The organism is Rhizobium johnstonii 3841 (assembly GCF_000009265.1).
Lineage (GTDB): Bacteria > Pseudomonadota > Alphaproteobacteria > Rhizobiales > Rhizobiaceae > Rhizobium > Rhizobium acaciae.
The window spans coordinates 1,256,740-1,310,404 of the sequence record NC_008380.1 but is presented as its reverse complement, the minus strand read 5'-3'; the positions used below and the strand labels follow the sequence as shown (position 1 = coordinate 1,310,404).

Sequence of the window (53,665 nt, the reverse complement as noted above, 5' to 3'; positions counted from 1 at the left end):
GCGCTGCTCTGTTCCGCTCAATCTTTGAATCATTGCCGTAATGTAGCGTGTAATGATCACCTGCAACGTCTTCTGTGCCCTCACCACCTAACGCCACCTTGGCTGGCGCGGCGGAGCATTGGCCTGGATTTCATGCAGCGGCGCCCTCGACCCGAGAAGTTTCTTCAGCTTCTTCTCCTCGGCCGGGCCGATGCCGAATTTGCGGCAATGTTCCGCAACATCGTGCTCTCGCGGGCCGGGAATGCGAACTTGGCGATTGCTCATGCTCTTCATGTCTGCTTCCTCCTGCGAGGAAAACCAGCAGGGCGCAGATTTGTTCGTTGGCGACGTCTAAAATTTAGGGGTTTGTTTGCCTCGGTTTGGGCTGAGTGCGTCTGCTGACGCCCTGGTGCTCGCCGATCAATTGATCTTCAACCAATGCCGAAGCGCCGCCACCGCGCCATCGCTCGCATAGGCAATCATCCCGCCGATCGTCAGGCCGGCGAAGGCGATCAGGCCTGAAATGCCATAACCGATCGATTTCATCCGTTTCCACTCTTCGAGCGCCGGCGCGACCACCTCCTGGTTCTTCTCGACGGTCTCCTTGAGCCTCTTGATCTCCTCGCGGATCTGCGCATCCGCGCCGCCGCTGATCGCCACCCTGGTATCGAGATGGGCGATCTGCCTGGCCTGTTCGTCGAGCCGCTTGTGGATCACGGCGCGGCTGTCGTGGGCACTCACCTTTTCGTCGCTGACCTCGTTGCGGAGAAGCGCGACGTTTTCCTCGATGCCTGTCAGCCTGCCTTCGACACGGCCGAGCGCGCGGAGGATATCGTCGTTGGATGTCATCTCTATCGGTGCTCGCCTAGGGGTAAAATTTCAGCTTTTCGGATTGCGGCAAGCGGCTGACAAATCGCAAGATCCCTTGCAGCACCGGATGGACGTAAGACGAAACGTCGAGGTTCATGCCGTGGGCGAGCAGCGCCGCATTGTCCTGGACATTGGTGGCAAAGACTTCAATGACTTTATAGTCCGCCGTCCCATCGCCGTTGTCGACGCGGTCGTAGGTGGTTCTCGATGTCCAAAGACCAGGCTGATATTCGAACATGATGCGAGTGCCGTTCGGAACCGAAGCCGGCAGCTTGATCGTGTCCCACGTCGTCACGCCGTCCTGATTTCCAGGATGCCCGACGACGTTTCCGAGCGGGAACATTTCAGCGGCCGGCGACTTCGTCGGATCAGTGTCTGCCGTGAAGGCAAGCAGCTGATCAATCACCTTGGCGTAACGAGAACTCGCCTTGATGGTGTTGTTCACCGTCGCCAACGTGGTTGTCCATAAGGCGGGAACGGTATAGCCCGCGACCGTCCGGCCGCTGTCCGACGAAGCGGTCATGGTCGGAATTATGGTGACGCCGACGACATGGATGTGGGCGATCGTGCCGGCGCGGATATCCCGGTTGAAGACGCAGGCATCGAGCATGAAGATCTGAATGAAGGTCGTGAGACCGAGCTGGCGGGCCTTCAGCAGCACATTGAGGTAATGCATCTGCTCGAAAAAGGTCATCTGCGTCCAGTTCATCTCGAACCTGACGCGTTTGCCTGATTTGTCGGTGATCCAATAGAGGTTGTTCAGACGCCAGCGCCAGTCGGAAAACTGGTCAACCGCCGTTTGGAAGTCCGCGCGTCTTGCCATTGATATCTTCCAGCAACTGCGAAACTTCACTCGCGACAACGCCATGGTCGGGCTCGACCTTGGAACCATATTTCTTCGGCTTCAGCTTCTCGGCGACCCACTGACGAGTGGCGATGCGAAGCTGCGAACGCCTTATGGCCTCGCCATTCTCCTGCCAGCCGGTGGTCTCGCCGCTCGCATTCTTCTTTTCGATCCAGTCGTCTGCGCGGTCATCGGCAATCTCGACCATCTCGTCGACAAAGCCGTCCGCCTGGATCTCGCGCGCCAGGGCGTATTTGGCTCGAAAACCGGCCTTGTCGTCATCGGCGAGCCAGGAGAGCACGCTCGACATGGCCGGCACCTCTTCGTCCCGGCAGATCGACCGGAGGCTTTCCCTGTTGGCGATGCGCTCGCAAATCCTGTCGGCAATCGCCTGGGTGAACTTGATGGGTCTGCCCATATGGCCCGCTTCTGGAATTGCTTCAGAACAACGCGACGATGTTGGATGCGGTGGTCCCGGTCAGCGCCACAATGGCGGCATGAACCGGCAGGATCGTCCCGGCCGGCACACTCTTGAAGATGACCGGATCCATGTCCCGACGCGGCGCAATGGCAACATCGCCCGCCGTGCCGATATAGAGCGCGCGCGCACCGACAATGGCGCTATCATTCGGCGTCACCGCCGCGGCCCGCGAGGCCGGAGCAATCGAAGCGTCCATTGCAGTTCTCCTTGTGAGAGGCGAGCGCTATCCGGCCCGATCCCAATGTGATCGAACATGAAAGGCCAGGCGGAAGAAGATGGGGGATCAACGATGATCTGAGGAAGCTGGCCGGACGGTAATAGACACACCGATCGGAGGGCGGCGCCAACTTGAACGGCTAATCGTGAGTCATGCGCTGCTACGGCGGCGGATTTGGCGGACTACCACCCCACCCTCCGTCATCCTCGGGACAAGGCCGAGGATGACCGGAGCAAGAGGTGAGCTCCGGGGCAAATCCGAGACGGTGGCTCAGTAATGCTGGCCAATTCGCAAGCCTTGGCGAATGACGCATTCGACCACTAGGCGGCGACCGACTTGGTCGACGTCACCGCTGAATTCAAATCTCGCAGCTTGGATTTGCGGTAGTCATAAATGATCCGCAGGGGGGTGATCAAGTGCTTTTGATCGCAGGTCATGCGCCGATCTGAAATCGACCAACCCGGCCCAATCGGCGGCAGAACGCCTCACCGCTTTGCGAGCCTTCAGGTCCGGCGTAGAATGAGCCGGCTGTTGATCAAACGGTGGAGAAGTTCAGTGAAAACCACGAGACTTTTTCTTTGCCTCGTCGCTTTTCTCGGCGTCACGCTCGCTGGAAACCCGACTGATGCCGACGAACTGGTTCACTTCGAAAGCGCGCCCGTAAAGCTAAGCCCATTTCGAATAAGCAAGGCTAGGGAACAGGGTGAAATTCTTTCCCAACCGCAAGGTACGCCCCTGCTGGGATATCTATCCCGCCCCCAGGGCGATGGCCCCTTCCCGGCGGTCGTCGTCCTGCATGGATGCGAGGGTATGCGTTTGAGCGTCAAGGAGCTTTGGCCGAAACGACTGGTCTCATGGCGCTACGTCGTGCTCGTCGTCGATAGCTTCACCACCCGCAACGTCAAGGACACGTGTCAAAGCCATCTCCCCGATCGCGTCTTCGACGCCTATGGCGCTTTGAATTTTTTATCGAAACAAAGCTTTGTCGATATCAGGCGCGTTGCCCTGATGGGCTTTTCAACGGGCGGTACGGCGACGCTGGAGGGAACAAAAATTGAAGGCAACGAACAGCTGATGGACCACAAATTCCAGGCGGCGATTGCCTACTATCCCCGCTGCGCGGCAACTCAGGGCGATGCAACGGTGCCGATCCTGATTTTGACTGGCGACCGAGACAATTGGAGCCCTTCCGACCGATGCCGGAAGAGACTTGCCAATCTGAGTGACGATAGCCCGCCCATCGAACTCAATATCTACAAGGGTACCTACCACGATTTCGATGCCCCGGAGTTTAAGGTCGGAAGGAAGGTGTTGGGTCACATCGAAAAATACAATCCAGATGCCGCCGAAAAGTCGATCCGCAGCGTTCGCACATTCCTTCGAAATTACATCTCGAACTAAAGCACGAGGCTCAGGGCGCGCCGCTGGCAATGTGGTAAAAACGCGCCCCTACCCTCCATCATCCCAGGCCTCGAGCCTGGGACCCATGATCGCCGCCGGTGAAGGCACTACCGCGAGAGAATGGCCTTCAGTCGCTGTTGCAAGACAAGAGGTTCGCTGGACATTCGAACCTGACTGAGCGCATGGCGCATGGCCGGTGTGAAGGGCAGCCAATGTTGCAGACGATCCAGCAACTCCTCCGACATCATGTCTTCGAGGGGCCCCGCGCCCAATTGGCCGAGCGCTTTTTCGTGGCCGGGCAATTGGGCTTGATCGATAATGGCGAGCACTCGCTTCAAGACGATCTCACTCGGATCATGCAGCAAAAGTGTCGTCCAATACCACTCACCGGGATCTCCGAGATAGGCCTCTATATAGGCTTCAGCGGTAAGCGGTGGCTTTCCAACGACCATCATATCCGGCAGCCACGTCAGATCCGATGCGAGCGCGCTCCGTGTGAACGCATCGACCGCTGGAGCGTCGGCGGTGTGTTTTCCCGAGCGCGGTTTGCTACGATTTTTCTTGGTCACTTTTGCGCCTTCCACGTCTGCGGCTTATTCTACGGTTTTTTGAGGGCTGACGTCTCGACCCAAGTATTCAGCAGGTCTTTCTGTTTTTTTGTCACCGGCGACGACGACCCTCATCCACGTATTCTCACCCTCGATCAAATAGGCCGCGCCGCTTTCCTTGCGATCTTTCGTGACTGAACCCAACGAGGCTGCCGCAAGCCCAGCTTCGAAGGCTTCGAGCTGAGCGCTCGAACAACGCAGATCCTCCGAACGATCAGCTGCCAAGAGGCCAAAATAATCGAACGCACAGGTAGCAGAAAAGAGGTTTCCCGATAATACACGGCGAACCGCAGTCCGCTCGGCATCGTGTAGTGCTCGCTGCCGGTTCGAGGCTCAGAGGTTGGATTGACGGGAGAAGAAGGCGCTTCAACGGTCCAGAATACAACCAGCGTTGTCCGGATGTCAGCCTGGATATGGATCTGAGCGGCCGGATCACGAGACACTTCTGCACCTGGCGGCCTTGTGGGGAATGGGGCATGGTCTTCCTGCCGGAATGGCTGGTGGAGGAGGATTTGAAAGCAGGCCGGCTCGAAGTGGCGGGAAATACCTTTCCGCCAAAGTCCGCACCCCGATCTGAAGCAGCCAAGCCGCATCAACTGCGCGATGCCCCGCGCATCCTTCTTGTCCGTCTTCACCGGCATCGTCTTGAACGCCACGCGCAGGTGGCGCGTCTCGATCAGCTCGACCGCCAGACCCGCCTTCGTCATTCCCGCATAAAGCCATTGCGACAACGGGCCTGCCTCAAGACCTATCCTCTGCAGGGTAACACCGCGCGCCAAATCTACTGCGCTAAACCGATGTCCTTTGGCGGGTATTTCTTGAACGTTGCCGCATGGGCTTTCATCTCTGCGGCAAGTGACGCAAGCCACGCGTTCATACGGTGTCCGACAGGATATTGCTCTTTCGGGTCGATGTAGAGATTGAAGACCCACGGCGCGAGCCCGACATCGGTGATGGTGGACATATCGATATCCAGCCATTGCGATTTGGTTTCCACGACCTTGGTCATGATCTTGTATTCGTACATGCGCATGGCCATGAAATTCTGTTCGTTCCAGATATAGACCTTCTCGCGCATCGAGTGGCCGCCATCTGCCAGCAGGAATGACGTCTGGTCGATGCCGTCAATGTAGCGGTCGGTCGGGATCCTGTCCAAAGCGCCGCCGAGATCCAACGATGTGTTGAACAGATCCATGAGATCGAACAATTCGTCGCTCTGCCGACCGGGACTGATCATGCCGCGCCAGTAGGCAATGCCGGGCACGCGGACGCCGCCTTCCCAGGCCGATCCTTTCGCACCCCTGAATGGGGTCGTGCCACTATCTGGCCAGCTATCCATCTGGGGGCCGTTGTCTGATGTGATAAAAATGAACGTATCATCAAGGACCCCGGCATCGTCCAGCGCCTTCACCATCTCGCCAATATACGCATCGACCTCGACGACCGCATCCTTGTAGGGATATTTGCTGGCGCTTTTACCCTCGAATTCCCTGGAAGCGAAGTTGTCGGCGTGGACTTTCATGAAGGCGTGTTCCAGGAAGAAGGGCTTGCCGCCCTTGGCCAATTCCTTGATCTTTGCGACGCTGAACTCCTTGAGCGTATGGTCGGCCTCGGCAATGTCGTCGAGACTTTCGATCTTCTGTGCGACCGTCGTTTCTCCGCCCTTGAAGCCATGGATCAGAGCTTCGCTGGCCCCGGTGTCGTGGAACATTTGCATTCGCTCGGGGTTCAGCACTAGATCCGGATAGCGACGCTTGTCCAGGGACTTGGACAGTTCCTGCGAGGCTGGGTAGAAACCATAGAACTCGTCGAACCCAACGTCATGCGGGCGCATACCCTCAACGTCCCCGACATGCCACTTCCCGCAAAGTACTGTCGCATAACCGACCTCGCCCAGGAGCTTCGGCAGCGAGGCTTCCTCGGCCCACGGGTTCTTGGTAATCTTGTCTCCAGCGAGAATGGGACGTGTCAGACCCGTTCGCACGGGAAGGCGTCCGGTCAGGATTGCGGATCGGGTCGGGGTGCAGGTGGGTTGCGAATAGGTTGAGGTCAGCATCAGGCCTTCGCGTGCCAGCCTGTCCATATTCGGCGTCGCCGCGCCGACGGCTTCTCCACCACCGTAGAGGCCAGGATCGCCCCATCCCATGTCATCGATCAGAAACCAGACAATGTTGGGCCTCTTACCAATTCTCTTCTGCAATTCGGCCAACTTCTCGGCTGTGGTTCTGTCCTGATCAGGAAAGGCAAGTGCGGGCTCCATCGTTTCGCTGGTTCGCACCGCCTTACTCAACACGGACTGGGCAAGGACCGGGCTGACCGATCCCAGCAGCTGAGTGCAAAAACGCCACTTGCAAGTGTTCTGTAGAGAGACATTCGATCCTCCGTGGGCTTACACCCGCTCGTCAACGTTTTCTCGACACGCGGGCTCGGCGCCGAGGCACTCCCATCACTTCATGTCGACTTTCACTACATCGATCTTGCCATCGAATTTGAAGGGGCGTCGCTCGGCGTATGCGTGCGAGACCGGAGAACCGAGATCGGTGCCGACATCAAAAGTCTCCGAGGCGCTGAATGCGGCGGGAACGGTCCGAGCAACCGTCGTGCGGGCGACCTCCTTCCCGTCGACCTTGAGGAGGACATCCGCGGCGGACAGCGGCTTGGGGCTCTGCAGCGTCGTATCGATCTCGATCCGGTGTTTGCCATGCAGTATCCTGTCCGGGCCACGGGCCTGGTAGTTCTCGATGATCATCATGTTGTATTCGTAGACGAGATGCCCGTCGTCCATGTAGACAGTCAGTCCGCCGCTTGCCCCGCCGAGCGCATACAGCACACCATTGGCGTTCTCGCCGAACTCCGCATCCACGGTGACGATGCTGCTCTCCCGCCCAAGCCCCGGCGCGGTAAATTCCGGCATGCGGGTTGTGTCGCTGTCGAAACTCCAGCGTTTATAGGGCGTCTTGATGCGGTCTTCCGGATGCAGCCGAAGCCAGTTGCCTGCGCCGATCGGAAAGACCTTGTTGTCTTTGGCGACCTCAAGAAAACGTGCCTTCATGGCGGCAAGTCGATCTGTCTCGACCGCTGCAAGGTCGTCATCCTGGGAAAAGCCCCTGCGCAAATCATAAAGCGCCCAGGTGTCTTTGTCCGGATCCCAATCCTTGTTGAACGGCCGCGAGGCTTGCCACGGTACGAAGGGTCCGAAGACCGAGGCGATCCAGCCGTCTTTGTAGAGCGCCCGGCTGCCATTGTTCTCGAAGTACTGCTCGGCTTTGGTGCCGGCCGCAGTCGCATCGTTGAAGCTATAGGCCATGCTCACGCCATCGATCGGGTCCTGCTTCTGACCGTTGACCTCCAGCGGCGGCTTGATGCCGAGGACATCGTAGATCGTCGGCACGATATCGTTGACGTGGTGGAACTGCGAGCGAGGCCGTTTGTCGGGAGCGATCGTCGACGGCCAGGAGACTACCAGCGGATTGCGGGTGCCGCCGAAATAGGAGGCGACGAGCTTGGTTGCCTGGAACGGTGTCGACCCCGCCCATGCCCAGCCGGCGTGGTACATATTGTCCATGTCGGGGCCGCCGAGCGCCTTGATGCCTCCGAGCTTGTCCATCGACTTCAGATGCTGGTCGATCGTGTTCGGAATCCCGTTTTGTGCAAGGAGTTCGCTGATCGTCCCGGCCTGGCCTTCGGCACTCGATCCGTTGTCGCCGAAGATGTAGAAAATCAGCGTATTGTCGCGCAGGCCGAGTTTGTCGATCTCGTCGACGACGCGCCCAGCCTCAAAGTCCGCATGCTCGGTGAACCCTGCGAAGACCTCCATGAGACGGGTCTGGAACGGTCGATCGCTTTCGGGAATGCTGTCCCATGCTGCCAGACTGCCCGGTCTTGGCGTAAGCTTGGTATTGGCTGGGATCCAGCCCGATGCCTTCTGGCGAGCGAACACCTCTCCCCGCAGAGCATCCCATCCACCATCGAACTTCCTCTTGTATCGATCGGCCCATTCCGGGAAGATGTGATGCGGTCCATGCGAGGCGCCGGGTGCCCAATACATCAGAAAGGGCTTGTCGGGCGCGTAGGCCTGATGCTTGTGCAGCCAGGTGATGGCATGATCGGCGAGATCGGTCGTCAGATGGTACTTCGGGTCGTTCGGCGGCTCGACCAGCGAGGTGTTCTCCACCAGTCTCGGCTCCCATTGAGATGTCTCCCCGGCCAGAAACCCGTAGAAATACTCGAAGCCGTATCCCGTCGGCCAACGATCGAACGGCCCCATCGCCGTGGTTTCCGTGGCTGGCGTGTTGTGCCACTTGCCAAAGGCCGCTGTGTTGTAGCCATAATCCTTCAGCACCTCGGCCACGGTCGTAGCAGTCTTCGGGATGACGCCAACATAGCCGTCCCAATCGAGAGCCCGCTCCGCGATCGTGCCGGAACCGATCCTGTGAGCATTGCGCCCGGTGAGAAGCGCAGCACGGGTCGGCGAACAGATCGCAGTCGTATTGAAGGTGTTATAGGAAATGCCTTCTGCGGCCAGCCGGGACAGCGTCGGCGTATGAACAAAGCCGCCGAACGTATCGGCTACCCCAAATCCCACGTCGTCCATGAGCACGATGAGGATGTTCGGCGCGTTGGCGGGAAGATGTCGCTCGTCGACCCGGCGCTGGTGAACGGAATCCTTCAACGTCGGGCCAGCGATGCTCGCGGACGGCGTCGGTTGAAATGGCAGCACGGAACCGCCGTCGGCAGCCGTTGCCGGTTGGCTCGGCAAACCCAAAATTGACAGAAATCCGGCAACCACCACTGACGCGGCGCTGGTCGGTGAGACGATGTCTCTCCACATGCCGGTATCCCTCCCGTTTGGTCCGCGAACGCATCCCGCGACCGTTACCGGCCTCGACTTGACGGGCTGCTATTGTTGGCTCTGCTGGATGCGGTTCAACTGCGCCTGAATGCCTTCGATAGTCTTTCCGAAATTGCCGCTGAGCGGCGTCTGGCGCGGCGAGAATTCTTTGAACGTTTCCATATGCTGGGCGACGATCCCGATAATCGGGGTCAGCACCCACGTCTTGTGCTCCTCGAACTGACGACCGACATCCCCCAATTGGCGCTCGAAAGGATCCATCAGGATATTGGTGATCAACGGTCGGCTCAAATTTTGCAGCGGATCATCCCAGCGTTCGCCGAATTTGGCGGAGAACGAGATCTTGTATTGCTTGTAGCGGATCGCCGTCAGCGTGGTCTCGTCGTAATAAAACTCGAAATTGCGCGCCGACGTCGCGGTTTTGCCAGTGAAGAAGTCAGTCTGGTCATAGCCATCGAGATGCAGCTTGTAGCTCTTGTCGTTGTAGGTCGCACCCGTTTTGAGCTTTTCGACGACGTCGTTGTCTCCGGCCGCGGCAGCGAGCGTTGGCAGGAAATCCGTCATGTCGACGATTTCCGCGCTGACCCGACCGCCAGGAGCGCCTGGCCAACGAATGATCGCCGGCACGCGAACGCCACCTTCCCAAGTGGTACCCTTGTCGCCCTTGAACGGCGACGTGCCCCCCTGCGGCCACATATATTGGTAGGCGCCGTTGTCGGATGTGTAGACAACGATGGTGTTCTTCGCCAGCCCCGTCTGATCAAGCTTGTCCAGGAGTTCACCGACCTGGGCATCGTGCTCGGCGAGCCCATTGCCGTAGGTGTCGTCGATGCCCGCGCGAGACAGTTTGCGCGATTCGTCCTTGAGATGGATAAAGACGTGCTGCCTGGTGGAGTTGTGCCACAGGAAGAAAGGCTTGCCGTCCTTGGCGCGCTGGTCGAGATAGCTCAGAGACTTGGTGGCGACCTCCTCGTCGAAGGTTTCCATGCGCTTGACCGATAGCGGTCCCTCGTCCTTTACGTCGCCGCCCGCAGTGCAGGAGACGATCCCGCGCGGATCGAACTTCTTGCGGAATTGGGGATCGGAGGGACGGTCTTGATCTTCGAGATCTTCATTGGCGTTGAGATGGTAGAGATTGCCCCAGTACTCATCGAAACCATGATTGCAGAGCAGATGCTCGTTGAGATCGCCGAGATGGTTCTTGCCGAACTGGGCTGTTGCGTATCCTTCGGTCTTGAGGATTTCCGCAAGCGTGATGTCTTCCTTCTGCAAGCCGATAGGCGACCCCGGTGTTCCGACCGTCGTGAGACCTGTGCGCACCGGTAGCTGCCCGGTGATGAACGCTGCCCTACCTGCCGTGCAACTCGGCTGTGCGTAAAACGAGGTGAGCCGCAGCCCTTCCTTGGCAAGCCGGTCGATATTGGGCGTCGTTGCCCCCATGATGTCGCCACCGTAGGATGAGACGTTCATGTAGCCGATGTCGTCACCGAAGATGACAACAATATTGGGTTTCGCGTCGGCGGCCTTTGCCGGCGAGTTCAACATTGCCACAGTTACAGCGGAGGCCAGCAGGCCAAGCCAGATTTTGCACTGCATGTTCATGCGTGTTTCCCGTTATAGTTGATAGGAGCCCTCTTGGCCTCTCTACACGTAGGGGCCTCATCGCATGAATGATCTAGAATTCGGCAGGTTGGACCCTCTGCCCGGATTGGAGATGGAACGCGGAAACTATGCATCGCCTTCCGACGATGACGCAATTGTATTTTCGTAAATGCTTATATAAAGCCCTCAGGAACGCGAGTCGTTGATTTAAATCAAAAGAGCAACGGATCCGTGGCTTTGACTTCGTCGGGCCAGTGCCGAATGAACCTCACGCCTGGACGTCCTGTTCGTGAGAACCTCCAATGTGGTCGCCATGGGGGGGGCGGGACACCGGTTACGATATAGAGATGACTACTCTCCTGCGATTATCCTGTGGTTGACGGGGCAACCCAGCGGGGTGTGGCGGCGGCGGCACGAGCGGTAAAAGCCGGCAGCCAGACACACCTTCTCTCTCAAGGCAACGCGCTCTTGCTCGCTGCACTGCCAGTGGTTTTCCGGAACGAGGATCAGTCGGCGCTCGACCGTTATCTCACGATGGTGACGCCAGTGATGAATGTGACTGCAAACCGGACATCGTCGACATTAATGGTCTCGGTCAGGCTCTGGCCGGGCGCGTAGCGTCCAAAGCCGATGGTGATCGGCCCTCCCTGCCGCTCGTCGACCAGATTGCCGACGAAGATATCTGCCTGCTGCCGGGGGGGAACGCTCCAATGCCACGTCGGTCACCCTGAACTTACGGACTTTCATCGTCTTGCTCCATTACCGCGGAAATCCAGCGCGCCAAGAGCGCTCGTCTATCAATGGCGAACATGCCCGTGTTCTGCCCGCAACCGTGGCGACATTGCCGAGCAGATGGACGTGATGCGTCGTCTTGGTCATCGTGTCATGGCTCAGGACACCGGATCCGATCGCCGAAAGAATAGCCTGTGCAGGGATGGGGCCACGCTCAGGCGTCACCAGCACCCAGTCTTGCGTGATGCAGGCGGCAATCTGGGCGGGATCGTTGGAAACCACCGCCGCGTTGAAGGCGCGCTCAGCCTCCTCGAGCGCTTCAAGGGCTGCGGCACTCACGCCGACATGTCCTCGTTCCAGCGGCGTTGCATCTCCTCAGGCGTGACCTGCTCGATGGTTTGCGACAACATCCAGCGATGACCGAAGGGATCAAGCACCTGCGCCACCCGCTCGCCAAAACTCTGGTCGGTCGCCGGGCGCAACATCGTCGCCCCGGCCGACAGCGCCTGCGCCAGTGCTGCATCGGTCGACTCCGTGTCGATGTGGAAGGTCACTGGCGAGCCTCCGATGGCATCGGGAGACAGGGCACCGAAGTCCGGATATTCGTCTGCCAACATCATCAGTGTCTCTCCGAAACGCAGCTCGGCATGGCCGATCCGCCCGTCCGAAGGATCGGTCATGCGGAAGACTTCCGTGGCGCCGAAAGCCTCCTTGTAGAAGTCGATGGCCCGTGCCGCATCCTTGACGATGAAGTAGGCGCTCACTTTTCGGGCAAAACTCGGCATGGATGATCCTCCTTGACTGGGTTCTTTATTAACGTTACGTATCGTAAAGATATGAGTCAAGAGAGTAATGCAACACCGAAGAAACGAGGGCGGCCGCCAAGCGCCGCCGCGCAGAGGCGTGCCTTGGAGGCCGCCCATGAAATCCTGATGGCCGAAGGTTTTGGCCGCATGACGATAGAAGCCGTGGCGGCGCGGTCCGGGGTCGGCAAGCCGACGATCTATCGCTCCTGGGCCAATGCGCAGGAACTGGCGATGGCCGCTCTGCTGGTCAACCGGCTACCGGAAGCGGAGGTTGGAGGCGGCACGGCGCAGGCGGCTCTCGGCGCGCAGATGAGCGGACTGGTGACTGCCTTTGCCAGCACGCGCGGGCGGCAGATCACGATGGCACTTGCCGCCGCCGACCCGGAAAGCGAATTCACCAAGGCCTTCCGCAACCAGGTCATCCTGTCGAGCCGCAACGCGGGTCGCGTCATCCTGGAGGAGGCTCTGGCTCGGGGAGAGATCGTTCCGCCGCTGGATATGGAGGCGCTGCTCGACATGATCTATGGACCGGTCTTCTTCCGGCTGCTGGTCGGCCATCGCCCGGTCTCGCCGGAATTCGGCGATGCGATCGTCAGGACCGCGTTGCGAGCCGTTGCACCGTCGGGCGCGTGAGACATGCATTAGCCGTGATCGTCACCCAGTTCGCCGAGGTGGCGCTGGACCCACTTGATCTCCTCCGATGCCGTGCGCCCGAAATGCCGTTTGAAATCGCGGCTGAACTGCGCCGGACTTGCGTAGCCGACCGAAACCGCGACCTCGGCGATCGTTCTCGTCCGGCGGGCGATCATCAATCTTGCTTCGTGAAGCCGCATGGCTTTGACGTATTGCATCGGACTGTTGCCGGTCAGACCCTTGAAATGGACATGGTAGGACGGAACGCTCATGCCGACGTCTCGTGCCAGATCGGTGACCGCGATCTCCAGGCCATAGTTTTCCCGCAACCAGGCCAGGCTCTGGATGATTTTTCCGGATCTGCCCTTCTGCTGGAGGGCAGCGATCATCGCACCGCCTTGCGGACCGACCAGGACGCGGTAGTGCAGTTCGCGCAGAATGCCGGCGCCAAGCACATCCGTCTCGACGGTGCTGCCAAGTGCCGTCAGCAGGCGCAGCAGGACATCCTCGATATCGTCAGCCATCCTGCTCGACACAAGACTTCTCGGCTCGTCGCCTGGCAGTTCGGCATGTTTTTCCACCTGCAATGCGATCTCGGCCGCCATCTGCATATCGAACTCGACATAGACCGCAAGCAGGGGCCGCTCGGGACTGGCCGTCGACGTCATCCGGAATGGAACGGGCAGCGACACCGCCAGATAGTGCTCCTCGTCATAGAGGAAGACCTCGCCTTCGAGCATGCCCTGCTTGCTCCCCTGCAGGACGAAAACCGCGCCCGGTCTATAGAGGACAGGGATGTCGTGGAGCACGGCTTCCGTGCGCAATATGCGGACGGGAGCGAGCGCGGTCGGATTATATCCGTGACGGGGGGCGAGACGTCCGGCCAAGGCGACCATCTCCCCTCGCCTGGATAAGCGGCGATCGCCCTTCATAGGATTTGGCAACATTTTGAGAGAATCCGCAATCGATGCGCCGGTTTCTCCATACTATTTGTCAAATCGTATCCTCAATCAAGGAATATCGCTCATGTCACGAAAGACCTTCTTCATCACCGGATCGAATTCCGGCTTCGGGCTGGCCATCGCGTCTGCGGCGCTTCAGGCGGGCCACAGGGTGATCGGCACTGTGCGCTCGCAAGCCGCGCGCGCTGCGCTTGCCAAAACCCTGCCTGCCCTGCGGCCGGTCCTTTGCGACGTCACCGAGTTCGACCGTATCGATGACGTCGTCGGCCACGCGGAGGACGAACATGGGCCGGTCGACGTGCTGATCAACAATGCCGGCTACGGCCATGAAGGCGTGATCGAGGAGTCGCCGATCGAAGAGATGCGGCGTCAGTTCGAGGTCAACGTCTTCGGCGCCGTCGCCGTCGCCAAGGCATTTCTGCCGCGGTTTCGCGCGCGGCGCCAAGGGTTCATCGTCAACGTCACGTCGATGGGCGGCATGATCACCATGCCCGGCATCGCCTATTACTGCGGCAGCAAGTTTGCGCTGCAAGGCATATCGGAAGTGATGCGTTCGGAAATGGCGCCGTTCGGCGTGCATGTGACGACCCTTTGCCCCGGCTCCTTCCGGACGGACTGGGCCGGGCGATCGATGGTCCGCACGGAGAGGTCGATCGCCGATTATGATGGCCTGTTCGACCCGATACGCGAGGCGCGACAGGCCGTCAGCGGCAAGCAGCTCGGCGATCCCGCCAAATTGGCCGCAGCGGTTCTGAAGCTCATCGAATCCGATAATCCGCCGCCGCAGCTGCTGCTTGGCAGCGACGCCCTCAGGCATGTGTCGGAGAGGATCGTTCGCCTGCAGCAAGAGATCGAGGCGTGGAAATCCGTCACCGTCTCGACCGACGGCTGACGACGGAACATCAATCAGCTGGCCCTCATTGGAAGATTTTCCCACCCTCGGCCGCCTCCAGCTTCCGCCTGAGTGCCTGTTCCTGTTCGTATGATTTATGCGGGAAATGCTCAAAGCACCACCAGCGCGTTGGCACGGCCGGCGATGGGCTGTGGCCCCAGCCTCCCCATTCCTTGCAGCCTGTGCCGTCAGCTTGCCGGTGCTCGCAATAATGCTCAACGATCACATTGGCGCCCGGCGCACTCGAATGGCCTGCGATGCTCATGGGTGCGCCGTCCTTGGTTTCCCACCTTTGATGCTCTCGTAGATCATTTCCAGCCGCCTTGAGGCGACATAGGCACTGTCCTCGTATCCGGCTGACGGCCAATCCAGTCGATGGTTGCCGTCTGTCGCCACGATCCAGAACCATCGATTATCGACCACTCCGCCGGCCTGTGACCGGAATATCCTTCCGATCTGGGTATCGCCGTCAAAAGCGACGTAATCGTCGCCGGGTTTCTCCCTCCAAGCGTGCCGCCATTTATATTTGATTTCTCGGCCGCTGACATGTTCCCACGATTTCCATGTGATTTGTTCTGGCATGCGTCGTCCTGTCCTCTCGCGAGGTTCTTTTTGACCGCATAGTTGATGGATGGCTCCCGCCCGAGCCGGTGAATTCAGATCAGCGTCGGTTCCGGATCGGGGTCGATCGGATCGATGATGTCAGCCGTGTCATTCTTGGGCGAACCTACATTGCGGCCGATCGGCCACATGGTCATCAACTCGGCAGGGAACGGCTTCATCAGGTCGTTCGGATCGGGTTCGGGCGATAGCCAGCGTTCATAATCCTCACGATGCAGGACGACCGGCATCCGATCATGGATCTGCGCCATCATCTCATTCGGTTCGCAGGTGACAATTGCGAAGCTCCGAGTCTCTATGTCATTGTCGCGCCGCGTCTCCCAGATGCCGGCGAGCGCGAAGGGCGAGCCGTCAGCCATGGCGATCGCGTAGGGCTGTTTGTTCTTGCCCGTGCCGAAGATATCCTTCCATTCGAAGAAGCCGTTGATCGGCACCAGGCAACGGCGCGACCTGTAGGCCGAGCGGAACAGGCCGTTGGTACTGATGCCCTCGCAGCGCGCATTGATCGGCGGCGGACGCCCTCCCGGCTTCATCCATGTCGGCATCAGACCCCAGCGAGCGCTGGCGAATACCGGCCCCATAACATCAGGTTCGCGGACCATGTCGCGAATGATGATCGGATAATCCAGCGTCGGCGCGCCGTTGTAGCGCGGAAATCGGTTCCCGAGCGCATCGATCGCGCCTCGCTCCGCGAAGGCGAAATTGCGCACCAGTTCCTCAAGCGATGTCTTGATATAGACGCGGCCGCACATCCAGAACTCCATTCCGCATATTAGATGTTCTGATTATGTTCCGGGTGTTCGAGGCGAGTCAAGGCCGGTCGTTACAACCGATGCCGCCATCACTTTTCGCCGGAGTCAAAGTGAAGCCCGTGACCGTCTCCACAACTGGTGACGGCGGAACACTGCGTTCCGCTTGACAGCCTTCCTACTGGAAGGTAGACACAGCCCATGAGCAATCTTTTGACGACCTCCGACGAGATCCTGGCCTCCGCCCGAGCATTGATCATGACCGGAGGCTATAACGGCTTCAGCTATGCCGATATTGCTGCCGTCGTCGGGATCCGCAAGGCCAGCATCCATCACCATTTTCCGAGCAAGACCGACCTGGTGCGCACGCTTGTCGTGCGATATCGCGAAGATGCCGAGGCGGGTATTGCGGGCCTCGAGCGACAGGTGCGGAATCCGCTCGCCCTCCTCCAGGCCTATGCGGGCCACTGGGCCAAGTGCATCGAGGATGCAAGCCGGCCGTTTTGCGTCTGCGCCCTGCTTGCGAGCGAACTGCCGGCACTGCCGCCGGAGGTCGCAGCCGAGGTCAAGGCTTTCTTCCGCTTTGCGTCGGCATGGCTGACCTCGGTGATGGAGCGGGGCGCTCAGGACGGGAGTTTGAAACTGTCGAGCGAACCGCGCGTCGAGGCTGAAGCCTTCATGGCCTCCGTCCACGGCGCCATGCTTTCAGCCCGGGCTTACGGGACTCCGGAGGTCTTCGCCACCATTCTGGCTCCCACCTTGCAGCGGCTCACTCCGACCGCCACTCGATAAGGTTCCGGGCGGAATAAAGCCCGGAGCGACAACGACGTTCAGCAAAACTACCAACTAGTAGGAAGAGCGATATGATCAAGAACATTCTCCCCGCCCTCGTCCTGGGGCTCAGCGCTATCGCGTCAGCGGCTATCTTACTGGTGCCCGTCCATGCCGAAGACCAGAAGGCCGAGCAGGTCCATGTCAGGGGCAGCATCGTCAGTTACGGCGGCACCGTTCTCAAGGTGAAGACCCGCGAGGGAGAGACCGTCGATGTCACCCTCGCCGACGGCTGGAACCTGGCGAGCGTCGCAAATGCCGCGGTCACCGACATCAAGCCGGGCGACTTCGTCGGCATCGCATCGCTGCCCAGCGAAAGCGGCGGCGACGGCGCGCTTGAAGTGCTGATCTTCCCGCCGGCGATGAAAGGTGCTGGTGAAGGCAGCTACAGCTGGGACCTCAAGCCGAACAGCAGCATGACCAATGCGACCGTCGCCGACGCCGTCAAGGGCGTCGATGGCCGCACGATCACCGTCTCCTATCACGGCAAGGAAAAGAAGATCTCGATTCCGGACGGCACGCCGGTCGTGACCATCGCTCCGGCCACCAAGGACGATCTCGTTCCCGGCGCCGTCGTCTTCATCCCCGCCGAGAAGGCTGCCTCGGGTCCCCTCGCCCATCAGGTGCTTGTCGGCAAGAATGGCGTGGTCCCGCCCATGTGACCACGTCGTCGCCGGTCGGCCAGGCCGCCCCCGGTTCGACCGGCGATTTACCAGGGAATGCCGCCTGACTTGCAGGCGATGGACTCGAAAGTTCCGGCAAGCCCAGGAAATCCCATCGCGATGACGGACGCCGCCGCTCATGACGGCGAGCCCGCCCCTATCAGACCAACACCATCACATTCAGGAAAGAGATCATGATGACCACCGATCAAACCACCGTCGCGTCTGGCGACAGGGAAGAGTGGCTGACGCGCTATTACTTCACGCGAGCAGCCTTTTCCGCCATCTGGGTCGCCGCAGCCTTGACGGCCGGCCGCCAGTCGCTCGCCGTCGCCGCCGCCTTGCTGATCCTCTACCCGGCCTGGGATGCCGCCGCCAACCTGGTCGACGCAGCGCGGAACGGCGGCCTGGCAAACAACCGCAGCCAGGCGATCAACGTCGCCGTCAGCGCGGTGACGACCGCTGCCGTGATCGTCGCCCTGACGATGAGCATGAACTGGGTTCTCGGCGTCTTCGGTCTCTGGGCGATCTTATCCGGCCTGCTGCAACTTGGAACCGCTGTCCGGCGCTGGAAGACCAATGGCGGCCAGTGGGCGATGATCCTCAGCGGCGGCCAATCCGCCGTGGCAGGCGCCTTCTTCATCGCCCAGGCGCAAATACCGGAAGCGCCGTCAATCGCCAACATCGCCGGATATGCCGGCCTCGGCGCCTTCTATTTCCTGGTGTCGGCCGTCTGGCGGAGCGTGACGCAGATGCGGCGGAAGCGGGCCTGAGGCGAGCGGAGCGGGAGATTTCCCGGCCGTGGCGGGCCGGGCGGCGGAGGTCGGCTTATCGGCATCTCTCGGAGCGGTTTGGACTTCGCAGGCTCCGTCATGGAACCATCGCATCCGCAAATGCTTAAAGCCATCTATCGACGATGGCGCGCAAAGCGGATGGGCCACGACATGAAAGATCAATACCAACCGATCTACACATGGCGCGAGACGTGGCCTGGAGAAGGACATCAGGATTTTAGCGGCTTCGACGGCGACCAGTCTTTCGGCCGCGTCGAGCTTGAGAACGCGGCTGACCTGAAACCCGGCATGTGGAAGTGGAACGCTGCCCACCTTCCATGGGTGCGACAGGAGATAATGCCTCGCAGCGGCTCGGAGGAAACCTCGCGAGAGGCATGCCGCCGGGTCGAGGAGCATTATGAGAAGCTAAAGGCGGTTCACGGGCGGTAACATTGGGCTTCGGTCTCGCGTCGCTGGTTCTCTCGGTTGAACCCCGGCTTCGAAGACGCCACCATCCATCATCCCGGGCCTTGAGCCCTAGGGGTCATTTCCGCGGCGGATGGAGGCGTGATTGGATCCTCGGGTCAAAGCCCGAGGAGGACGGAGCGTCGGGTGGCGGCTGGAGCAAGGACAGGCCGCATGCGGATATGATCGGCGATCTCGTTCTGCCGAAACGCGCAGCGGCGGTGTGACCGCACTCGCCGCCTTGTGTAAGTTTTCAAAAAGCGGTTAGCTGCCATCGTTGGCTATGCCTCGTGTGCTGAGACGTGTCCGCATTTCGGGGGAAATCTCGTGCACTGGTCCAAACCCCTAAGACTGCATCTCGGCGTCCTGGTCGTCGCATCGCTGCTTTGCACGTCGACGCCGATCATCTGGCTGGCGTTCAGGCAAGGAAGCGATGCTGCCGTCAGTGCGGGCGTGCAGCAGATGCGCGAGATGAGCCTGCGGCTGATCGAGGGGTACCGCAATACGCTGCAGGGCGGCACCGAGGCGGTGGCACTGGCATCGACCCTGCCGTTGCTCACCTCCCCGCCGCCCCAGGATATCACAGCCAAACAGCAATTCTTTCTGGAGGTTCTCAGAAACGTCCCCAACGCGACGAGCGTCTACACCGGCTATCCTGACGGCTCGTATCTGCAGGTCATCAACACGCAAAGGCAGGATGTCCGCCGGATCCTCGCTGCACCCGATGGCACGGCTTTTGCGATCCGCACGATAGCACGCAGACAGGGCCCGGACGTCATATCGACGTTTCGCTTCCTCGACCGCCAGGCAAGGCCGATCGCCGAGCGTGACGTCGACTATGCATCATTCGATCCGCGGCAACGCCCCTGGTACCAATCCGTCATCCAGCACGGCGAGGAAGTATCCGTCGGACCGTATGTTGCGGGAACACTGCAGCTTCCAACGCTGACGATCGCAGCACCGATGAGAGACGACGATCAGGTTGTCGTCGGCATCAACATCCACCTGATGACTGTCAGCCGGCTGCTGGATGCTGAGAAGATTTCGCCGCGGGCGCGCGCCTACATCATCGATGATGCCGATGATCTGATCGCCCATTCCGACCCGGCAATCATGAACAGGCTTCTCGGCATATGGTCGAAAAATGCCGATGGCGCCGTTGCCGTCGATACGACGACAGACAGTTACGACACGAGCCTGGAAACAGTGGCGAGGCTCAGGCGGGATCCGGCCTTTGCAAATGGCGGCGTTGTGCGGATCGATCTCGATGGCGAACGCCAGATCCTGCAGATCGCCCCCGTCGGCGTCTCCGGTCTGTTTAAGGGAAGCGTCGCGGCAATCGTCGTGCCCCTGGAAGACCTGGTGGCTGAGGCCAATCGGCTGCTTATGCACAATCTCCTGATTGCGGCCGCCTTCGTGATCGCAGGCGTCGCTGCCTCGGTGATGCTGTCCCGCATGGTCAGCCGCTCCCTCTATCGGCTGGCGGACGAGGCGCGCAGGATCGGCGATCTCGACGTCGGCGAAAAAGGTGTCTCCCACTCCTGGATATCCGAGATCAACACGCTGGCGAGCGCGCTGGCGGCAAGCCGCCATGCCATCAGCCAGTTTGCCCTCTATGTTCCGCGTGAAGTCGTCAGGCGGATCATCGATCCCAAGGGACGAACCGCCGTCAAGGCGGAGCGGCAGGATGTGACAGTGCTCTTCACCGACATCAGAGACTTCACCACCATATCCGAGCAGCATTCGCCCGAGGACGTGGTCGATACGCTGTCGGCCTATTTCGAACTGTTGAACACCATCGCGGAGCGCCATGGCGGGACTGTCGTGCAATATCTCGGCGATTCCATTTTCGTCATGTGGAACGCCCCTGTTCCGGATGCCAGACATACCGAAAACGGCTGCCGATGCGCGCTCGCCATGAAAGCGGCGGTTGACGGCTTGAACGAAGCGAACAGTCGGAATGGCCGTCCCGAGCTGTTCACCCGATTTGGATTGCACACCGGCCCGGCGGTCGTCGGCAGTTTCGGCGCGATTTCCAGGCAGCAGTACACGGCCATGGGCGATACGATCAATGTCGCCTCACGGCTGGAAGGACTGAACAAGGAATTCAACACCTCGATCCTGGTGAGCGCCGCCATCCACGACGCCGTCGCCGATCGCTTCGAGCTTCGCCCGCTTGGCCTGGTGCAGGTCAAGGGGCGCGCCGAGAAGGTCGATTTATGGGAGCTTGTCGGCGAAAACCCGAAGACGCAGGAATGAAGGAGGCGTTCGGGTTGCTGCCAACGGCAGCTTCGCGCCGCCAGCGGCCTTTGTGGCGTCGCAAACTTTCTCTATTTCTTCCGCCAATTTAATCATGGCCGCCAAGGGTATCGCCAATGGGATGGGAAGCACTCGGGCAATGGGGCGAAGACGCGGTTCGCATCGAACGGCTCACGGGTGGAGTTGCCAACGACGTGTGGAGCGTTCGCGTCCACGGGCAGATCGCGGTCGCTCGTCTCGGCTCCAGGAGCGACGCTGATCTCACATGGGAAGCCGAGTTGCTCCAATACCTCGACCGTGAAGGCATGACCGTTCCGGTGCCGCTTCCGACGACTGACGGCCGACTGTTCGTGGACGGCCTGGTGGTGATGAAATACATGGAGGGCGGACCGCCCGAGACGGAGTCCGACTGGCGTCGCGTCGCCGAAACGCTGCGCGAGCTGCATCGGCTGACGCAGGGCTGGCCGCAGCGCCCGGGCTGGCGATCGTCGAGCGACCTCCTGCATACTGAGACCGGAACGAGGATCAACCTGGCCGCGATGCCGCCTGAGGGGGTTATTCGATGTCGAGCAGCATGGGCGCGGCTCATCGGGCGTCAGACATGCGTTGTCCACGGCAATCCCAACAGCCCCGGCAACGTCCGCATCACCGCAGATCGGGTCACGTTGATCGACTGGGATGAGTCACATGTCGACGTCCCCGACCTTGACCTGGTGCTGCCCGACAACGCTGCCGATCTCGACGACGGCGCACATGACATCGCCGCGCAAGCATCAGCCGCATGGGAAGCCGCCGTCTGCTGGCAGGACGAATACGCAGTCAAGCGGCTTGCCGAGGTTCGGGCGGTCTGAGCAGTTTCGCCGGATCGACTGGCCGCATCCACCCGTCAAGAGGCATGGCCGATTGAGTCGAGCTGTCACACGCTCGCGCTGAGCGTGATGAGAAGTTCATCCAACTGCTCGAACTGCTCGGGCATCGCGTCTTCCATGCCGACGAAAGACTGGTCGAGCGCTTCCTTCGAGGGATAGAGTTCCTGCAGGACCAGCAGCGTCCTGCCGTTCTCTTCCTCGAAGGTCACCGTGGTGACGGCGCCCTCCTCCCCGCCTTCGTCATTGGTCCAGACGAGGCGCGATGGCGGCGACACGTCGAGATACTTGCCGAAGAAGGCCATGGTGTCCGAGGCGTCGTGTCCGAACGCGATGCGGTAGCTGCCCCCGGTGCGAACATCCATCTCGCAGGAAAGAAGGGGCACGCCCATCGACTTCGGCGCCCACCACAGCTTGAACAACTCGGGCTTGGTCCACGCGTCGAATACGAGGCGAACCGGGCCGTTGAAGGTGCGCGTCACCACGAGTTCAAGCTCCGACCTCCGTTCGACCACCGTGCGGCCGTTACTCGCTCTATCCCCCATCGACTTTCTCCTTCCGTTTCAGGGCCTCGATGACGTCATCAAGCGCGTCGAAGCGTGCGCTCCAGATCTGGCGGCGCGCCTCGATCCAGGCCGCCTCTTCCTCGAGCCCGCGTGAGCCCAGCCTGCAGGTCCGCACACGCCCGACCTTCTCCGTCGTCACCAGCCCCGCCTGCTCCAGGACGCCGATGTGCTTCTTCATGCCCGTGAGGGTCATGTGGAATTTCTCTGCGAGCTCCGTGATCGAAGCATCCGCGCTCCCGAGCTGCTCCAGAACACCGCGTCGCGTGGCGTCCGAGAGCGCGGCAAAGGAGGCATCAAGGCGAGCTGTCGAAAACTGAACCATATAGTTCAGTGTTTAGCACGCAGATCGGTGTCACGCAAGGGACCGAGATCGGCCTCAGGCGATCGGCTAGCGTTGGAAAGTGAGGTGGATGGTGCCGCTTGGTGACGTTTCCGCCTTGACGGTGCAGCCGGCTTCCAGGCCGCGCAGATCGTCCCATAGGCGGATGCCGCGCCCGAGCAAAATCGGCGTGATGGCAACATGAAGGCGGTCGACGAGGCCGGCTTTGAGGTAGTCGCGAACGACGGTAGGACCACCGCCTATCCTCACATCCTTGCCGTTTGCAACCCTCACGGCCTGCTGGAGCGCATCGTCAGCGGTGGTATTGAGGAAGTGGAAAGTGGTGCCGTCGGCCATCTCGATGGAAGGCCGCGGCCTGTGGGTGAGAACGAAGACCGGACACCCGAACGGTGGCTCGTCGCCCCACCAGCCGCGCCAGTTCGGATCGTCGGGAAAGTTGTGGAGACCGAACATGCCGGCGCCCATGATCTCGGCGCCCACATTCTCGAAATATTCCTTCGCGTATTCGTCGTCGAGACCTGTGGTTCCCGCCCCCGTCGTATCCTTGAGCACGCGCTCACGGAACGTTCGCGTTGCCGCATATGCGCCGACGAGACGCGGCCAGTCCTCGCCGAACGGGGTTTCGGGCGTCTGGTCCGTCGTTGTCGCGAAACCATCGAGCGAGATCATGAGATCGACACGAACTACCATTGGAGTCCTCCTTGAAAGGTGTTGCGCCACAGCGGTCCCTGCATTGGGGGCTAAACACTAAGGCAATTACCTTCATATTTCGAGCCGGATACTAAGGCAAGTACCTTTTTATCCTTGACCGCCGCCACCGACCAATTTACGGATTGATATGCCTTACCATTCGACCCCCCTCGACCTCGCCTTTCACGCTCTCAGCGACCCGACCCGCCGTGCTGTGGTGTCGCGGCTGGTTGAGGGCGAGTTGCCGGTCAGCGCGCTTGCCGAGCCTTTCGACATGGCGCTGCCCTCCTTCGCCCAGCATCTCAAGGTGCTGGAAGATTGCGGGCTGATCGCCAGCGAGAAGCGCGGGCGCAGCCGCTGGTGCCGGCTGGTGCAGGCGCGTTTCGACGAGGCGGCGGACTGGATGGTATCGGAGCGCCGGCGCTGGACCGAGCGGCTGGATCGGCTCGAAGTCTACCTGGACAAAACCGAAGAGGACGATGAAGGACATGGCAAACCTGTTTGAGACATGGTCGCTCGACCGCGAAATCGTGCTGGTGAAGGTGCTCAACCATCCGCGCGACAAGGTCTTTGCCGCCTGGATGGACCCCAAGGCGCTTGCCGAATGGTACGGCCCGGCCGGCCTCAGCATCGAGAGCCACGAGGCCGATATCCGCGAGGGCGGGGTCTGGCGGTTCGACATGGTGGGCGTGTTCGAGGGCCGCCAGCAGCGCTTCCCGAACCTCATGCGCTTTCTGGAGATCGTGCCGAACGAGAGGATCGTGATGGACTATGGCACGCCCGATCCTGACGACCCCGACCGTTTCCGCGCCACGGTGACCTTCGATGAGCAGGCCGACGGCAAGACGGTGCTGACCTTGCGCCAGCTCCACCCCAGCGCCAAGCGGCGCCAGGTGGTCATCGGCTTCGGCGCGGTGGAATACGGGCTGCAGACGCTTGATGGACTCGCCGCCTGGCTGGACCGCTGAGCGCCTGGCCGCGCGGCGCCGTCCGGGTGGGCGACGAAGGCGCGGCCACACTTGCCGTGCAAACAATGGGGCCAGCCGGTTTTCCCGGAGCAGATCGGTCCGACACAAGCTCTGGGGAAATCGCCTGCCGGTTAAGCTCGTGCGCCGGAGCACGGCACCAGCCCAGCCTTCAGACCTGATCTGACGACCCGGTTTGATGAACCCCCGCATCGACGATCGCCTGAACAACAAGCGCGATGCGTTTGTCACGCATACCGGGCCTGATGCGGCCTGAACGTTCGAGCTCGGCAAGCCCATGAAGGGCTGCCCAGAAGGTCTCGGTCACGATCTCCACATGGCGCGAGAACGGAGACACGGCTGCTGCAATGGCGTCGAAACCGGCCCGAAGTTCCGATCTCGTTTCCGCCTCGGCGAACTGCAATTGGGTCGGCAGGATAAACATCGCCTCGTAGAGTGCTGGGCGACTGAAGGCGAAGGCGAAATAGGCCATGGCGACATCCATGAGGGACTGTCGTCGTCCCTTCGCCCCGCCCGCCGCTTCCCGAAGAACGGTTGCGAGCTCCTTGAAGCCCTCGATCGCAACTGCGGCAACGATGGCGTCCCTGTTGGCGAAATGCGAATAGAGGACCGGCTGGCTGTATTCGATTTCCGTGGCCAGGCGGCGGATCGTCACCGCGTCCCATCCTTCGCTCTCGGCGACGGCACGGGCCGCCGCGACAATGCGATCTTCGCGCTCGGCCCTTTCCCGCATTTTTCGCTCTGCGCTACCCATTCCCACAATCTCCACGGCCGAAAGGTCAATAGGCGAGGATTATATCCGCGCTTGACAAACTAGCAACGCTAGCACATTTATCTAGCAACGCTATTTTATATAGCACAGACAGAAGGAGTGCATAATGCAGTGGCTGTTAAATGGGACAGGGTTGCTGCTTGCCCTCGCGATTATCGCGATCGGCACCAGCTATATTGCCAGCCCGACGACGACGATGCGCAGTTTCGGCCTGCCGCTTCCCGAGGATGGCCCAAACGTCGCTTGGTGGCTCCGCCTCAAGGGAGTGCGCGATATCGTCGCCGGAATGCTCGTGCTGGCCTTCATGGTGTCGGGCACAGAACGCGAGGTCGGCATCGTGCTTTTGGTCGAAGCGATGATCCCCGCAGGCGACATGCTGCTCATCCTCGCAGCAAAGGGCTCCACCAAAAGCGCCTTCGCCATTCACGGTCTGACGGCGGCGGTCATGGTCCTGGTCGCTATCCCCATGATGATCGGCGGGCTCTGAGATGGTTCACGTTCTTGCAATCTGGTTTCTGGTCGCCGCATTCTCAGGCGCCGGCCTCGTCAACGCGATCGGCACGACCGGGACGCGAAACGAATTCGCCCGGTGGGGCTATCCGCGCTGGTGGGGCATCGTGACGGGCGGGCTGGAGATATCGAGCGCCGTCCTGATCGCGCTTCCCGTCAGCCGCCTTGGTGGCATGGCGCTTGGGGCGGCCATCATCGCGGCTGCGGTTTTCACGGTTCTTCGCCACCGCGACTATGCACACCTGGCGCCGCTCAGCGTCTTCGTCACCCTGATTGCCCTTGCCGTAATCGCATCTTGAAAGAAGCGTGGTCGGCGTCCTGGCCGAGGCTCCACCGTCCGTCGTCCCGCAAGGGTCGTTGCCAATCCAACGCAAAATTGCCTTTGACATTTCGCCCAACAGAATATATCTATACAGCTATATAGCTAGATGGTGATTTATGGACGACAAGCTCGATGCGATTTTCTCCGCACTCGCCGATCCCACGAGGCGCGCAATTCTTGGGCGGCTTGCGAACGGCAAGGCGACGGTGGCCGAACTCGCTGATCCCTTCGAGTTGTCTCAGCCTGCCATATCGAAGCATCTCAAGGTCCTGGAACAAGCCGGATTGATCCGCTCCGGCCGTGAAGCCAATTCGCGTCCCCGCGTGCTCGAGCCGGCCGCGTTGAAGACGGTTGCTGATTGGGTCGCCGATTACAGACGCTTCTGGGATCAAAGCTTCGATCGTCTCGATGACTATCTGTCCAAGGTACAAGGATACGACAATGACTAATCCAGAGACCGATACCGACAATACCCGCGACCTGGTTCTCGTCCGAAGGTTTGATGCCCCATGCGATCTGGTTTTCCGGGCATGGACCGACCCGAAAGCCTTGGTGCAATGGTGCGGCCCTCACGGTTTCAAGGCGGTGGGCGATCGGCTTGAAGCCTGGCCCGGCGGCAGACACCGCGCCTGTCTGATCGCGCCAGATGGAGAAGAGCATTGGGTCGGCGGAAAATATCTGGAGGTCGAGCCGCCGCACAGGCTTGTCTTCACACATGCCTGGGAGCTCGCAACCGGCGAAAACAGCCCGCAAACGGTCGTCACCATCACATTCAGGGACAGCGACGGAGGCACGGAAATGACGTTTCGGCAGAGTGGATTTGATAGCGCATCGTCACTAAAGGGTCATGAAGACGGCTGGTCGCAAAGTCTCGAGCGGTTGAGCTTCTTTCTCGGGACTAGATCCGAAGGGCCGGATCATGCTTAAGGCGGCGATGAAGCTCTATTATTGCGAGACGCTCAATCCTCGGAAGGCCTGCGCCGCCGCTCGTTTTCTCAAAGCCGACGTCGAGTTCGTCAGGGTTGATCTGGCAAGCGGAGAACAGCGCAGTCCAAAATTCCTGGCGCTTAACCCGAACGGGAAAGTCCCGGTGCTGCAGGATGATGCCGGAACTTTGTGGGAAGCGAACGCCATCATGTGCAGGCTGTCTGACAGCGTCGCATCGGATTTCTGGCCGCATGACCACCGCCAGATCGACGTGCTGCGCTGGTTGAGCTGGGATGCCAGTCACTTCACCCTGCACGGGGCAACGCTCTGGTTTGAAACCTTGATCAAGCCGTTGTTCGGCGGGGAGCCTGACGTCGCCGTGATCGACAATGCGAGGACGAGTTTTCGACTCCATGGTCGCGTGCTCGACGATCATTTGGCCAAGAACAGCGTCGCCGTCGGGAAGACACTGACTGTGGCAGACTTCGCATTGGCCGCTGCACTTCCTTTTGCAACCGCCGCAGGGATTCCACTCGCCGAGTTTCGGCATATCCAAGCGTGGTACGGACGGCTTGAAGAACTGGATGCGTGGCGAAACCCTTTCCCAGTCTAGGGGGCACGGGCGAAGGACCCTGTGCCAGGGTGAAAGGCGTTGGCAAAGCCACGTGAATTTATCGAGATCGGCCACTGATCTATTGGCTACCTTACGGGAGATGAAGCATGTTCACCCACGTGATGATTGGAAGCAACGACTTGGAGCGGGCCAGAAACTTCTACGACGCCACGTTCGCTGCCTTGGGAGGCAAGCCCGGCGAGATGGATGCAAGAGGTAGGCTGATCTATGCCCACGAGGGAGGTCGGCTGATGATCACGAAACCAATTGATGGCAAGCCGGCGACCGTAGCCAACGGCGGGACTATCGGTATCGCGGCCGCGAGCCCCGCTCATGTTCTAGCCTGGCATGCCGCCGGTACCGCGCATGGCGGCACAGCCATCGAGAGCCCGCCACAGGAACGTCCGAACGGGTCATTCGTCGCCTATCTTCGCGATCCCGACGGACATAAACTGACCGTACGGTCGCAGCCGACGAAATGAGTTAGCCTTCAGCAGCGCCTACTGGACAGCGTGGTCGAGAGCGACCATGTGCCATCAATCCTGCGCCGGCTCCCAAAGCTCGACTGGGTTACCTTCGGGATCGTGAATCCGGGCAAAGCGGCCTACCTCCGAGTTCCACTCGTCCCGGGTTTCCACCGCAATCCCACTTGCCGTCAGGCTGGCGATCAGTCCATCGAGATCGTCCACGCGGAAATTGACCATCCATTGTTGTTCCGCACGACCGAAATAGTCGGTGTCCTTCGAGAACGGACCAAATATCGTCATCCCGGCCTCTTGATGCCACACCGACTTGTGCAGGTCGTCAATACCGAGATGCTTTTGATACCATTCAGCCAGGCCGGCCGGGTTCGCCGCCCTGAAAAACACACCGCCGATTCCAACGGCCTTCGGCATGGAATTCTCCTCATCTTGAAACAGAACAATGCAATCGTTCGGGCGCGCGTGCAACCGCCGAGGGCAAACACGCGCTCTCAATTTCCAGCCATCGCTTCCGGCACCGCAGCGTCGGAGACTTCCTTTGCCACCTCTGATATCAATGATCTCAGCCACCGGTGGGCGGGATCGTTTCGGTAGCGGACATGCCATGCCAGCTCGACCGGGAAGCTGCCGAGATCGACCGGTGCGGGCAGGATCTTGAGGCGCGGGTCGCGGGCAAGGCGATGGCAGATCAGCCGGGGCAGCGTGGCGCAATAGTCGGTGACGGCCACCATTTCCGGGACCGCCAGGAAATGAGTGACGGAGACCGAGACGTCGCGCCTGAGGCCTGCCTGCTGCAGCATCTGGAACAGGCCGACGCGCATCCGGCCGGGCGGAAGCACGTTCACATGCCGCATCCGCTGATACCGTTCCTCGGAGATGCTTTCGGTGATCTCGGGATGATCTTTGCGCACGACACAGGCCAGCCCATCATCCATGAGATGCTGCACGACCATGTTATCAGGCGGCTCGACGATCCTGCCGAGCACCATTTCGGTCGCCCCTGATATTGCGCCGGTCTCGGCCAGATCATTGCCGAAGGGCGTCAGGCGAAGCCTGATCCCGGGCGCACATTCGCGCAACCGCGCCACGATCACCGGCATCAGGACAAACTCGACGTAGCTGTTGGGGGCGATGGTGAACTGCCGTGTCGCTCGCGCCGGATCGAACGCCTGCTGACCGAGAATGACGTCATCCAGGCTCGCCAATGCCCCGCGGATCACCGGAGCAAGTGCCTCTGCCATCTCAGTCGGCTTCATGCCGTAGCGCTCGCGGATGAACAGCGGATCGCGCAGCGTCTCGCGAAGGCGGTTCAAGGCGTTGGAGACGGCCGGCTGCGTCATGCCCAGTTGTTCGGCTGCGCGCGTGACATTGCGCTCTTCCATGAGCGCCACGAAGACAGGCAGGAGGTTGAGGTCATACTTCATCCAGATATATTGCCGAATGCATATCTGAAATCAAAGAAATAAATTTCCGGAATGAGAGCGGCCGGGGCATGATGCCCTCATCGAAAGCAGCCGATCACATCTGTCTCGAAAGGATCTCCAGATGAAAATCCTCATGGTTCTCACCTCGCACGACGAACTGGGCGACACCGGCCGGAAGACCGGCTTCTGGCTCGAAGAGTTTGCCGCCCCCTATTATGCCTTCCTCGAAGCCGGGGCCGATATCACCGTTGTATCGCCCAAGGGCGGACAGCCGCCTCTCGACCCGAAGAGCGACGAACCCGGCTTCCAGACCGACCAGACCCGCCGCTTCCATGCCGACACGGATGCCCAGGCCGTGCTTGCCTCGACCGTAAAGCTCGCTTCGGTCTCCCATGACGATTACGACGCCGTCTTTTATCCGGGCGGTCATGGCCCGCTTTGGGATCTGGCGGAAGACAAGAATTCGATCGCCCTCATCCAATCGCTCTATCAGGCCGGCAAGCACGTCGCCTTTGTCTGCCACGCCCCGGGTGTGCTGCGCCACGTCAAGGCTTTGGACGGCACGCCGCTGGTCCAGGGCAGACAAGTCACCGGCTTCAAGAACTCCGAGGAAGACGGCGTCGGCCTGACTCAGGTGGTGCCGTTCCTGGTCGAGGACATGTTGAAGGAGAATGGCGGCATCTATTCCAGCGGCGACGACTGGACGTCCTATGCCGTCCAGGACGGCCTGCTCATCACCGGGCAGAACCCCGGTTCATCGGTGGAGACCGCCGGCATTCTGCTTGCTGCCCTGGCAGCGGCAAAGGCCGCCTGACACTCGGCGGCTGGTCAGGGATAAACCCATGACCAGCCGCTCTGCTATTTTTGTTGCGGCGATACTCAGAGCTTCCCTCTGCCAGCAGTTCGCGGGTCCGCCGGAGACCTGCCCCGGCGGCGATTTCGCGCGTATGATCGGCGGCCCGCTGCTTTATCTGGTCCTGCCCATAGCAGGTACGATCTAACCCATCCGGATGATTGTAATCACTGGTCCGGTCTATAGTTTAGAGCAGGTTTCCGGCGACCCCGCGCGAAATTGTCGTCGAGGGGGCTCGATCTTCGTGACGACAAAGATCATGCCCGAAGAAAGCAGATGTGGCTGGAGTGTAAAGGACCTTCATGGCTGGAGCAGCCTTGATCGGTCCGATAGGTTCCATGTGATCGGATAATGTTTGAAAGGCAACGACATGCGCAGAACAATGGCAGTCGGCTTGGCCGCCTTGATCGCCATCTACTTTCTCGGCGGCATGAGCGCGAGACGTGAGATCTTTCCTTGGCCACAACTTTCCGCGCTGAAAAAAGTGGTTGGCGGAGAGAAGGTGGCGGCTCCAAGCCGTTATACTTTCGACGACAAGGAACGGCTGATCGGGGATGAATCGAAAACGCTGGTGGCCTGCCCGCCTCAGACTGACCGGACTGCTGTCTTACTCATTCTTGGCCAATCGAACGCGGCCAACTACGGAGGACAACGGCACCGGTCGAATTATGGCGCGCGCGTTGTAAACGCCTTTGACAAACGCTGCTTCATCGCGGCGTCACCCCTTCTTGGATCGACCAATACCAGGGGAGAGTATTGGACGCTCCTTGGGAACAATTTGATCGCATCGGGTCAAAATGACAATGTCATCCTCGCACCTCTCGCATATTCCGGATCTGAGGTCGCAAGATGGGCGGCAGGTGGCGACTTCAATCCCGTGCTGGTCGATACCGTGAAACAGCTTCAGGATTCCGGTTACCGGATAACGAACGTCCTCTGGGTTCAAGGAGAGGCGGACCTCGTTATGGGCACCACTGCGGAGGCCTACCAGGAACGTTTCATGTCGATGGTTGACACGTTGCGTCAGCACGGCGTCGAAGCACCTGTTTACATTTCGATCGCATCGAAATGCCTCGAACCGAGCAACGGCGGCTTCAAGGAGCATATTCCAGACAATGCGGTCGTGCGGGCGCAACTGGCCCTGTCAAAAAGCGGCCACGGTATCCGAGAGGGCGTAAATTCCGATGCGTTACTCGATGGAGACGACCGCTACGATGATTGCCATTTCGGGGGCACAGGCGGGGAGAAAGCGTCGCAGGCCTGGCTGAACATTCTGCGCTCCGGTGGCCGCCTGGAAACCTCGCGATAGTCGTCCCTGTACCGGCTTTCGCGCCTTCGCGAGCCATATGGATGCCGGCAAGATTAACTCCCGCCCGGTGAGCGCTACGCCGGCAAGGCGCTTGTCCGCTTTGACCGACAAGCGGCTCGGCCCATGGCCAGCCCCGTCCTTCGAGGCCCCTTCGGGGCGCTTCAGGATGAGGCTGGAGAAAGGTCGCAGCCCTGTTGCTTGTGCTGCGACGATATTTAGAGCTTTCCCTCTGCCAGCAATTCGCGGGTCCGCTTCAGTGTCGATAGCAGGGCGGCCCTGTAGCCCGTTTCGCCATCGAATTGTGCCTGCTCGGCCTGCTCTTCCGGGCCATTCGGCTCTTTGCCGCGCAGGCCGAGATAGCAGTAGAAGCGCAGTTGCAGCTGACCGTCTTCATCCTCGAAAAGCTCGTTGACGATCGCTCCCTCGCGTGGCCCCGTCGCCTGAAAGAAGGTGACCTTGCCTTGCCGGTCCAGGGTGATGATCTCGCGCAGATCCTGCCCGGCAATCGTCGCCTCGCGCACGAAATGGGTCGGGCTTTCCTCTACGACATCGCAGCGGGTGCAGAGACCGGCGGGAAGAAAGAGCCGGGCGTCGCGTGCCTTGCGTTCGAGACCTTGCCAGGCCTCGGCGCGCGTCAATGGGGTTTCGCCTTCCGGATTCACCGGAACTGTGGCGGTCGCGTAGATCATGGTGATAGTCCTTTCGAGGTATCCGTTGGTTGCTTCAGGCGGAAGCAACCGTTTCCGAGGCGAAGGCGGAATAGGAGCGCAGCGGGCGTCCGAGCAGCTTTGTCAGGCGCTCGACATCGCCGGCCTCAGGCAGCATCCCGTCGGTCAGGAAGCGTTCTCCCATCAGGCGCATGTCGTATGCCATCCAGGCCGGCATGAACTGCTTGAGATTCTGCTCGAAGCCCTCGGTATTGTCGCCGCCATAGCGGATCGGGCGGGCGAGCACGTCGGACCAGATGGCGGCGATATCGGTTCCGGTGAGTGTCTCCGGACCGACGAGGTTGATACGGTCGAGCGCCAGCGGCTCCGCAGCCTGTTCGCGGCGCAGCAGCTCAAGGGCGGCGATCTCGGCGATATCGCGAACATCGATCATGGCGAGACCCTTGGCACCGACCGGCATCGGGTAGGCGCCGTAGCCGGTGATGACGTCTTTGACCGTCAGATCGTTCTGGATGAAGTAGGCCGGGCGCAAGATGGTCGCCTTGAAACCCATCTGCTCGATCATCCGCTCGACGCCGAACTTGCCGGCGAAATGCGGCACGTTGACGTAGACGTCGGCGTGGATCACCGAGAGATAAACGATCCGCTCGATGCCGGCCGATCGGGCGACGTTCAGCGCAATCAATGCCTGGGTGAATTCGTCTGGCACCACGGCGTTGAGCAGGAACAGCGTCGACACGCCTGACATGGCGTTGCGCAGCGAGTCGACGTCGAGGAAGTCGCCTTGGGCGACGCTGACGCCAGCCGGGAAATCCGCTTTCGATGGGTCGCGGACAAGAGCACGGACATCGGCGCCGCGCTTGACGAGGTGTTCGACGACTTGGCGGCCAACATTGCCTGTGGCGCCGGTGACGAGAATGGTCATGGTCTTTCTCCGTGTTGGGTTGCTTGACACGTCGAATATGTGTGGTTCACTGGCAGCCCGATAGACGGCGATTTTAGATAGACCGTCTCACTGGTGGAACAGACATGGATCTTCTTGCGCTTGCCGATTTCAATCTCGTTGCCCGCCATGGTGGCTTCGGCAAAGCGGCAAGGGCGACAGGCCGGCCGAAGGCGACATTGTCGCGGCGTGTCGCCGAGCTGGAAAGCGGCCTTGATCTACGGCTGTTTGAACGGGGTGCGCGGAACCTGAAGCTTACCGAGGAAGGACGGGCGCTGTTCGAGCGGACGGGGGCGCTGCTCGCCGAACTGGACGAGACGGCTGCGGCGATTGCCTCCGGCGGTCAAAAACCCAAGGGGAGATTGCGGATCAGTGCACCGTTGCATTTTTCCCAAACCGCAATGGGCAGGATCGCCGCCGGCTTTACCCTCCAATATCCGGAGGTGAGGCTCGAGGTGACGAGTGAGGACCGGCCCGTCGATATGATCGAGGAAGGCTACGATCTGGTCATCCGGGTCAATCCCGATCCCGACGAAAGCCTGGTCGGGCGGGCGTTTCTGCGCGACCGGCTGGTGGTGGTGGCGAGCCCCGATCTCCCTCGCCCGACCGGCGGACACGCCGCTCCCGGCGTTGCGCGTGGCGCAGGCGAAGCCCAAACATGGCCGGTGAAGACACCAGGCGGCCGGTCGGCGATCAGGATCGAACCTGTGCTCACCTTGGCGACGCTCATCATGGTCCGAGATGCGGTGCGCGCCGGCGTCGGTGCAGGACGTCTTCCCATTTCGCTGGTCAGCCACGACCTGGCTGACGGCACCCTGGTCAATTGGGGCGATATCGACGGCCCCGAAATCGCTCTCTGGACACTCTACCCATCGCGGCGGCTGCTCAGCGCGCGCGTATCGGCGTTCCTGGACTTTCTCAAACAGGCCTTCCCCAACGGCACGCCGGACGAACTGGCCGCCTATATCGGCAGGTGATCACCGAACGCGCTTTCGGACGCAGAGAATCTGGCCCATAACCGACGAGATCGACATCCAGAGGAGAGCAGCGTGTTTCGTTAATGCTTGCGGAGAGGTATTGCGGGGCGGAGCCGAAGCCGATGCGCCCGCTCTGCGCGCCGTCATTCGTCTTGATGCTGTTTATGATGTCAATTCCATCCCCAATGATTATTTTGGTTGAGTTCGCCAACGCTCTAGCTCAGCCTGCGTGAAGCGCAGCGTGATATGCTGCGGGCAGTTCCAGTCGAATGCCTCCACCGCGATAAGGACGAGACGTTCCACGCGAGCGGGGTAAGTCAGGCACGGTCAGCTTCTTCGCCAGCACCGGATCCTCTCTGCGTGGCCGCGCGCGCCTATCCGCTCCCACTGCGCCGCGCTGCCATAGTGTTCCTGCGCGGCCGCGACGGAGGCCGTCGTGGCGATACCGAGATATCTGGTGCTCATGCCGTTTCTACCCTCACGACTGCCGTAGCGGGGCCCGCCGCAGCGGACCTCAGTTCTGCAAGGCCCAGTCCGCTACCTGCCAGCGCATCTGCCCGCGGTCGGCGACGACACGGCCGAGCCCTGGGAAGGGCATGTGCGTGGCGGCGATGAGCGCGCCCTCCGAAGCGGCGCGAGGAAAAAAGCGGTCGCGCATCGCTTTGGCCGCTGCAGGGTCCTGCTCGAACAGGAAGAACACATCGGTCGCCCCAGGATGCACGACCGGAAAGATCATATCCGAAACCATGATGAGGCTCTGCCCGCCATCTTCGACCCGCACGCCGATATGGCCGGGTGTATGGCCGGTAAGGTCGACAATGGAGACGCCCCGCACAATCTCACGCTCGCCGTCAATCGCCTGGAGTTTCGGATAGAGGCGCACGACCTCCCCCGCCATTTGGAAGCTGGTCTGCAGATAATCGGGCGCGCCGCTGCGCTTGGCCGGGTCGGTCCAATGGGTGACGTCACGACGATCGATGTAGAGTTCCGCCTTGGGGTAGTTGTTCTTGCCCCCGACGATCAGACCGCCCATGTGGTCTTGGTGCATATGCGTCACGATCACCGCGTCGATCTGGTCGCGCTGCAGGCCGAGCGCGCTGAGCGCCTGCGGCAGTTCGCCGGTCTGCCCGATCGAGCCCGCTGGACCGGCATCGATCAGGATCCGGCGCTCGCCATCGTCGACCAGATACTGGTTGAAGAGGAACCGCACGCCGCTCGGCCGGGCGGTGAACTGCGCGATTGCCGCCTGTTCGACCTCGGCCGCGGCGCGTCCCGGGAAATAGTCGTAGGGCATATCGGCATACCCGTCGGTCAGGGCTGTCACCGTGAAGCGGCCAATGCGGATCTGCGCCAGCGGCGTAACGCTGACCGGCGTCTGAGCGGTATCCTGCGTCGCGGCAAGGGCGGGTGCGAGAGCGCCACCGATCAGGTCTCCCCCGAGGAGGCTCCCCCCGATGAGGCCCAAAGGAAGCGCGCTGGCAAAGGCGCGACGTGAAAGTTGAGGCATGCGTGTTCCTCCGGATCTTTGGCAATACGGGAGCCAGCCGGCCGGCGTCCCCTGGACGACATGAAAGCTATGATATCCACAATTGATAGGGTATCCTATCATTTAGAGAACTTACCTCTCAAATTCTGGAAGGTTTCGATGGATCGGTTCGAAGCAATGTCGGTGCTGCTGGCGGTGGTCGAGGCAGGCAGCCTCTCGGCCGGGGCGCGGCGACTGCATGCACCGCTCGCCACGGTCAGCCGCAAGGTCGCCGATCTCGAAAAGCACCTTGGCGTGCGCTTGGTCCTGCGCACCCGCCGCGGCCTCGCCGTGACGGAGGAGGGGCGCGCCTTCGTCGCCGCGTCACGTCGCATTCTGGAGGAACTGGACGCGGCGGAGCGGCAGGCCAACGGCGATTACAGCGCGCTGCGTGGCGGGCTGCACGTGACCGCACCGATTGCCTTCGGCGAGCGCCATCTGCTGCCAATTGCGCTGGAATTCCTGAAGGAGCAACCCGATATCAACCTGCGCCTGAGCCTGGTCGATCGGCAGCTAAGTCTGGCGGATGAGCACGTCGATGTGGCCCTGCGGATCGGGCATCTGGCGGACAGCGCGCTTATCGCAACGCGCGTGGGCACCGTCCGCCGGGTGATCTGCGCGAGCCCCGACTATCTCGCCCGCCGAGGAGTGCCGCGTCAGCCGGATGACCTCGCCCAGCATGACGGCATAAGCTTCCAGGGCTTCGCAACCGCGCCGGAATGGCGCTACCGGCGGGATGGCGCGGCCTTTGCCGTCGAGCCGCGCTACAAACTCGCGGTCAACACGACGGAGGCTGCCATTCAGGCCGCACTGGCCGGTATCGGCATTATCCGCGTGCTGTCTTACCAGATCTCCGATCAATTGCGCTCCGGCGCGCTGCAGGAATTGCTGACGGAGTTCGCACCGGAACCGCTTCCGGTGAACGTTGTCCATGGACCAGCCGATCCCCTGCCGCTGAAGGTGCGTTGCTTCCTCGACTGGATCGCGCCCCGCCTACGCGCGCAGATGGCTGGCTAGCGTCCCCGCTCTCCAGGCGCGCCTCCGTTAATGGCGGTCAGGCACACCGGTGCGAATGCTGCAAGGTGCAGCGCGCCTTCCCGAAGCTCCGAACATGTCGGGCTTTCCAGAAAGAGCCAAACATCTCCAGGACTGCAACGAGGGCGCAGAACTGCCGTTGATTGGAGGTGGGACCATAGATGTATTTCACATGTGATATTGGTTATTGTCCTGGGGCTGTGAGCGGTTTCATTAAGCGATCGTTCACGTATTCAAGGGGTTTGTACGTTTGCGTCCGGAGCTTCGATCGTGCTTTCCTATTTCTTTGGCCCGTACGTACTTGTACCAGAACGGCAGTCGCTGATGCGGGATCAGACGGCCGTTCGTGTCGGTAGCCGCGCACTGGAAATTTTGGCGGCGCTGATCGAACGTCCCGGCGAACTGGTGGGCAAGGCTGAGCTTGTGTCGCGCGTCTGGCCGGATACCTTCGTCGAGGAAAGCAATCTCAAGGTAAACGTTGCAGCTCTTCGTCGCGCGCTTGGCGATGCTCCGGGCGACATGCAATACATAGCGACGGTGAGCGGCCGGGGTTATCGGTTCGTCTTTCCCGTGCGTATTTCGGGCCAGAGTGACACCTCCGTCACGGCGACGTCTCAAGGTGCCCGCACGAACAATCTGCCTGTTTCAACAACCCGTTTGGTGGGAAGAGGCGATGCTGTTGATGCAATCCGGTGCGCAGTTGAGGTATCGCGCCTCTTGACGATCGTTGGCCCGGGTGGCGTCGGCAAGACGAGGTTGGCTCTCGCAATAGCTGATCAACTTACTGCTGCGTATCACGATGGCATCTGGTTCGTTGATCTGGCGACCGTGAACGATGCGACTCTCGTACCGACGGCGATCGCCACGGCGATGGGATTGAGGGTCCACTCGGCGAATATCAAAGCTGCGGTCGCCGCCTTCGCAACCGACCGGGAATTCATGCTTGTGCTCGACAATTGTGAGCACGTCATCGAAGCGGTGGCCTCCTGCGCAGAAACGCTCCTGGCCGCCGCCGCGAGGGTACGGATTCTCGCCACGAGCCGTGAACCCCTGCGGGTTGTCGGAGAACAGGTCTATCGCCTGCCGCCTCTCGAAACACCACCCGAAGTGTCCGAACTTTCCGCAGCCCAGGCTTTGGCGTTCCCAGCGGTCGAGCTCTTCGTCGAGCGCGCGGCCGCAAGTCGCGGCGAGTTCAAGCTCAACGACGGGAACGCGCCAGTCGCTGCTGAGATCTGCCGCAGGCTCGATGGGCTGGCACTCGCGATCGAACTCGCCGCGCCGCGCCTGGATGCGTTCAGTACACGCGAACTCCTCGACCTTCTCGCCGATCAATCTCATGTGTTGAGCGATAGGCGGAGTGGCGACCCTCGCCACCACACCTTGGCTGCAACGCTGGACTGGAGCTATGGCCTGCTCGCCGAGCCTGAGCGCGTCCTGCTGCGACGGCTCTCGGTCTTTGCAGGCGCCTTCAGTCTCGAATCGGCCTGCGCCGTTGCAGTCGACAAGGGTCGTGCCCGCTCCGGATGCATTCACGGTGTCGCGAACCTCGTTGCGAAGTCGCTTATATCGACGGAGAGAGGAGAGCTCGGGACGCACTACAGATTGCTCGATACAACCCGCAAATATGCGCTGCAGAAACTTGCCGAGAGCGGCGAAAGCAACAGCCTGCGCCAGCGCCACGCCGAACATCTCCTCGAACTCGCCAAACGCGCCGAGGCGGAATGGAAAATCCGGCCGACGGCCCAATGGCTCGCCGAGTACGGGCGAAAGATGGACGATATCCGCGGTGCTTTGGGCTGGGCGTTCTCCGGGAACCGCAGCGTTGCCACCGGCGTAGCGCTCACGGTTGCTGCTCTCCCGTTTTGGGAACATCTATCGCTCCTGGAGGAGTGCCGCACCGGGGTAGAACTCGCCCTCAGTCGTTGTTTTGCCGATTTCCGTAGTGCGAGCGACGAGATGAAGCTGCAGCTTGCCTATGGCACGGCGCTGCTTCACACCCGCGGCCCGCTACCCGAAGTCAAGACCGCCTGGACCACAGCCCTCGGCTCCGCCGAAGTGCTCAACGACACCGAATACATGCTCAGGTGCCTGTGGGGATTGTGCGACTATTTCACCTGGACGGGCGATCACCAATCGGCCTTGGGGATGGCGGATCGGATAAGAAAGCTGGCAACCGACCGCGGCGATCTGGATGCACGCAACAATGTCGATAGGCAGACTGGAACCGCTCTGCGCTACTTGGGAGAGCTTGCCGAGGCACGGCGTCACCTCGAACGGATGATCTCCCGATATGTCCCTCCCGTGACCCGTTCCGACATTGCGCGTTTCCAGTTGGACCCACGATCTGCGGCAAGGGGTACCCTTGCGAACGTCACCTGGCTGCAGGGGCATCCCGACAAGGCGGTTGCCATGGCGCAGCGTCAATTGGAAGAGGCACGGGCCTCGCAGCACGCCCTCGCGCTCTGCAATGCCATCGTCCACACGACCTGCCCCATTGCGCTGTGGACGGGAGACCTTGCTGCCGCGGAGCGCCTGCTTGTTGGCATCGAAGCCCATGTCGCGGAGCACGCGATGTCGATTTGGAGTGCCATGAGCCGCTGCCTGCGCGCAGAATGGTTGCTGCAAAGCGGTGATCCGTCTGGACTGGCGATGTTGAGAGGCGCGCTCGATGAGCTTCTTGTGGTCGGTTTCCGCATGCGTTGCCCTTTCTATATCGGCGTTTACGCTGCGGGTCTGGGGGATCATGGGGACGTTGATGCGGGGCAGACCGCGATCGGCGAGGCAGTCGCGCTTTCGGCATCGACCGGCGAAATCTGGTGCATGCCGGAACTGCTGCGCATAAAGGCGGTTTTGTTGGGCAAGGAAAGCGCCAACCGGACGGTAAAAACCGCAGAAGCCCTTTATTTTCAGTCGCTCGACCTCGCGCGCCACCAAGGTGCACTGTCATGGGAGTTGCGCGCCGCAACAGCTCTCGCCGAGCATTGGGCTCAGTCGGGACAAAGCGAAAGGGTTGGCGGGCTTCTGGCACCGATTTATCGACGCTTCGGCGAAGGGCTCACCACCCGCGATCTGGTGAAGGCGCGCGCACTCCTCGATACCTTGGGGGATGCCGGCAAGGGGAGCAAAAGCGCTGCTCGTCAGGCTCGTCGCGATGGGCATACACATCCGAACTCCTAGCTAGCGCGTCAGCGCTCGCGTACGGCGATCCAACATGAGAAGGATCGGAGCGATCACGGCAATGCCCGCGAAGATTGAGAAGGCCTCGACGTAGCGCGTACCTTCGGCGGCCATGATGTGCAGCGATGCCGGGCCAAGTCCAGCGCCCATGGTCAAAGCCATGTAGTTGATGCCGAAGAGCTTGCCGAAGCTTCGCATTCCGAAGCGTTTCGACAGCAGGTAGCCGATCGCGTCGCCCTCTGCTCCGGTGGCGAGGCCGAAGAAGACGGCGCTGACATAGACCGGGATCAGACCTTCGGAATTCAACAGAATGAAATGACCGACAACGGGCGACAGAAAAGCCAGGCTAGTCAACGGGACCGGGGGAAATCGATCGAGCAGTGCCCCGAAGCCGAGACGCATGACAATGAAGGACAAGCCCACAAGGCTCATGACCAAGGCCGCCATTGCCGGATCCGCTCCGCGATCCGCCAGCACGACAGGGAGCGAAATAGACCCGGCTGCAGCGGCGAAGTAGTTGAGAAAGAATGCGCCCAGCATCAACCAGAAGCTTGCCGTCTCCACCGCCCGGCGAACAGTGTGGCCCTCGCCCCCTGTGCGGTCGGGTCGCTGAAGCACGGGTGGATCACGAATGGCGAAAAGCGCGACGGGAAGCGTGACCGCCATCGATATCAGACCGGCTGCCATGAAGGCAAAGCGCCAGCCCCACTCGGAAATCAGCAATGCAAAGAACGGAGGAAGCGTTGCGATCCCAAGCCCCACGAAGGAAAGCATGACACCCAGTGCGAGACCGCGTCGCGCGGAGAACCATCCGACCACCACATAGGTGTAGGGCACGCCGGTCTGCGCGGCACCCATAAGGCTTGCCACGGCGACGGCCACGATGAATGTGGTCAAATTCTGCGATGCAATGCCGACCCCGATAAGGCCGATCGCCATCGACATGGACGATACGGCAAGCACCCGGCGCGGGCCGAACCGATCCGTCAACGCCCCTACTACAGGCGACATAAGACCGTTTACGACGGCTATCGGTGCGACGACGGCGGCCACAACGGTCCGATCCCACCCAGTATCCTCGGTGATCGGCACGATGAAAACGCTGAAGCCATAGATCAGCACGATCCCGATGCTGAAATACATTCCCGCGCCTGCACCCAGCACGATTGCAATCCGTCTGGTCCGCCCCGCCGTTGTGTCCATATCCCTTGTGAGCCTCTGTTGGCGGCGGTCCGGGGGCCGCGGTCCGCGCGCAGGAAGATACCAGGTCGCCGTTATCGTACTGACCGGATGGCTGCTCGGTTCACCAAATTTCCCAGATCTTAACCAGCCTCGCAAGCGCGGACGCGCTAGAATCTGCGCAGTCACCCCGCGAACACAGGAGGCAATGATGTCTCGCGATCAAAAGCCAGCTACCCAACCGGACGACCCGGAGCGCCGCGCCATCCTTCGCGCCGCCGGAGGCGTTGCAATCGGCGGAATTGCCGCTGCCCTCGCAGGCGATGCAACTGCGTCCGCACAAACTCCAGTCGCAACCGGCGATCCAGGTTCGCTGGGTGCCCGGCTTCAGGGCGTACAGCATTTCGGCCTGACCGTGCAGAACATGGAACGCGCATACGAGTTCTACACAGCCGTACTCGGTGGGACCGAAGTCTTCCGCCATGGTGACTTTCAAGGCGACGCCGTGCAGAACACACTGCTTGCCGACCAGGAAATCCTGGCCAATCAGCTCGGCGTCAATCCGCGGACGATCGGCGTGCCTGACCTCAGGGACGGTGCCCAACGCCTCGATGTGCGATTCATCCAGTTCGACAACGTCGTCATTGAGCTCTTGCAGTATCGCGATGCGGACCAACCGATGGGTGGCTCCAAGGCGTTCGCGGAACCTGTGGAGCACATGAGCCCGGCTTTTCCGCGAATGATGCACATCTGCTTCTATGTCCGGGATGATGTCGACTTCAATCAGTTCATCGCCGATCTCGAGGCGGAGTCCGCACGACGCGGCATGACGCAGGTGCGGGCAAATCGCATCATACGTGTTTCGACAGAAGACGAACGAAAGGCGGCCCCCCAGAGCGCCAACACCAACAAGGTGACCGTTGCGCCATCAGACGGCTGGGAACTGATCTATTGCAAGGGCCCGGAGGGGGAACAACTGGAGTTCGTGAAGGCGCTTGGACCGGTGAAAAAGCGGTTTGCCGATGCATTGGCGGCGCATCTGCAACTTGCGAGCGCGAAGTAAGCGCAAGAGGCATCAGCATCACTTTGCAGGCCGGCACCCGGATTTGGCCAGCGGGCCATCTTACCGCGCTTGGCAAGATAAGGAGAAACGACATGATCACAACGCTGCGGCTGCAAGCTTCGGCTATTCTGCTCGGGGGCCTGTTCGCGGGATCCGTTCTCCAAGCGGACGCGCTCGCTCAGGAAGGCCCGGGCCAGGGCTATGCCAAAATTGCAAGTGGAGCCTATTCGGTTGTTGCCGAGGTCCGTGCCAAACCGGGCAAGGAGGCCGAACTACGGGCCGTCACGCTTCCTCTCATTGACCTTGTCCGCAGCGATCCCGCAAACCTCGTCTATTTTCTTCAGGAGAACCGCGAGACCCCCGGACACTTCATCTTCTACGAGATATTCGCCAACGAAGCCGACTTTGAGGCTCATAACGCCATGCCGTATGTGAAGGAGTGGTTTGCCAAGCTGCCCGAACTTGCCGATGGCGGAGTGAAGGTGATGCGAATGCAGATCCTCGCGCCGGCTGGCGACTAGCACACTTCCCAAGACTGGACGTCGGCGAACGAGGGCCATCGCGGGATTGCTCGGGGAAGAACACGCCGCGCCGCAGGCGCCGCTTCTGCACGCGACACCATCAAGCCAGGAAGGAGCTGCAAGATGAGACTCGAGGGCAAGGTTGCATTGGTCACAGGAGCCGCAGGTGGTATCGGTTTCGCAGTCGCGGATCTGTTCAATAGCGAGGGCGCCATCGTCATCGCCGGCGACATCAAGCCGTCCGAAAGACCATATCCCGACGCCGTCGAAGCAATGACGCTTGATGTGACCAGCGAAGAGCAATGGGCAACGGTCGTTGCCGCGATCGTCAGGAAACATGGCCGACTTGACGTGCTTGTAAACAATGCCGGCATCATCGCCTACGAGCCGCTCGACAGGCTGGAGATGAAGGACTGGCTGAAGATGATCGCCGTCGACCAGACTGGTGTCTTCCTCGGCATGCGGGAAGCAATTCGCGTCATGCGCAAGCAGCAAGCGGGTTCGATCGTCAACATCTCCTCGATCTGGGGCAGTGCGGCGGTTGCGGGTGCGCATTCCTACCATGCCGCCAAAGGTGCAGTCCGCAACATGTCGAAAAACGCGGCGATGACGTACGTATCCGACGGGATCCGGGTCAACTCCGTGCATCCGGGCTTCGTACACACGCCGCTGACGGATGCACAGGCGCCAGAGCTCAATGAAGCTGTCATCGCGGCAACACCGATGAAGCGCGGTGGCAGGTCGATCGAGATCGCCTATGGCTGCCTGTATCTGGCTTCCGAGGAGGCAAGCTACGTAACCGGCGTCGAGTTGAACATCGACGGCGGTTATCTTGCCCAGTAGCGCAAGAGACATGCGGGTCATCGCGGGCGGCTCTCTCTTACGAGCCGCAGACGCGATCAGTCAGACAACTTGATCCGGACCTGTCATCCTTGTTCCCTCCATTTTGCGGGAGCTTTCGATTCCGTTAGCGCAAACGCCAATGACTGGGTTGGGGGCGCATGACCGCCGCTCAGCGCCGCAACCTTCATGGTCCGCTTTGGCGGATGTTTTTGAAGCCTCTGGCTGGCTTTGAAGACCCTACAACTTGCCTGAAGTCGGCAAGGAATTGTTCAAGCTTTAGGAGCATTTGGTTGAACCGGTAGGTTGTCACCCTTCTGTGGCTCACCTACCGTACTGTTCTCTTTATTGATTCCGGGGACGATCATGGGCGGCGATACGTTGCGAGCCATCAACAAGATCGGCGCGCCATCCTTCAATCTGCGCGGGCTGCTGGCGGGCGTCTCTGCGGCGGCGTTGATGGCGATCTTCGCAGGGGCGTCCCAAGCCGCTGACTGGCGCGGATTGACGAGCAGTGACTGGACAGACGGGAGCAACTGGTCGGGAGGCGTCGTCCCCGGTGCTGGTACAACCGTTAACATCAGTACGCCGGGTGCACCGGGCAACAGGCCGGTCGTCCTTGGTGTGACTGGGCCGGTCAATGTCTCGGTGGGATCAACACAAGTTGGCGCAAACGCGACGGTACCTGGGCTTCTGACGATCCAGAATGGCAGCACCCTGACAAGCACCGGACAAGTGCGCCTTGGGGTAGTAGCCGGAGCCGCCGGCGTCGTCACCGTTACCGGTGCGGGATCGCTGTGGAATGCAACCACGGTCATAAATTCAGCTGTCGGATTTCTCGGCGCCGGCACAATCAACATTGAGAATGGCGGTCAAGTCAATTTAATCACCGTGATCCTGGGTTCCGGCGTCACGTCTTCAGGTACTGTCAACATCAGCAGTGGCGGCACTCTGCAGGCGCAGACCTTGCGGGGCGGTGCGGGCGCCAGCCAGGCCAATTTCGACGACGGCATTCTGCGCGCGACGGCCGCTAACGCAACCTTCATCAACGGCTTTACCGGCACCGAGCTCAACCTTCTCGCCGGCGGGCTGACGATCGATACTGCCGGTTTTGCCGTGGGAACCGACGCAACGTCGGGCTTTTCAGGCGTTGGTGGCCTGACCGTCACCGGCGGCGGTGTCTTCAGCCTCCTGGCGAACAGCATCTATACCGGAGAGACCCAGATCGACTTCGGCAGCAGCCTGGCCCTTACCGGCGCCGGCGCCATTGCCAGTTCCGGCCGGGTTGTCGCGGATGGCATCTTCGATGTTTCGGCCGCCACGACCCCAACCATCCAGAGCCTGGCGGGCAGCGGCAGCGTCCTACTCGGAGCCCAAACTCTGACGATCGCCAATGCCAACGACACTTTCGCGGGCGTCATCGGCGGCACGGGCGGACTGACCGTTACTGGCGGCAATCAGACGCTGTCGGGCGTCAACACCTATACCGGCGCGACGACGGTGAGCGGTGGCCGGCTTGCCGTCAATGGTTCGATCACCAGCCCGGTCACGACATCGGGCGCCGGCATTCTCGGCGGCACCGGCACGATCTTCGGCGATGTGACCAATGCCGGCGTGGTGGCGCCCGGCAATTCGATCGGCACGCTGACGATCGCAGGCAACTATACCGGGTCTGGTGGAACACTCGAGATCGAAACGGTCCTCGGCGGCGATGCGTCGCCATCCGACCGCCTGGTGGTGACGGGCAATACGGCAGGTACGACCAACGTAATGGTCGTCAACCTCGGCGGCGGCGGCGCGCAGACGGTCGAGGGCATCAAGATCATCGATGTCGGCGGCATATCCGCCGGCAACTTCTCGCTGCTCGGCGACTATGTGTTCGAGGGAGATCAGGCCGTGGTTGGCGGCGCATATGCCTACCGCCTCTACCAGGGCGGCGTCAGCACGCCTGCCGATGGCGACTGGTATCTGCGTTCGACCGAACTCGATGCCGCAGGCGTCGCGATCGGGCCGATCTATGCGCCCGGTGTGCCGGTCTACGAGTCCTATGCCGGCGTGCTGCAAAGCCTCAACCAGTTCGGCACGCTGCGCCAGCGCACCGGTGGGCGGATGCTCGACGGTGATCAATCCGCAGACCAGGACGGCAACACCGCAGCCACCGGGATCCAGACCCGCATCGGCGGTGTCCGTTCGCACTTCGAGCCGGAAAGCTCGACCACCGGCACCGACTATGAGGTCAGCAGTTGGACGCTGCAGGCGGGTGTCGACGGAATGCTGCGCGAAAGCGAGGCCGGTGCTCTGATCGGCGGGATCAACTTTCATATGAACACCGCTTCGGCCGACATCTCCTCGCGCTTCGGTAAGGGCGACATCGACACCACGGGCTATGGCTTCGACGGCACCTTGACCTGGTACGGCAAGAGCGGCTTCTACGTCGATACGCAGGCTGCCGTCACTTGGTATGACAGCGACCTCAATTCCTCGACACTTCAAACTTCGCTTGCCGACGGCAATGACGGCTTCGGTTATGGGCTCAGCATCGAAGCCGGACAGAAGATCGACCTGACAGGCCAATGGTCGCTGACGCCGCAGGCACAGCTCGCCTATTCCTCAGTGCGCTTCGACAGTTTCACCGATGCCTATGGCGCCGATGTCTCGCTTGACGACGGTGACAGCCTGACCGGCCGCCTCGGCATCTCGGCCGATTTTGACAGCGAGTGGAAGGATGCCTCCGGAAAGACCAGCCGCTCGACGCTCTACGGCATCGCCAATCTCTATTACGACTTCCTTGACGGCTCGGATGTCGATGTCTCGGGGACCAGCGTCGTCAGTGAGAACCAGGCCCTCTGGGGCGGTCTGGGCGTGGGCGGATCACTCACTTGGTCTGATGAGCGTTATGCGGCCCACGGTGAAGCCTTTGCCCGCACCAGTCTCAAAGACTTCGGGGACAGTAGCGCCATCGGCGCCAAGGTCGGATTCAGTGTGAAGTGGTAGTGGCCTCATGCGCTTCCATCAACATCGCCATATTCATCGAGCTCATGCACCGGCAGATAGGCGTTCTTCTCCATCCACTCCCAGACGATAAACCTGATCATGTCATTGCGCGTCATGCCTAATTCGCGGCTTACATGAGATGACGGAGGGTGGGCGCGTGCTTTCGCCGGGAGCCCCGCCGTCGAAGAAAATCCTTCCTGCATAATTCCTCGAATGAAAGTCGATTTTAGAGTATAGTCGATCAGTTTACCTAGAGGGCTGAAATGTCCTTGCGCGCCGACTTCGACGCGCAGCGCTTACGAAGGAAAGATGAGCCAATGAAAAGGTTAGCAATCGTTATCCTGTCGCTGGTGACGGCGCTGACGAGCGTCCCGCCGGCCATGGCGTTTCCCACCGTTGCCATGCCGAAGATCGAAGCCCCGGAGGCGCAGCCGGTCCAGTACAGACATTACCGCGGCGGTGGATACCGAGGAGGATACCGAGGCGGCTATCGAGGTGGATACCGAGGCGGCTATCGAGGCTATCGCGGCGGTGGATACCACAACGACAATTGGGCTTGGGGTCTCGGCGGGCTCGCGACCGGCGCAATCATCGGCGGAATGCTGGCGCAGCCGTATTATGGCCGAAGCTATTACGGTCAGGGCTACTACGATCAAGGCTACTACGGATCGCCCTATTACGGTCCGCCGCGCTACTACGGCTCGACCATTTACCGTCCGCGCTACTATGCGCCGCGCTATTACCGTCAGGTCTATAATGGCGGCAACGGGCATACGAGCTGGTGCTATTCGCGCTACCGGTCCTACAGGGCTTACGACAACACGTTCCAGCCCTATCACGGTCCGCGGCGGGCGTGCGTCTCGCCCTACTAAAGCATGTCGCGCAAAACTGTGCAGCGGTTTTGCGCGACATGCGCAAAACCAAAGACCTAAAGCGCGACAAGCCAATCTGAAAGATCGCGACGCGCTTCAGCGAAAACCGCCGCTGGCGGCCAATCGTTCGCCGGTCAGCCAGCGGGCATCGTCGGAAGCGAGGAAGACGGCGACACCGGCGATATCGTCCGGCTGGCCGATGCGGCCGAGCGGCGTCTGGGCGGCGATTGTCTGTTCGAAATCCGAGCCGATGACGCCGGCCGTGTGCGTGCCCTCGGTTTCGACCATCCCCGGCAGGATGGCGTTGACGCGGATCTTGCGCGGGCCGAGTTCCTTGGCAAGCACGCTGTTGATGCCCTCGACGGCTCCCTTCGTGCCGGTATAGACGGCGGAGTCTGGCGGCGCCAGACTGGTGACCACCGACGAGATGTTGATGATGCTGCCGCCCTCGCCGAGATGCTTGACCGCTGCCTGGGTGGTCAGGAGAACACCGAGAACATTCACGTCGAAGATGCGGCGATATTGCTCCTCGGTCACCTCACCGATCGGCGCGAATTCATAGACACCTGAGTTGTTGACCAGCACGTCGAGCTTGCCGAACTCCCTGACCGCAGCATCGACCAGTCCCTGTGCCTCAGCGGCCTTCGAAACATCGCCCTGCACCGCGATGGCTTTGCCACCGGCCGCGCCGATCGCCGCAACCACAGCGTCCGCTCCCGCCTTGCTCGAAGCGTAGTTGACCACCACTTTTGCACCCTCTGCTGCGAGTGCCTTGGCAATCGCAGCGCCAATGCCTTTGGAGGCGCCCGTTACGACAGCGACTTTTCCTGTAAGCTTAGCCATTTCTCGTTCCTTCCGATCTGGATAGCCGTCGGATTGATTGGCTTGTTCCATAGTTCCGAAATTCGGAACTGTTGATCTCAATGTCAAGGGACGCTATATAAAATTCATGAGACCGCTCTTTCACCCAGCCCTGGAGGACATCAAACCCGAGGCGATCCTCTATGCGCTGTCCGATCCGGAGCGCGTTGCCATTTTTGCAAAGCTTGCCGGCGCCGGCGGTGGCGGGACGTGCTCTGCGCTTGCCGATCTCGGCAACCGCGTCATTCCAAAGTCGTCGTTGTCCAACCATTTCAAGGTGCTGCGCGAGTCCGGGCTGATCATGAGCGAGCGCCAGGGTGTGGAGATGCGCAATCAAACGCGCTGCACCGAGCTGGACGAACGCTTCCCGGGCCTGATCAGGGCCATCCTGACGGCTTACGGCCAGCTTCCCGGGCAGCCGAAGGCGAACTGATCGCGCCGCTAGAGCAGCATAGCCCCAATGGCCGCTACCGGCGGAGGTTCGCCTAGAGCAGATCCTGCAATCGATGAATTGATTGTGAAGCGACGGCGCAGATCGAGGCTGATTCAAGATCCACTCTCTCGTGAGCCTGCAGAGAGGGACCGATCCTCACCAGGTCGCCGCGTTTACCGACCTCCTTAGAGGTGACGACGTCCGCCGTGATGTCTTGGTTCCTTCGCGATGCGTGAGAGCCTTTTCTCGCCAAAAACAGATCCTGTGCTAGTCTTTCAATCGCCGTTTGATGCTGCTTCAATGCAACCGTCTAACTATAAGCGCGAGAGTGTTTTTCTCGATCTGTTGCAAGGGGTACAATGCTCAAAACATTCTCGTTACAGGGTAGGCTTGGTCGTCTTCGCTATTTCCTGTTCAACGTGGCAGTCATCGCTATCGCCGCGGCCGCGGTATTCGCGCTCACTCGCCTACTGACGCTGGCCGGAACTCGGTCGGCGTTTTCAATGGTTCAGGGGTTAATCGCCCTAACCTATGTGCTGGCTATCATCGCCAGCCTTTGCCTGATGGTGAGGCGACTGCATGACTTCGATCAGAGCGGCTGGTGGACCCCTTCAGTCTTCGTGATTCACTTGGTCTACGGCTATTACGAGGCAGTTGGCTCCCTGACAGCGACAATTCTCATGGGCATCTTTCTGCTGGCGGTCCATCTTGCAATCATCCTCACTCCTGGCTCGAAGAACCCCAACAGGTTTGGCGAAGTGCCCGGCTCCGCCGGAGCGCCCGCTTAGGTTTACTCGGCGGATAATGGCCGCCGCGAGCAATCCCGGCGTTGCGGACATCAAGCCCGAGGCGATCCTCTATGCGCTGTCCGATCCGGAGCGCGTTGCCATTTATGCAAAGCTTGCCGGCGCCAGCAGTGGCGGAACGTGCTCTGCGCTTGCCGATCTCGGCGACCGCGTCATTCCAAAGTCGTCGCTGTCCAACCATTTCAAGGTGCTGCGTGAGTCCGGGCTGATCATGAGCGAGCGCCAGGGTGTGGAGATGCGCAATCAAACGCGCTGCACCGAGCTGGACGAACGCTTCCCGGGCCTCATCAGGGCCATCCTGACGGCTTACGGCCAGCTTCCCGGGCAGCCGAAGACGGACTGATCGCCGCTAGCGGTATAGCCCCAATGGCCGACGGAGGTTCGCCCAGGTGCTTGCAGGCGACACGAATGGTCGCATGGATCCAGTCGCCCGTTCCACTGACGACGGAACTGGCCCAGGCTTTGCCGATGATCGACGCGATCGATATCGCTGGCCTTAGCTTAGTTCTTGATCACATTGATGTTGACGGTGACGTCCTTGATGGTCCCCTCCCCGTAGGACACCCTCACCTTGTACATGTCACGTCCAGAATAGCCGCTGTTGGAAGTATAGTATTCCGACACGCCGAGAGATTTCCTCGAATTGCATTTAATGCGGATGCCATCCTTGTAATTTGAATAAATATTCTCCTTGACGAATTCAACCGAGCCATGCGCCGGGGCTTCTACCAATTTTATATTGGCGATTGTTGCAGCCGTGCAGTCTTCATTCAAATTGTAGGACTGGCCCATCTTTGTCCGCTCTCCACTCAGAGCCCGACTGTGATCCGCAGAAATAGCGACACCGTTTTCAGTGGTGACACATCCGGACAGACCGAAAATGATGGAAAGCACAGAAATCGAAATAGAGTTTTCTTTCAAAAATCGCGAAGCCTGCATTTTGTTTTTCATCTCTTGGTTTTATTAATAGCTCCATTCAGCTTATCCAATCAGCAGCCTATTGCAATCGCACGTGCCTGCGGCCGCCACCGCCTTCATGGTCTTTTCACCGCGGAAGCAGCCTGCCAGCAAAGCCCGATGGTACAGCGCCCATGCTCGACTTTAATCCGCTCTATTCGACCCCGCAGATTGCGGCCATCGAACAGTTCATCGATCGGCATTATCCGCTTGCCGGGCCGGTTTCCTGCCGGTTGCTTCAACGCGGCCTGAATGATGTGTATCTTGCACTCGGGAGCAACGGCGAGCGTTATGTATTCCGGCTGTCCCATCGCCGCGCCCGGGGTCCGGCCGACGTCAGGACCGAAACAGCTTTCCTGACGCATCTTGCGCAATCGGGCGTTCCCGTCGCAGCACCCATCCCGACACGCGAGGGCAGCTTGTTCGTTGAGGGAGATGCGCCGGAGGGCGTGCGCCAGGCCGTGCTCTTCCGGGCGATCGAGGGCCGCAAGCCGGATACGGCGGATGCCGGCGATGCACGGGCCAACGGCAAGACCCTTGCTTTGATGCATGACGCCGCCGAGACATTCCAGCCGGACGGAGCGCTCTATCGGCTTGACCTCGAACACTTGCTGCATCGGCCGCTTGCCCGCATATGCGACAGCGGCGTCGTCGAAGACGCCGAGGTCCGCAGCGATCTTGAAGACATCGCGGCGCGGACCGCAAAGGCGATCGAAGCCTTCGGCGATTTGACGTCGACTTATTGCCATGGCGACTGTCACGGCTTCAATGCACGGATCAACGACGCCGGGGAAGCCGTATTTTTCGACTTCGATGACGGCGGTCCGGGATACCTCGCCTACGACTTGTCGGTATTCTTGTGGGCGCAAACATCCTTCGGCCGGAGGTCGACCGCTATGTGGGACGCCTTCGTCGATGCCTATCGGGCCGTCCGGCCGATCACGCCAGCCGACTTCGAAGCCGCCCACCGCTTCGTGATCGTCCGCCACATCTGGCTGATGGGCGAATATGCCAGCCGGGCCCAGGAATGGGGAAGCGAGACTGTCGGCTGGATTGCCCGGGAAGCGAATTTCCTCAAGACGTGGGAGACAGAGCGATGTGTCGAGCGGCTGTTTTGAATTCAGGCCTGCTCAGCAGCCGGAGCATCGGAGTAGCAGCCCCGGAGGTAGACGAAGACAGTGCCCCACAGCGGGCGGTGCGCCGGCGCAGTCGGCGATCGCTTCGACCTTCGCCCGCTTGGCCTGGTGCAGATAATGGGACGCCCGAGAAGGTCGATACATGGGAACTTGTCGGAGACATCAGCGCTTAGGGGCCACCGACCCCTGTTGGCCCAAGCGGACTTCTTTCGTTATCGAAGGATAAGGCTGCTTTGCGCCCTCGGCCGTTGAAGCATACCTTGCACCTGCTGGAAAGCAGACATCGTCTGGTTTCAAGGTAACGGCATCTGTGCGCCGCCGATAGCGGAAGTAAGCGTCGTCGCCTTCATGTCTCCGCGAAGCTACCTAAATGTTTCGCAAAGCATCCTGTCTTCATTCTGGGCTACGGGCTCATCGCCACTATGATGCAAGGCGGTCCAACGGAAAAGTCATGCAAGACTCGGGCTGATTGACGCGTTTTGTTTAGCGTCTGAAAGCTTGGTACTGCGATCCGGACCGCCGCTCTCGCGCAGCGCATATCCGCCGATAAAGTTCTCGAACGCGTCGCGATTGTCCCCACCCGCTGTCACATCTCCGGCAGGCCGGCCTTTCGGAAGCCGTCGACAAAGTGGTCTCGTACAGATGCATCGCGCAGCGGCTGGGAGCTGAGCCAATGGCCGATCGTGAAATGAGGGTGGGCGATCAGGAACAATTCTGATTCTCGCCGCGCCTCCTCACGGTGGCCCAACTGCGCAAGCGTAGCAGCCAGGAATTTGCGTGAGTTGGTACGATACGTGTCTTTCCTGCGGAGCGTAGCGGCTGCCGCCTCATAGTCACGCGCGGCGTATTGCGCCTGCCCAAGATGACAAAGATACCAGCAGGCTGGGTAGGGATTGAGCCGCAGAGCTTTTTCGATTTGCGCCAGTCCGTCGGCAACCCTGCCGTCCAGCACGGACATGTCCGACATGGCGGCCCAGGTGTCGGCGTGGTTGGGGTCCAGCTCCAGGGCCTTGGCGAAGGCGGCCTCTGATTCCTCCCATCGCCGCTCATAAGCCAAAATGGTCCCCAGAACGTAACGGCAGCCGGCATCGTTGGGATCCAGGTCGACCGCCTTCTGCGCGAACGTCGCCGCCATCCGACGGTTAGGATCTTCGGGCTCGCCGAAATGAGTCCAGGCAAGCCAACGGTTATAGGCGAGCAGACCGAGCGCCTCGGCATATGATGGCTCGAGCTCAACCGCGCGTTGCAGCAGCATATAGGCCTCACGCTCAGTTTGCGGCGACTCTTCCGTCAGAAGGCGGGCGCGCACACACAGATCGTACGCCTCAAAGTTCTTCGGCCGATTGCGCGGCGTCGGGATGGTCAGCCGGCCGACGAGGGCTTCAACAATCTTGGCGTTAACTTCATCCTGTAGTTCGAAAACATCTTCCACCGTCCTGTCAAACCGGTCGGCCCACAAGTGCTGGCCGGCAAGCGTGTCGACCAATTGGGCATTGATGCGGACACGGCCCATTGCGCGTCTGGCGCTCCCCTCGAGGACATAGCGGACGCCGAGTTCCTGGGCGACCAGCCGTACGTCGACCGGCTTGCCCTTGTAGACGTACACGGAATTGCGCGCGATGACGAACAGACCAGCCGTACGGGAAAGGTCGGTGATCAGGTCTTCGGTCAAGCCGTCGACGAAAGGCGCGTCCGCTTCATCCCCACTCATATTCGTGAACGGCAATACAGCGATCGAGGGACATTCGGGCAGCGGCAATATGCTCTGCAGCGCATCCG

General features: G+C 60.7%; 60 protein-coding genes and 3 pseudogenes (1 of these 63 cut by a window edge). 32 read left to right on the top strand and 31 right to left on the bottom strand.

All coding sequences use genetic code 11. The features are described 5' to 3' along the window. Window positions 1-87 precede the first annotated feature (87 nt). The 5 genes from RL_RS06480 to RL_RS06460 all read right to left on the bottom strand — a co-directional run bounded on the left by RL_RS06480 (window position 88) and on the right by RL_RS06460 (window position 2,370). Window positions 88-273, bottom strand: a complete 186-nt coding sequence (locus RL_RS06480; protein WP_003546334.1) for a hypothetical protein — start codon at window positions 271-273, stop codon at window positions 88-90. A gap of 126 nt (window positions 274-399) precedes the next feature. Then, entirely contained in the window at window positions 400-828 is a 429-nt protein-coding gene (locus tag RL_RS06475) for a hypothetical protein (protein WP_011650968.1), read from the bottom strand. A 16-nt stretch (window positions 829-844) separates the two neighbouring features. Next, a complete protein-coding gene (locus RL_RS41105) occupies window positions 845-1,672 on the bottom strand; it encodes a hypothetical protein (protein ID WP_011650967.1) in 828 nt (275 codons plus the stop codon). Next, the gene (locus tag RL_RS06465; RefSeq protein WP_011650966.1) at window positions 1,638-2,111 is read right to left on the bottom strand and encodes a hypothetical protein; all 474 of its coding nucleotides are present in this window, start codon (window positions 2,109-2,111) and stop codon (window positions 1,638-1,640) included. The genes RL_RS41105 and RL_RS06465 overlap by 35 nt, the downstream gene beginning before the upstream one ends. Window positions 2,112-2,133: 22 nt before the next feature. Then, window positions 2,134-2,370 carry a spike base protein, RCAP_Rcc01079 family gene (locus tag RL_RS06460; protein ID WP_011650965.1) on the bottom strand — a complete coding sequence of 79 codons (237 nt, stop codon included), beginning with the start codon at window positions 2,368-2,370 and terminating at the stop codon, window positions 2,134-2,136. Between the two features lie 540 nt (window positions 2,371-2,910). Here RL_RS06460 and RL_RS06455 point away from each other — a divergent pair. After that, window positions 2,911-3,792, top strand: a complete 882-nt coding sequence (locus RL_RS06455) for a dienelactone hydrolase family protein (RefSeq protein WP_011650964.1) — start codon at window positions 2,911-2,913, stop codon at window positions 3,790-3,792. A 107-nt stretch (window positions 3,793-3,899) separates the two neighbouring features. On the opposite strand, the gene RL_RS06450 is transcribed toward RL_RS06455, so the two are convergent. From RL_RS06450 to RL_RS06420, 8 genes and pseudogenes are all read right to left on the bottom strand, one after another. Next, complete coding sequence (locus RL_RS06450; RefSeq protein ID WP_041936221.1) at window positions 3,900-4,361, bottom strand: hypothetical protein; 462 nt, start codon at window positions 4,359-4,361, stop codon at window positions 3,900-3,902. Window positions 4,362-4,972: 611 nt separating this feature from the next. Continuing rightward, window positions 4,973-5,170, bottom strand: a pseudogene (locus tag RL_RS37350) (IS110 family transposase); the annotation flags it as partial. 11 nt (window positions 5,171-5,181) lie between these two features. Beyond that, window positions 5,182-6,660 (bottom strand): arylsulfatase, encoded by a 1,479-nt coding sequence (locus RL_RS06440; protein ID WP_086935541.1) that lies wholly within the window; start codon window positions 6,658-6,660, stop codon window positions 5,182-5,184. A gap of 186 nt (window positions 6,661-6,846) precedes the next feature. Next, a complete protein-coding gene (locus tag RL_RS06435; protein WP_011650961.1) occupies window positions 6,847-9,231 on the bottom strand; it encodes an arylsulfatase in 2,385 nt (794 codons plus the stop codon). A 69-nt stretch (window positions 9,232-9,300) separates the two neighbouring features. Beyond that, window positions 9,301-10,854, bottom strand: a complete 1,554-nt coding sequence (locus RL_RS06430; RefSeq protein ID WP_011650960.1) for an arylsulfatase — start codon at window positions 10,852-10,854, stop codon at window positions 9,301-9,303. A gap of 569 nt (window positions 10,855-11,423) precedes the next feature. Further along, a pseudogene (locus RL_RS40450) lies at window positions 11,424-11,601 on the bottom strand (ethanolamine utilization protein); the annotation flags it as partial. 12 nt (window positions 11,602-11,613) lie between these two features. After that, window positions 11,614-11,925: a nuclear transport factor 2 family protein gene (locus tag RL_RS06425; RefSeq protein WP_011650959.1), complete on the bottom strand. Its 312-nt coding sequence runs from the start codon at window positions 11,923-11,925 to the stop codon at window positions 11,614-11,616. Further along, on the bottom strand, window positions 11,922-12,371 hold the full coding sequence (locus RL_RS06420) for a VOC family protein (RefSeq protein WP_011650958.1): 450 nt from the start codon (window positions 12,369-12,371) through the stop codon (window positions 11,922-11,924). The genes RL_RS06425 and RL_RS06420 overlap by 4 nt, the downstream gene beginning before the upstream one ends. Before the next feature lie 51 nt (window positions 12,372-12,422). Between RL_RS06420 and RL_RS06415 the strand changes: the two genes are divergently transcribed. Further along, window positions 12,423-13,025, top strand: coding sequence for a TetR/AcrR family transcriptional regulator (locus tag RL_RS06415; protein ID WP_011650957.1), 603 nt, complete (start codon window positions 12,423-12,425; stop codon window positions 13,023-13,025). An 8-nt stretch (window positions 13,026-13,033) separates the two neighbouring features. Here the strand turns inward: RL_RS06415 and RL_RS06410 are convergent, their stop codons facing one another. After that, window positions 13,034-13,972: an AraC family transcriptional regulator gene (locus RL_RS06410; protein WP_011650956.1), complete on the bottom strand. Its 939-nt coding sequence runs from the start codon at window positions 13,970-13,972 to the stop codon at window positions 13,034-13,036. Window positions 13,973-14,051: 79 nt separating this feature from the next. On the opposite strand from RL_RS06410, the gene RL_RS06405 reads away from it, so the two are divergent. Continuing rightward, on the top strand, window positions 14,052-14,879 hold the full coding sequence (locus RL_RS06405; protein ID WP_011650955.1) for an oxidoreductase: 828 nt from the start codon (window positions 14,052-14,054) through the stop codon (window positions 14,877-14,879). 25 nt (window positions 14,880-14,904) lie between these two features. Here the strand turns inward: RL_RS06405 and RL_RS06400 are convergent, their stop codons facing one another. The 3 genes from RL_RS06400 to RL_RS06390 all read right to left on the bottom strand — a co-directional run bounded on the left by RL_RS06400 (window position 14,905) and on the right by RL_RS06390 (window position 16,252). Then, on the bottom strand, window positions 14,905-15,144 hold the full coding sequence (locus RL_RS06400) for a hypothetical protein (protein WP_041936219.1): 240 nt from the start codon (window positions 15,142-15,144) through the stop codon (window positions 14,905-14,907). After that, the gene (locus RL_RS06395; RefSeq protein ID WP_011650954.1) at window positions 15,141-15,461 is read right to left on the bottom strand and encodes a hypothetical protein; all 321 of its coding nucleotides are present in this window, start codon (window positions 15,459-15,461) and stop codon (window positions 15,141-15,143) included. The genes RL_RS06400 and RL_RS06395 overlap by 4 nt, the downstream gene beginning before the upstream one ends. A 74-nt stretch (window positions 15,462-15,535) precedes the next feature. Beyond that, window positions 15,536-16,252, bottom strand: a complete 717-nt coding sequence (locus tag RL_RS06390) for an SOS response-associated peptidase (RefSeq protein ID WP_028741654.1) — start codon at window positions 16,250-16,252, stop codon at window positions 15,536-15,538. A 198-nt stretch (window positions 16,253-16,450) separates the two neighbouring features. On the opposite strand from RL_RS06390, the gene RL_RS06385 reads away from it, so the two are divergent. The 6 genes from RL_RS06385 (at window position 16,451) to RL_RS06360 (ending at window position 22,090) form a co-directional block, all read left to right on the top strand. Continuing rightward, window positions 16,451-17,041, top strand: coding sequence for a TetR/AcrR family transcriptional regulator (locus RL_RS06385; RefSeq protein WP_011650952.1), 591 nt, complete (start codon window positions 16,451-16,453; stop codon window positions 17,039-17,041). A 71-nt stretch (window positions 17,042-17,112) separates the two neighbouring features. Continuing rightward, window positions 17,113-17,742, top strand: coding sequence for a hypothetical protein (locus tag RL_RS06380; RefSeq protein WP_011650951.1), 630 nt, complete (start codon window positions 17,113-17,115; stop codon window positions 17,740-17,742). 194 nt (window positions 17,743-17,936) lie between these two features. Further along, window positions 17,937-18,515, top strand: a complete 579-nt coding sequence (locus tag RL_RS06375; protein ID WP_011650950.1) for a DUF308 domain-containing protein — start codon at window positions 17,937-17,939, stop codon at window positions 18,513-18,515. 99 nt (window positions 18,516-18,614) lie between these two features. After that, window positions 18,615-18,965, top strand: coding sequence for a hypothetical protein (locus RL_RS06370; protein ID WP_011650949.1), 351 nt, complete (start codon window positions 18,615-18,617; stop codon window positions 18,963-18,965). A gap of 342 nt (window positions 18,966-19,307) precedes the next feature. Next, window positions 19,308-21,239: an adenylate/guanylate cyclase domain-containing protein gene (locus tag RL_RS06365; RefSeq protein ID WP_011650948.1), complete on the top strand. Its 1,932-nt coding sequence runs from the start codon at window positions 19,308-19,310 to the stop codon at window positions 21,237-21,239. Between the two features lie 116 nt (window positions 21,240-21,355). Continuing rightward, window positions 21,356-22,090: a phosphotransferase enzyme family protein gene (locus RL_RS06360; protein WP_011650947.1), complete on the top strand. Its 735-nt coding sequence runs from the start codon at window positions 21,356-21,358 to the stop codon at window positions 22,088-22,090. Window positions 22,091-22,155: 65 nt separating this feature from the next. Here the strand turns inward: RL_RS06360 and RL_RS06355 are convergent, their stop codons facing one another. From RL_RS06355 to RL_RS06345, 3 genes are all read right to left on the bottom strand, one after another. After that, window positions 22,156-22,650 carry an SRPBCC family protein gene (locus RL_RS06355; RefSeq protein ID WP_011650946.1) on the bottom strand — a complete coding sequence of 165 codons (495 nt, stop codon included), beginning with the start codon at window positions 22,648-22,650 and terminating at the stop codon, window positions 22,156-22,158. After that, on the bottom strand, window positions 22,640-22,993 hold the full coding sequence (locus tag RL_RS06350) for an ArsR/SmtB family transcription factor (RefSeq protein ID WP_011650945.1): 354 nt from the start codon (window positions 22,991-22,993) through the stop codon (window positions 22,640-22,642). The genes RL_RS06355 and RL_RS06350 overlap by 11 nt, the downstream gene beginning before the upstream one ends. A gap of 66 nt (window positions 22,994-23,059) precedes the next feature. Further along, complete coding sequence (locus RL_RS06345) at window positions 23,060-23,701, bottom strand: dihydrofolate reductase family protein (RefSeq protein WP_011650944.1); 642 nt, start codon at window positions 23,699-23,701, stop codon at window positions 23,060-23,062. 148 nt (window positions 23,702-23,849) lie between these two features. Here RL_RS06345 and RL_RS06340 point away from each other — a divergent pair, with 148 nt between their 5' ends. Together RL_RS06340 and RL_RS06335 are read left to right on the top strand one after the other, a co-directional pair. Then, window positions 23,850-24,206: an ArsR/SmtB family transcription factor gene (locus tag RL_RS06340; protein ID WP_011650943.1), complete on the top strand. Its 357-nt coding sequence runs from the start codon at window positions 23,850-23,852 to the stop codon at window positions 24,204-24,206. Beyond that, window positions 24,181-24,669 (top strand): SRPBCC family protein, encoded by a 489-nt coding sequence (locus tag RL_RS06335; RefSeq protein WP_011650942.1) that lies wholly within the window; start codon window positions 24,181-24,183, stop codon window positions 24,667-24,669. Before RL_RS06340 ends, RL_RS06335 begins: the two co-directional genes overlap by 26 nt. Before the next feature lie 169 nt (window positions 24,670-24,838). Here the strand turns inward: RL_RS06335 and RL_RS06330 are convergent, their stop codons facing one another. Beyond that, window positions 24,839-25,441, bottom strand: a complete 603-nt coding sequence (locus RL_RS06330) for a TetR/AcrR family transcriptional regulator (RefSeq protein ID WP_028741662.1) — start codon at window positions 25,439-25,441, stop codon at window positions 24,839-24,841. 124 nt (window positions 25,442-25,565) lie between these two features. Here RL_RS06330 and RL_RS06325 point away from each other — a divergent pair, with 124 nt between their 5' ends. The 6 genes from RL_RS06325 to RL_RS06300 all read left to right on the top strand — a co-directional run bounded on the left by RL_RS06325 (window position 25,566) and on the right by RL_RS06300 (window position 28,313). Beyond that, window positions 25,566-25,946: a DUF4267 domain-containing protein gene (locus RL_RS06325; RefSeq protein ID WP_011650940.1), complete on the top strand. Its 381-nt coding sequence runs from the start codon at window positions 25,566-25,568 to the stop codon at window positions 25,944-25,946. 1 nt (window position 25,947) lies between these two features. Further along, complete coding sequence (locus RL_RS06320; RefSeq protein WP_011650939.1) at window positions 25,948-26,268, top strand: DoxX family protein; 321 nt, start codon at window positions 25,948-25,950, stop codon at window positions 26,266-26,268. A gap of 139 nt (window positions 26,269-26,407) precedes the next feature. Then, complete coding sequence (locus RL_RS06315) at window positions 26,408-26,740, top strand: ArsR/SmtB family transcription factor (protein ID WP_003557417.1); 333 nt, start codon at window positions 26,408-26,410, stop codon at window positions 26,738-26,740. Beyond that, the gene (locus RL_RS06310; protein ID WP_011650938.1) at window positions 26,733-27,218 is read left to right on the top strand and encodes an SRPBCC family protein; all 486 of its coding nucleotides are present in this window, start codon (window positions 26,733-26,735) and stop codon (window positions 27,216-27,218) included. Before RL_RS06315 ends, RL_RS06310 begins: the two co-directional genes overlap by 8 nt. Continuing rightward, on the top strand, window positions 27,211-27,831 hold the full coding sequence (locus tag RL_RS06305) for a glutathione S-transferase family protein (RefSeq protein ID WP_011650937.1): 621 nt from the start codon (window positions 27,211-27,213) through the stop codon (window positions 27,829-27,831). The genes RL_RS06310 and RL_RS06305 overlap by 8 nt, the downstream gene beginning before the upstream one ends. A 107-nt stretch (window positions 27,832-27,938) precedes the next feature. Continuing rightward, window positions 27,939-28,313 (top strand): VOC family protein, encoded by a 375-nt coding sequence (locus RL_RS06300; RefSeq protein WP_011650936.1) that lies wholly within the window; start codon window positions 27,939-27,941, stop codon window positions 28,311-28,313. Between the two features lie 54 nt (window positions 28,314-28,367). Here RL_RS06300 and RL_RS06295 read toward each other — a convergent pair whose 3' ends face one another. Both RL_RS06295 and RL_RS06290 read right to left on the bottom strand, forming a co-directional pair. After that, a complete protein-coding gene (locus RL_RS06295; protein ID WP_003546229.1) occupies window positions 28,368-28,727 on the bottom strand; it encodes a VOC family protein in 360 nt (119 codons plus the stop codon). Between the two features lie 77 nt (window positions 28,728-28,804). Next, a complete protein-coding gene (locus RL_RS06290) occupies window positions 28,805-29,737 on the bottom strand; it encodes a LysR family transcriptional regulator (RefSeq protein WP_011650934.1) in 933 nt (310 codons plus the stop codon). Between the two features lie 121 nt (window positions 29,738-29,858). Here RL_RS06290 and RL_RS06285 point away from each other — a divergent pair, with 121 nt between their 5' ends. The 3 genes from RL_RS06285 (at window position 29,859) to RL_RS06280 (ending at window position 31,899) form a co-directional block, all read left to right on the top strand. Next, a complete protein-coding gene (locus RL_RS06285) occupies window positions 29,859-30,551 on the top strand; it encodes a type 1 glutamine amidotransferase domain-containing protein (protein ID WP_011650933.1) in 693 nt (230 codons plus the stop codon). Window positions 30,552-30,579: 28 nt separating this feature from the next. Beyond that, the gene (locus tag RL_RS39825) at window positions 30,580-30,738 is read left to right on the top strand and encodes a hypothetical protein (protein ID WP_155251664.1); all 159 of its coding nucleotides are present in this window, start codon (window positions 30,580-30,582) and stop codon (window positions 30,736-30,738) included. Window positions 30,739-30,960: 222 nt separating this feature from the next. Then, window positions 30,961-31,899: a sialate O-acetylesterase gene (locus tag RL_RS06280; protein ID WP_011650932.1), complete on the top strand. Its 939-nt coding sequence runs from the start codon at window positions 30,961-30,963 to the stop codon at window positions 31,897-31,899. Window positions 31,900-32,114: 215 nt separating this feature from the next. Here RL_RS06280 and RL_RS06275 read toward each other — a convergent pair whose 3' ends face one another. Both RL_RS06275 and RL_RS06270 read right to left on the bottom strand, forming a co-directional pair. Then, window positions 32,115-32,588 (bottom strand): AtaL-like protein, encoded by a 474-nt coding sequence (locus RL_RS06275; RefSeq protein WP_011650931.1) that lies wholly within the window; start codon window positions 32,586-32,588, stop codon window positions 32,115-32,117. Between the two features lie 34 nt (window positions 32,589-32,622). Next, a complete protein-coding gene (locus tag RL_RS06270; RefSeq protein ID WP_011650930.1) occupies window positions 32,623-33,492 on the bottom strand; it encodes an SDR family oxidoreductase in 870 nt (289 codons plus the stop codon). A 104-nt stretch (window positions 33,493-33,596) separates the two neighbouring features. Here RL_RS06270 and RL_RS06265 point away from each other — a divergent pair, with 104 nt between their 5' ends. Next, window positions 33,597-34,487 (top strand): LysR family transcriptional regulator, encoded by an 891-nt coding sequence (locus RL_RS06265; RefSeq protein WP_011650929.1) that lies wholly within the window; start codon window positions 33,597-33,599, stop codon window positions 34,485-34,487. Window positions 34,488-35,001: 514 nt separating this feature from the next. Here the strand turns inward: RL_RS06265 and RL_RS06260 are convergent. Beyond that, on the bottom strand, window positions 35,002-35,994 hold the full coding sequence (locus RL_RS06260) for an MBL fold metallo-hydrolase (protein WP_011650928.1): 993 nt from the start codon (window positions 35,992-35,994) through the stop codon (window positions 35,002-35,004). 138 nt (window positions 35,995-36,132) lie between these two features. Between RL_RS06260 and RL_RS06255 the strand changes: the two genes are divergently transcribed. Both RL_RS06255 and RL_RS06250 read left to right on the top strand, forming a co-directional pair. Next, window positions 36,133-37,029 carry a LysR family transcriptional regulator gene (locus RL_RS06255; RefSeq protein WP_244432356.1) on the top strand — a complete coding sequence of 299 codons (897 nt, stop codon included), beginning with the start codon at window positions 36,133-36,135 and terminating at the stop codon, window positions 37,027-37,029. A gap of 288 nt (window positions 37,030-37,317) precedes the next feature. Next, window positions 37,318-40,224 carry an ATP-binding protein gene (locus RL_RS06250; RefSeq protein ID WP_011650926.1) on the top strand — a complete coding sequence of 969 codons (2,907 nt, stop codon included), beginning with the start codon at window positions 37,318-37,320 and terminating at the stop codon, window positions 40,222-40,224. Here the strand turns inward: RL_RS06250 and RL_RS06245 are convergent, their stop codons facing one another. Continuing rightward, on the bottom strand, window positions 40,225-41,367 hold the full coding sequence (locus RL_RS06245; RefSeq protein WP_041936218.1) for an MFS transporter: 1,143 nt from the start codon (window positions 41,365-41,367) through the stop codon (window positions 40,225-40,227). Between RL_RS06245 and RL_RS06240 the strand changes: the two genes are divergently transcribed. The 4 genes from RL_RS06240 to RL_RS06225 all read left to right on the top strand — a co-directional run bounded on the left by RL_RS06240 (window position 41,354) and on the right by RL_RS06225 (window position 46,821). Further along, a complete protein-coding gene (locus tag RL_RS06240) occupies window positions 41,354-42,466 on the top strand; it encodes a VOC family protein (protein WP_011650924.1) in 1,113 nt (370 codons plus the stop codon). The genes RL_RS06245 and RL_RS06240 overlap by 14 nt on opposite strands. A 92-nt stretch (window positions 42,467-42,558) precedes the next feature. After that, window positions 42,559-42,987 carry a putative quinol monooxygenase gene (locus RL_RS06235; RefSeq protein ID WP_011650923.1) on the top strand — a complete coding sequence of 143 codons (429 nt, stop codon included), beginning with the start codon at window positions 42,559-42,561 and terminating at the stop codon, window positions 42,985-42,987. Between the two features lie 123 nt (window positions 42,988-43,110). After that, window positions 43,111-43,830 carry an SDR family NAD(P)-dependent oxidoreductase gene (locus RL_RS06230; RefSeq protein ID WP_011650922.1) on the top strand — a complete coding sequence of 240 codons (720 nt, stop codon included), beginning with the start codon at window positions 43,111-43,113 and terminating at the stop codon, window positions 43,828-43,830. Window positions 43,831-44,193: 363 nt separating this feature from the next. Further along, on the top strand, window positions 44,194-46,821 hold the full coding sequence (locus RL_RS06225; protein WP_244432355.1) for an autotransporter outer membrane beta-barrel domain-containing protein: 2,628 nt from the start codon (window positions 44,194-44,196) through the stop codon (window positions 46,819-46,821). A 5-nt stretch (window positions 46,822-46,826) separates the two neighbouring features. On the opposite strand, the pseudogene RL_RS06220 reads toward RL_RS06225, so the two are convergent. Continuing rightward, window positions 46,827-46,955: pseudogene (locus tag RL_RS06220) on the bottom strand (CopG family transcriptional regulator); the annotation flags it as partial. 183 nt (window positions 46,956-47,138) lie between these two features. Between RL_RS06220 and RL_RS06215 the strand changes: the two are divergent. Next, on the top strand, window positions 47,139-47,693 hold the full coding sequence (locus tag RL_RS06215) for a BA14K family protein (protein ID WP_011650920.1): 555 nt from the start codon (window positions 47,139-47,141) through the stop codon (window positions 47,691-47,693). A 96-nt stretch (window positions 47,694-47,789) separates the two neighbouring features. On the opposite strand, the gene RL_RS06210 is transcribed toward RL_RS06215, so the two are convergent. Next, a complete protein-coding gene (locus RL_RS06210) occupies window positions 47,790-48,536 on the bottom strand; it encodes a glucose 1-dehydrogenase (RefSeq protein ID WP_011650919.1) in 747 nt (248 codons plus the stop codon). A gap of 106 nt (window positions 48,537-48,642) precedes the next feature. Between RL_RS06210 and RL_RS06205 the strand changes: the two genes are divergently transcribed. The 3 genes from RL_RS06205 to RL_RS06195 all read left to right on the top strand — a co-directional run bounded on the left by RL_RS06205 (window position 48,643) and on the right by RL_RS06195 (window position 50,136). After that, window positions 48,643-48,987 (top strand): ArsR/SmtB family transcription factor, encoded by a 345-nt coding sequence (locus RL_RS06205; RefSeq protein ID WP_011650918.1) that lies wholly within the window; start codon window positions 48,643-48,645, stop codon window positions 48,985-48,987. A 359-nt stretch (window positions 48,988-49,346) separates the two neighbouring features. Further along, the gene (locus RL_RS06200) at window positions 49,347-49,775 is read left to right on the top strand and encodes a DUF805 domain-containing protein (RefSeq protein ID WP_011650917.1); all 429 of its coding nucleotides are present in this window, start codon (window positions 49,347-49,349) and stop codon (window positions 49,773-49,775) included. 16 nt (window positions 49,776-49,791) lie between these two features. Further along, window positions 49,792-50,136 carry an ArsR/SmtB family transcription factor gene (locus RL_RS06195; RefSeq protein ID WP_011650916.1) on the top strand — a complete coding sequence of 115 codons (345 nt, stop codon included), beginning with the start codon at window positions 49,792-49,794 and terminating at the stop codon, window positions 50,134-50,136. A 158-nt stretch (window positions 50,137-50,294) separates the two neighbouring features. Here the strand turns inward: RL_RS06195 and RL_RS06190 are convergent, their stop codons facing one another. Further along, the gene (locus RL_RS06190; RefSeq protein WP_244432375.1) at window positions 50,295-50,732 is read right to left on the bottom strand and encodes a hypothetical protein; all 438 of its coding nucleotides are present in this window, start codon (window positions 50,730-50,732) and stop codon (window positions 50,295-50,297) included. Window positions 50,733-50,884: 152 nt separating this feature from the next. On the opposite strand from RL_RS06190, the gene RL_RS06185 reads away from it, so the two are divergent. Then, a complete protein-coding gene (locus tag RL_RS06185) occupies window positions 50,885-51,868 on the top strand; it encodes a phosphotransferase enzyme family protein (protein WP_011650914.1) in 984 nt (327 codons plus the stop codon). Between the two features lie 604 nt (window positions 51,869-52,472). Here RL_RS06185 and RL_RS06180 read toward each other — a convergent pair. After that, a protein-coding gene (locus RL_RS06180; RefSeq protein WP_011650913.1) for an adenylate/guanylate cyclase domain-containing protein crosses the window boundary here: on the bottom strand, window positions 52,473-53,665 show its 3' portion. It continues 514 nt past the right edge of the window; only the last 1,193 of its 1,707 coding nucleotides appear in the window; its start codon lies off the right edge, out of view; the stop codon is at window positions 52,473-52,475.

Bases quoted from the DNA above. Each gene is read 5' to 3' on its own strand.
- RL_RS06210 (WP_011650919.1), bottom strand. From the start codon at position 48,536: ATGGCTAAGCTTACAGGAAAAGTCGCTGTCGTAACGGGCGCCTCCAAA.
- RL_RS06190 (WP_244432375.1), bottom strand. From the start codon at position 50,732: ATGCAGGCTTCGCGATTTTTGAAAGAAAACTCTATTTCGATTTCTGTG.
- RL_RS39825 (WP_155251664.1), top strand. From the start codon at position 30,580: ATGACCAGCCGCTCTGCTATTTTTGTTGCGGCGATACTCAGAGCTTCC.
- RL_RS06375 (WP_011650950.1), top strand. From the start codon at position 17,937: ATGATGACCACCGATCAAACCACCGTCGCGTCTGGCGACAGGGAAGAG.
- RL_RS06370 (WP_011650949.1), top strand. From the start codon at position 18,615: ATGGAACCATCGCATCCGCAAATGCTTAAAGCCATCTATCGACGATGG.
- RL_RS06240 (WP_011650924.1), top strand. From the start codon at position 41,354: ATGCTGAAATACATTCCCGCGCCTGCACCCAGCACGATTGCAATCCGT.
- RL_RS06275 (WP_011650931.1), bottom strand. From the start codon at position 32,588: ATGATCTACGCGACCGCCACAGTTCCGGTGAATCCGGAAGGCGAAACC.
- RL_RS06320 (WP_011650939.1), top strand. From the start codon at position 25,948: ATGGTTCACGTTCTTGCAATCTGGTTTCTGGTCGCCGCATTCTCAGGC.
- RL_RS06390 (WP_028741654.1), bottom strand. From the start codon at position 16,252: ATGTGCGGCCGCGTCTATATCAAGACATCGCTTGAGGAACTGGTGCGC.
- RL_RS06215 (WP_011650920.1), top strand. From the start codon at position 47,139: ATGAAAAGGTTAGCAATCGTTATCCTGTCGCTGGTGACGGCGCTGACG.
- RL_RS06265 (WP_011650929.1), top strand. From the start codon at position 33,597: ATGGATCTTCTTGCGCTTGCCGATTTCAATCTCGTTGCCCGCCATGGT.
- RL_RS06185 (WP_011650914.1), top strand. From the start codon at position 50,885: ATGCTCGACTTTAATCCGCTCTATTCGACCCCGCAGATTGCGGCCATC.
- RL_RS06455 (WP_011650964.1), top strand. From the start codon at position 2,911: ATGAGCCGGCTGTTGATCAAACGGTGGAGAAGTTCAGTGAAAACCACG.
- RL_RS06480 (WP_003546334.1), bottom strand. From the start codon at position 273: ATGAAGAGCATGAGCAATCGCCAAGTTCGCATTCCCGGCCCGCGAGAG.
- RL_RS06340 (WP_011650943.1), top strand. From the start codon at position 23,850: ATGCCTTACCATTCGACCCCCCTCGACCTCGCCTTTCACGCTCTCAGC.
- RL_RS06350 (WP_011650945.1), bottom strand. From the start codon at position 22,993: ATGGTTCAGTTTTCGACAGCTCGCCTTGATGCCTCCTTTGCCGCGCTC.
- RL_RS06430 (WP_011650960.1), bottom strand. From the start codon at position 10,854: ATGAACATGCAGTGCAAAATCTGGCTTGGCCTGCTGGCCTCCGCTGTA.
- RL_RS06400 (WP_041936219.1), bottom strand. From the start codon at position 15,144: ATGAGCATCGCAGGCCATTCGAGTGCGCCGGGCGCCAATGTGATCGTT.
- RL_RS06205 (WP_011650918.1), top strand. From the start codon at position 48,643: ATGAGACCGCTCTTTCACCCAGCCCTGGAGGACATCAAACCCGAGGCG.
- RL_RS06420 (WP_011650958.1), bottom strand. From the start codon at position 12,371: ATGCCGAGTTTTGCCCGAAAAGTGAGCGCCTACTTCATCGTCAAGGAT.
- RL_RS06310 (WP_011650938.1), top strand. From the start codon at position 26,733: ATGACTAATCCAGAGACCGATACCGACAATACCCGCGACCTGGTTCTC.
- RL_RS06315 (WP_003557417.1), top strand. From the start codon at position 26,408: ATGGACGACAAGCTCGATGCGATTTTCTCCGCACTCGCCGATCCCACG.
- RL_RS06280 (WP_011650932.1), top strand. From the start codon at position 30,961: ATGCGCAGAACAATGGCAGTCGGCTTGGCCGCCTTGATCGCCATCTAC.
- RL_RS06245 (WP_041936218.1), bottom strand. From the start codon at position 41,367: ATGTATTTCAGCATCGGGATCGTGCTGATCTATGGCTTCAGCGTTTTC.
- RL_RS06260 (WP_011650928.1), bottom strand. From the start codon at position 35,994: ATGCCTCAACTTTCACGTCGCGCCTTTGCCAGCGCGCTTCCTTTGGGC.
- RL_RS06465 (WP_011650966.1), bottom strand. From the start codon at position 2,111: ATGGGCAGACCCATCAAGTTCACCCAGGCGATTGCCGACAGGATTTGC.
- RL_RS06225 (WP_244432355.1), top strand. From the start codon at position 44,194: ATGGGCGGCGATACGTTGCGAGCCATCAACAAGATCGGCGCGCCATCC.
- RL_RS06300 (WP_011650936.1), top strand. From the start codon at position 27,939: ATGTTCACCCACGTGATGATTGGAAGCAACGACTTGGAGCGGGCCAGA.
- RL_RS06475 (WP_011650968.1), bottom strand. From the start codon at position 828: ATGACATCCAACGACGATATCCTCCGCGCGCTCGGCCGTGTCGAAGGC.
- RL_RS06330 (WP_028741662.1), bottom strand. From the start codon at position 25,441: ATGGGTAGCGCAGAGCGAAAAATGCGGGAAAGGGCCGAGCGCGAAGAT.
- RL_RS06380 (WP_011650951.1), top strand. From the start codon at position 17,113: ATGATCAAGAACATTCTCCCCGCCCTCGTCCTGGGGCTCAGCGCTATC.
- RL_RS06270 (WP_011650930.1), bottom strand. From the start codon at position 33,492: ATGACCATTCTCGTCACCGGCGCCACAGGCAATGTTGGCCGCCAAGTC.
- RL_RS06345 (WP_011650944.1), bottom strand. From the start codon at position 23,701: ATGGTAGTTCGTGTCGATCTCATGATCTCGCTCGATGGTTTCGCGACA.
- RL_RS06435 (WP_011650961.1), bottom strand. From the start codon at position 9,231: ATGTGGAGAGACATCGTCTCACCGACCAGCGCCGCGTCAGTGGTGGTT.
- RL_RS06415 (WP_011650957.1), top strand. From the start codon at position 12,423: ATGAGTCAAGAGAGTAATGCAACACCGAAGAAACGAGGGCGGCCGCCA.
- RL_RS06325 (WP_011650940.1), top strand. From the start codon at position 25,566: ATGCAGTGGCTGTTAAATGGGACAGGGTTGCTGCTTGCCCTCGCGATT.
- RL_RS06255 (WP_244432356.1), top strand. From the start codon at position 36,133: ATGGATCGGTTCGAAGCAATGTCGGTGCTGCTGGCGGTGGTCGAGGCA.
- RL_RS06235 (WP_011650923.1), top strand. From the start codon at position 42,559: ATGATCACAACGCTGCGGCTGCAAGCTTCGGCTATTCTGCTCGGGGGC.
- RL_RS06440 (WP_086935541.1), bottom strand. From the start codon at position 6,660: ATGGAGCCCGCACTTGCCTTTCCTGATCAGGACAGAACCACAGCCGAG.
- RL_RS06385 (WP_011650952.1), top strand. From the start codon at position 16,451: ATGAGCAATCTTTTGACGACCTCCGACGAGATCCTGGCCTCCGCCCGA.
- RL_RS06405 (WP_011650955.1), top strand. From the start codon at position 14,052: ATGTCACGAAAGACCTTCTTCATCACCGGATCGAATTCCGGCTTCGGG.
- RL_RS06230 (WP_011650922.1), top strand. From the start codon at position 43,111: ATGAGACTCGAGGGCAAGGTTGCATTGGTCACAGGAGCCGCAGGTGGT.
- RL_RS06355 (WP_011650946.1), bottom strand. From the start codon at position 22,650: ATGGGGGATAGAGCGAGTAACGGCCGCACGGTGGTCGAACGGAGGTCG.
- RL_RS41105 (WP_011650967.1), bottom strand. From the start codon at position 1,672: ATGGCAAGACGCGCGGACTTCCAAACGGCGGTTGACCAGTTTTCCGAC.
- RL_RS06200 (WP_011650917.1), top strand. From the start codon at position 49,347: ATGCTCAAAACATTCTCGTTACAGGGTAGGCTTGGTCGTCTTCGCTAT.
- RL_RS06195 (WP_011650916.1), top strand. From the start codon at position 49,792: ATGGCCGCCGCGAGCAATCCCGGCGTTGCGGACATCAAGCCCGAGGCG.
- RL_RS06305 (WP_011650937.1), top strand. From the start codon at position 27,211: ATGCTTAAGGCGGCGATGAAGCTCTATTATTGCGAGACGCTCAATCCT.
- RL_RS06410 (WP_011650956.1), bottom strand. From the start codon at position 13,972: ATGTTGCCAAATCCTATGAAGGGCGATCGCCGCTTATCCAGGCGAGGG.
- RL_RS06290 (WP_011650934.1), bottom strand. From the start codon at position 29,737: ATGAAGTATGACCTCAACCTCCTGCCTGTCTTCGTGGCGCTCATGGAA.
- RL_RS06295 (WP_003546229.1), bottom strand. From the start codon at position 28,727: ATGCCGAAGGCCGTTGGAATCGGCGGTGTGTTTTTCAGGGCGGCGAAC.
- RL_RS06395 (WP_011650954.1), bottom strand. From the start codon at position 15,461: ATGCCAGAACAAATCACATGGAAATCGTGGGAACATGTCAGCGGCCGA.
- RL_RS06285 (WP_011650933.1), top strand. From the start codon at position 29,859: ATGAAAATCCTCATGGTTCTCACCTCGCACGACGAACTGGGCGACACC.
- RL_RS06360 (WP_011650947.1), top strand. From the start codon at position 21,356: ATGGGATGGGAAGCACTCGGGCAATGGGGCGAAGACGCGGTTCGCATC.
- RL_RS06335 (WP_011650942.1), top strand. From the start codon at position 24,181: ATGAAGGACATGGCAAACCTGTTTGAGACATGGTCGCTCGACCGCGAA.
- RL_RS06460 (WP_011650965.1), bottom strand. From the start codon at position 2,370: ATGGACGCTTCGATTGCTCCGGCCTCGCGGGCCGCGGCGGTGACGCCG.